This is a genomic window from Amycolatopsis sp. NPDC005003, assembly GCF_053600695.1.
On record NZ_JBSGAI010000044.1, the window covers coordinates 20,015 to 76,754 of the forward strand.

Annotated in this window: 48 protein-coding genes and 1 riboswitch (1 of these 49 only partly in view); of the genes, 23 read left to right on the plus strand and 25 right to left on the minus strand. The window is 71.1% G+C overall.

Annotation, left to right across the window (positions count from 1 at the left end; all coding sequences use genetic code 11):
• Positions 1 to 609 (minus strand): hypothetical protein (locus tag ACWED2_RS37865; protein WP_449695327.1); only part of this gene is annotated, 609 nt, incomplete at its 3' end.
• 46 nt (positions 610 to 655) lie between these two features.
• Positions 656 to 3,235: an AAA family ATPase gene (locus tag ACWED2_RS37870; protein ID WP_449695328.1), complete on the minus strand. Its 2,580-nt coding sequence runs from the start codon at positions 3,233 to 3,235 to the stop codon at positions 656 to 658.
• Between the two features lie 277 nt (positions 3,236 to 3,512).
• On the opposite strand from ACWED2_RS37870, the gene ACWED2_RS37875 reads away from it, so the two are divergent.
• Both ACWED2_RS37875 and ACWED2_RS37880 read left to right on the plus strand, forming a co-directional pair.
• The gene (locus ACWED2_RS37875; protein WP_449695329.1) at positions 3,513 to 4,916 is read left to right on the plus strand and encodes a hypothetical protein; all 1,404 of its coding nucleotides are present in this window, start codon (positions 3,513 to 3,515) and stop codon (positions 4,914 to 4,916) included.
• 177 nt (positions 4,917 to 5,093) lie between these two features.
• Complete coding sequence (locus tag ACWED2_RS37880) at positions 5,094 to 6,245, plus strand: FAD-dependent monooxygenase (RefSeq protein WP_449695330.1); 1,152 nt, start codon at positions 5,094 to 5,096, stop codon at positions 6,243 to 6,245.
• Here the strand turns inward: ACWED2_RS37880 and metH are convergent.
• A complete protein-coding gene (gene metH, locus ACWED2_RS37885) occupies positions 6,227 to 9,856 on the minus strand; it encodes a methionine synthase (protein WP_449695331.1) in 3,630 nt (1,209 codons plus the stop codon). The two genes, ACWED2_RS37880 and metH, sit on opposite strands and share 19 nt — an antisense overlap.
• Positions 9,857 to 9,870: 14 nt before the next feature.
• Positions 9,871 to 9,949: riboswitch (S-adenosyl-L-homocysteine riboswitch) on the minus strand.
• Between the two features lie 260 nt (positions 9,950 to 10,209).
• On the opposite strand from metH, the gene ACWED2_RS37890 reads away from it, so the two are divergent.
• Entirely contained in the window at positions 10,210 to 11,076 is an 867-nt protein-coding gene (locus ACWED2_RS37890; RefSeq protein WP_449695332.1) for an LLM class F420-dependent oxidoreductase, read from the plus strand.
• Positions 11,077 to 11,144: 68 nt separating this feature from the next.
• On the opposite strand, the gene ACWED2_RS37895 is transcribed toward ACWED2_RS37890, so the two are convergent.
• Positions 11,145 to 12,530 (minus strand): sugar porter family MFS transporter, encoded by a 1,386-nt coding sequence (locus tag ACWED2_RS37895; RefSeq protein ID WP_449695333.1) that lies wholly within the window; start codon positions 12,528 to 12,530, stop codon positions 11,145 to 11,147.
• 308 nt (positions 12,531 to 12,838) lie between these two features.
• Between ACWED2_RS37895 and ACWED2_RS37900 the strand changes: the two genes are divergently transcribed.
• Complete coding sequence (locus ACWED2_RS37900) at positions 12,839 to 15,547, plus strand: cellulose binding domain-containing protein (protein WP_449695334.1); 2,709 nt, start codon at positions 12,839 to 12,841, stop codon at positions 15,545 to 15,547.
• A gap of 289 nt (positions 15,548 to 15,836) precedes the next feature.
• Here ACWED2_RS37900 and ACWED2_RS37905 read toward each other — a convergent pair whose 3' ends face one another.
• From ACWED2_RS37905 to ACWED2_RS37925, 5 genes are read right to left on the minus strand one after another with little or no spacing between them, the layout of a single operon-like run.
• Positions 15,837 to 16,838, minus strand: a complete 1,002-nt coding sequence (locus ACWED2_RS37905; RefSeq protein ID WP_449695335.1) for a zinc-dependent alcohol dehydrogenase family protein — start codon at positions 16,836 to 16,838, stop codon at positions 15,837 to 15,839.
• A gap of 28 nt (positions 16,839 to 16,866) precedes the next feature.
• Complete coding sequence (locus tag ACWED2_RS37910; protein WP_449695336.1) at positions 16,867 to 17,568, minus strand: HAD family hydrolase; 702 nt, start codon at positions 17,566 to 17,568, stop codon at positions 16,867 to 16,869.
• Positions 17,565 to 18,380, minus strand: coding sequence for a carboxymuconolactone decarboxylase family protein (locus ACWED2_RS37915; RefSeq protein WP_449695337.1), 816 nt, complete (start codon positions 18,378 to 18,380; stop codon positions 17,565 to 17,567). The genes ACWED2_RS37910 and ACWED2_RS37915 overlap by 4 nt, the downstream gene beginning before the upstream one ends.
• A gap of 31 nt (positions 18,381 to 18,411) precedes the next feature.
• Entirely contained in the window at positions 18,412 to 19,257 is an 846-nt protein-coding gene (locus ACWED2_RS37920) for an AfsA-related hotdog domain-containing protein (RefSeq protein ID WP_449695338.1), read from the minus strand.
• Positions 19,254 to 20,738, minus strand: a complete 1,485-nt coding sequence (locus ACWED2_RS37925; RefSeq protein ID WP_449695339.1) for a hypothetical protein — start codon at positions 20,736 to 20,738, stop codon at positions 19,254 to 19,256. Before ACWED2_RS37925 ends, ACWED2_RS37920 begins: the two co-directional genes overlap by 4 nt.
• 529 nt (positions 20,739 to 21,267) lie before the next feature.
• On the opposite strand from ACWED2_RS37925, the gene ACWED2_RS37930 reads away from it, so the two are divergent.
• Entirely contained in the window at positions 21,268 to 22,443 is a 1,176-nt protein-coding gene (locus ACWED2_RS37930) for a cellulose-binding domain-containing protein (protein ID WP_449695340.1), read from the plus strand.
• 9 nt (positions 22,444 to 22,452) lie between these two features.
• On the opposite strand, the gene ACWED2_RS37935 is transcribed toward ACWED2_RS37930, so the two are convergent.
• Positions 22,453 to 23,448 (minus strand): aldo/keto reductase, encoded by a 996-nt coding sequence (locus tag ACWED2_RS37935; RefSeq protein ID WP_449695341.1) that lies wholly within the window; start codon positions 23,446 to 23,448, stop codon positions 22,453 to 22,455.
• Positions 23,449 to 23,487: 39 nt separating this feature from the next.
• Positions 23,488 to 24,681: an AGE family epimerase/isomerase gene (locus ACWED2_RS37940; RefSeq protein ID WP_449695342.1), complete on the minus strand. Its 1,194-nt coding sequence runs from the start codon at positions 24,679 to 24,681 to the stop codon at positions 23,488 to 23,490.
• A 169-nt stretch (positions 24,682 to 24,850) separates the two neighbouring features.
• Between ACWED2_RS37940 and ACWED2_RS37945 the strand changes: the two genes are divergently transcribed.
• Positions 24,851 to 25,966: a lytic polysaccharide monooxygenase gene (locus ACWED2_RS37945; RefSeq protein WP_449695343.1), complete on the plus strand. Its 1,116-nt coding sequence runs from the start codon at positions 24,851 to 24,853 to the stop codon at positions 25,964 to 25,966.
• A gap of 104 nt (positions 25,967 to 26,070) precedes the next feature.
• Here the strand turns inward: ACWED2_RS37945 and ACWED2_RS37950 are convergent, their stop codons facing one another.
• Positions 26,071 to 27,021, minus strand: a complete 951-nt coding sequence (locus ACWED2_RS37950) for a LacI family DNA-binding transcriptional regulator (RefSeq protein ID WP_449695344.1) — start codon at positions 27,019 to 27,021, stop codon at positions 26,071 to 26,073.
• 182 nt (positions 27,022 to 27,203) lie between these two features.
• On the opposite strand from ACWED2_RS37950, the gene ACWED2_RS37955 reads away from it, so the two are divergent.
• Positions 27,204 to 28,475 (plus strand): ABC transporter substrate-binding protein, encoded by a 1,272-nt coding sequence (locus ACWED2_RS37955; RefSeq protein ID WP_449695345.1) that lies wholly within the window; start codon positions 27,204 to 27,206, stop codon positions 28,473 to 28,475.
• A gap of 434 nt (positions 28,476 to 28,909) precedes the next feature.
• On the opposite strand, the gene ACWED2_RS37960 is transcribed toward ACWED2_RS37955, so the two are convergent.
• The 4 genes from ACWED2_RS37960 to ACWED2_RS37975 all read right to left on the minus strand — a co-directional run bounded on the left by ACWED2_RS37960 (position 28,910) and on the right by ACWED2_RS37975 (position 36,642).
• A complete protein-coding gene (locus tag ACWED2_RS37960; RefSeq protein WP_449695346.1) occupies positions 28,910 to 30,730 on the minus strand; it encodes a glycoside hydrolase family 6 protein in 1,821 nt (606 codons plus the stop codon).
• Between the two features lie 48 nt (positions 30,731 to 30,778).
• Entirely contained in the window at positions 30,779 to 32,305 is a 1,527-nt protein-coding gene (locus tag ACWED2_RS37965) for a cellulase family glycosylhydrolase (protein WP_449695347.1), read from the minus strand.
• Between the two features lie 10 nt (positions 32,306 to 32,315).
• Positions 32,316 to 35,234, minus strand: coding sequence for a glycoside hydrolase family 48 protein (locus ACWED2_RS37970; RefSeq protein ID WP_449695348.1), 2,919 nt, complete (start codon positions 35,232 to 35,234; stop codon positions 32,316 to 32,318).
• Between the two features lie 412 nt (positions 35,235 to 35,646).
• On the minus strand, positions 35,647 to 36,642 hold the full coding sequence (locus ACWED2_RS37975; protein WP_449695385.1) for a LacI family DNA-binding transcriptional regulator: 996 nt from the start codon (positions 36,640 to 36,642) through the stop codon (positions 35,647 to 35,649).
• 250 nt (positions 36,643 to 36,892) lie between these two features.
• Here ACWED2_RS37975 and ACWED2_RS37980 point away from each other — a divergent pair, with 250 nt between their 5' ends.
• The 6 genes from ACWED2_RS37980 (at position 36,893) to ACWED2_RS38005 (ending at position 43,686) form a co-directional block, all read left to right on the plus strand.
• Entirely contained in the window at positions 36,893 to 38,197 is a 1,305-nt protein-coding gene (locus ACWED2_RS37980; protein WP_449695349.1) for an ABC transporter substrate-binding protein, read from the plus strand.
• 4 nt (positions 38,198 to 38,201) lie between these two features.
• Positions 38,202 to 39,197 (plus strand): carbohydrate ABC transporter permease, encoded by a 996-nt coding sequence (locus ACWED2_RS37985; RefSeq protein ID WP_449695350.1) that lies wholly within the window; start codon positions 38,202 to 38,204, stop codon positions 39,195 to 39,197.
• A complete protein-coding gene (locus tag ACWED2_RS37990; protein WP_449695351.1) occupies positions 39,194 to 40,051 on the plus strand; it encodes a carbohydrate ABC transporter permease in 858 nt (285 codons plus the stop codon). Before ACWED2_RS37985 ends, ACWED2_RS37990 begins: the two co-directional genes overlap by 4 nt.
• Positions 40,048 to 41,460 carry a GH1 family beta-glucosidase gene (locus tag ACWED2_RS37995; protein WP_449695352.1) on the plus strand — a complete coding sequence of 471 codons (1,413 nt, stop codon included), beginning with the start codon at positions 40,048 to 40,050 and terminating at the stop codon, positions 41,458 to 41,460. The genes ACWED2_RS37990 and ACWED2_RS37995 overlap by 4 nt, the downstream gene beginning before the upstream one ends.
• Before the next feature lie 86 nt (positions 41,461 to 41,546).
• Positions 41,547 to 43,313, plus strand: a complete 1,767-nt coding sequence (locus ACWED2_RS38000; protein WP_449695353.1) for an IlvD/Edd family dehydratase — start codon at positions 41,547 to 41,549, stop codon at positions 43,311 to 43,313.
• 64 nt (positions 43,314 to 43,377) lie between these two features.
• Positions 43,378 to 43,686 (plus strand): DUF3040 domain-containing protein, encoded by a 309-nt coding sequence (locus tag ACWED2_RS38005; RefSeq protein WP_449695354.1) that lies wholly within the window; start codon positions 43,378 to 43,380, stop codon positions 43,684 to 43,686.
• Between the two features lie 89 nt (positions 43,687 to 43,775).
• Here the strand turns inward: ACWED2_RS38005 and ACWED2_RS38010 are convergent, their stop codons facing one another.
• The gene (locus ACWED2_RS38010) at positions 43,776 to 44,192 is read right to left on the minus strand and encodes a CBS domain-containing protein (protein WP_449695355.1); all 417 of its coding nucleotides are present in this window, start codon (positions 44,190 to 44,192) and stop codon (positions 43,776 to 43,778) included.
• Positions 44,193 to 44,279: 87 nt separating this feature from the next.
• Between ACWED2_RS38010 and ACWED2_RS38015 the strand changes: the two genes are divergently transcribed.
• Entirely contained in the window at positions 44,280 to 44,912 is a 633-nt protein-coding gene (locus ACWED2_RS38015) for a UdgX family uracil-DNA binding protein (protein WP_449695356.1), read from the plus strand.
• A gap of 10 nt (positions 44,913 to 44,922) precedes the next feature.
• On the opposite strand, the gene ku is transcribed toward ACWED2_RS38015, so the two are convergent.
• Both ku and ACWED2_RS38025 read right to left on the minus strand, forming a co-directional pair.
• Positions 44,923 to 45,879: a non-homologous end joining protein Ku gene (ku, locus tag ACWED2_RS38020; protein WP_449695357.1), complete on the minus strand. Its 957-nt coding sequence runs from the start codon at positions 45,877 to 45,879 to the stop codon at positions 44,923 to 44,925.
• A 16-nt stretch (positions 45,880 to 45,895) separates the two neighbouring features.
• On the minus strand, positions 45,896 to 46,093 hold the full coding sequence (locus ACWED2_RS38025) for a hypothetical protein (RefSeq protein ID WP_449695358.1): 198 nt from the start codon (positions 46,091 to 46,093) through the stop codon (positions 45,896 to 45,898).
• 169 nt (positions 46,094 to 46,262) lie between these two features.
• Here ACWED2_RS38025 and ACWED2_RS38030 point away from each other — a divergent pair, with 169 nt between their 5' ends.
• Entirely contained in the window at positions 46,263 to 46,487 is a 225-nt protein-coding gene (locus ACWED2_RS38030; RefSeq protein WP_449695359.1) for a hypothetical protein, read from the plus strand.
• A 5-nt stretch (positions 46,488 to 46,492) separates the two neighbouring features.
• On the opposite strand, the gene ACWED2_RS38035 is transcribed toward ACWED2_RS38030, so the two are convergent.
• Entirely contained in the window at positions 46,493 to 47,221 is a 729-nt protein-coding gene (locus tag ACWED2_RS38035; protein ID WP_449695360.1) for an ANTAR domain-containing response regulator, read from the minus strand.
• A gap of 291 nt (positions 47,222 to 47,512) precedes the next feature.
• On the opposite strand from ACWED2_RS38035, the gene ACWED2_RS38040 reads away from it, so the two are divergent.
• Positions 47,513 to 47,878 (plus strand): STAS domain-containing protein, encoded by a 366-nt coding sequence (locus ACWED2_RS38040; protein ID WP_449695361.1) that lies wholly within the window; start codon positions 47,513 to 47,515, stop codon positions 47,876 to 47,878.
• Between the two features lie 20 nt (positions 47,879 to 47,898).
• Here the strand turns inward: ACWED2_RS38040 and ACWED2_RS38045 are convergent, their stop codons facing one another.
• On the minus strand, positions 47,899 to 48,864 hold the full coding sequence (locus ACWED2_RS38045) for a TIGR03557 family F420-dependent LLM class oxidoreductase (protein ID WP_449695362.1): 966 nt from the start codon (positions 48,862 to 48,864) through the stop codon (positions 47,899 to 47,901).
• Between the two features lie 183 nt (positions 48,865 to 49,047).
• Between ACWED2_RS38045 and ACWED2_RS38050 the strand changes: the two genes are divergently transcribed.
• The 3 genes from ACWED2_RS38050 (at position 49,048) to ACWED2_RS38060 (ending at position 50,677) form a co-directional block, all read left to right on the plus strand.
• Entirely contained in the window at positions 49,048 to 49,377 is a 330-nt protein-coding gene (locus ACWED2_RS38050) for a plasmid stabilization protein (RefSeq protein ID WP_191314474.1), read from the plus strand.
• A gap of 62 nt (positions 49,378 to 49,439) precedes the next feature.
• Entirely contained in the window at positions 49,440 to 49,889 is a 450-nt protein-coding gene (locus ACWED2_RS38055; RefSeq protein WP_449695363.1) for an ATP-binding protein, read from the plus strand.
• Positions 49,886 to 50,677 carry a SigB/SigF/SigG family RNA polymerase sigma factor gene (locus ACWED2_RS38060; protein WP_449695364.1) on the plus strand — a complete coding sequence of 264 codons (792 nt, stop codon included), beginning with the start codon at positions 49,886 to 49,888 and terminating at the stop codon, positions 50,675 to 50,677. Before ACWED2_RS38055 ends, ACWED2_RS38060 begins: the two co-directional genes overlap by 4 nt.
• Positions 50,678 to 51,117: 440 nt before the next feature.
• On the opposite strand, the gene ACWED2_RS38065 is transcribed toward ACWED2_RS38060, so the two are convergent.
• Positions 51,118 to 52,635, minus strand: a complete 1,518-nt coding sequence (locus tag ACWED2_RS38065) for a CYTH and CHAD domain-containing protein (RefSeq protein WP_449695365.1) — start codon at positions 52,633 to 52,635, stop codon at positions 51,118 to 51,120.
• A 125-nt stretch (positions 52,636 to 52,760) separates the two neighbouring features.
• Here ACWED2_RS38065 and ACWED2_RS38070 point away from each other — a divergent pair, with 125 nt between their 5' ends.
• Positions 52,761 to 53,282 (plus strand): hemerythrin domain-containing protein, encoded by a 522-nt coding sequence (locus ACWED2_RS38070; protein WP_449695366.1) that lies wholly within the window; start codon positions 52,761 to 52,763, stop codon positions 53,280 to 53,282.
• Positions 53,283 to 53,326: 44 nt separating this feature from the next.
• Positions 53,327 to 54,127, plus strand: a complete 801-nt coding sequence (locus ACWED2_RS38075; protein ID WP_449695367.1) for an ANTAR domain-containing protein — start codon at positions 53,327 to 53,329, stop codon at positions 54,125 to 54,127.
• Positions 54,128 to 54,189: 62 nt separating this feature from the next.
• On the opposite strand, the gene ACWED2_RS38080 is transcribed toward ACWED2_RS38075, so the two are convergent.
• From ACWED2_RS38080 to ACWED2_RS38090, 3 genes are all read right to left on the minus strand, one after another.
• Positions 54,190 to 54,657 carry a hypothetical protein gene (locus ACWED2_RS38080; protein ID WP_449695368.1) on the minus strand — a complete coding sequence of 156 codons (468 nt, stop codon included), beginning with the start codon at positions 54,655 to 54,657 and terminating at the stop codon, positions 54,190 to 54,192.
• An 86-nt stretch (positions 54,658 to 54,743) separates the two neighbouring features.
• A complete protein-coding gene (locus ACWED2_RS38085) occupies positions 54,744 to 55,583 on the minus strand; it encodes an aldo/keto reductase (protein WP_449695369.1) in 840 nt (279 codons plus the stop codon).
• A 99-nt stretch (positions 55,584 to 55,682) separates the two neighbouring features.
• Entirely contained in the window at positions 55,683 to 56,144 is a 462-nt protein-coding gene (locus tag ACWED2_RS38090) for an SRPBCC family protein (protein WP_086853786.1), read from the minus strand.
• 135 nt (positions 56,145 to 56,279) lie between these two features.
• Here ACWED2_RS38090 and ACWED2_RS38095 point away from each other — a divergent pair, with 135 nt between their 5' ends.
• Both ACWED2_RS38095 and ACWED2_RS38100 read left to right on the plus strand, forming a co-directional pair.
• A complete protein-coding gene (locus tag ACWED2_RS38095) occupies positions 56,280 to 56,693 on the plus strand; it encodes a phage holin family protein (RefSeq protein WP_449695370.1) in 414 nt (137 codons plus the stop codon).
• A protein-coding gene (locus ACWED2_RS38100; RefSeq protein WP_449695371.1) for a DUF3618 domain-containing protein crosses the window boundary here: on the plus strand, positions 56,690 to 56,740 show its 5' portion. Its footprint extends 255 nt past the window's final position; 51 of the gene's 306 nt are visible here — the first part of the coding sequence; its start codon is at positions 56,690 to 56,692; its stop codon lies off the right edge, out of view. Before ACWED2_RS38095 ends, ACWED2_RS38100 begins: the two co-directional genes overlap by 4 nt.

Consider the following 56,740-nt stretch of genomic DNA (forward strand, 5'->3'; position numbering starts at 1 on the left):
GTGGAAGATGTCGCCACCACGGCCACCGGTTGAAGCCTGCTCGTTGAACTGGTTCCCACCGTGACCACCCGAACCCTGCTGGTTCTGGAAGATGTCGCCACCACGGCCACCGGTTGAAGCCTGCTCGTTGAACTGGTTCCCACCGTGACCACCCGAACCCTGCTGGTTCTGGAAGATGTCACCGACGCCGCCGCCCGTGGAGGCCTGCTCGTTGAACTGGTTGCCACCGGCGCCGCCGGAGCCCTGCTCGTTCTGGAACACGTCACCGTGGTGGCCGGCCGACGCCTGCTCGTTGAACTGGTTGCCGCCGCGGCCGGCGCCTTGTTCGTTCTGGAAGATGTCGCCACCGCGACCGCCCGTGGAGGCCTGCTCGTTGAACTGGTTCCCCCCGGCACCACCCGAGCCCTGCTCGTTCTGGAAGATGTTCCCGCCACCCCCCGTCGAAGCCTGCTCGTTGAACTGGTTGCCGCCGGCGCCGCCGGTGCCCTGCTCGTTCTGGAAAACGTCGCCCGATGAAGTCGTCATCGTGTGCACTCCTGACATTCGGATCGGTGAAGCCCGTGCCCCTCCGTTGTCATCCAGTGTCGATTCACCGGACGCCCGGGTCATGAGTAGCGACCTACTCGGCTTCCCGGCGCCGCCCCCGGCCGGTTACCTACGGGCCGTCGCCCGGGCTACTCCCCGGCTCCGGCTGCCCCACCACCGAAGCGAGCTCCCGCCGGCCGGAAATACCCAGCTTCGCGTAAACACCGTGCAGCACGTTGTCCACCGTCCGGACCGACACCACGAGGCGGTCGGCGACGGCCCGGCTCGTCAGGCCCGTGGCCACCAGGCGGGCGATCTCCAGCTCGCGGACCGTCAGGTCGAGCGGGGTGTCCAGCAGCGCCAGCGCCGGCGTCGCGGCGTCCGCACAGGACGCGAGCCACGCCTGGGCCCGCTGGGCCGAACCGACCGCGCTGCCCAGCTTGCCCGCCGTCCGGTGGGCCCGGGCCGCTTCCGCCGCCACCTCCGCCGCCAGCAGCCGGGCGCCGAGGCCGGCGAACGCCGAGGCGACGTCGTCCAGCCCGGCCGCGTCCGAAGTGGACAGCGCTCGCGCGTGGGCGGCGTACCGCGACACCAGCGGCCCGTCCAGGTCCGACGAGAACTCGGGCACGCCGAAGCGGACCCGGTCGTGCCGGATCTCCGCCGCGACCGCCGCCCGGCCCGCCGACTCCGCGGCGGCCGCCGCCTCGGCCGCCAGTGAAGCGGCCCGGGTCAGCTCGCCCCGGGCCGCCGCCGCCCAGGCGCCGGCCCAGGTGCCGAGGGGGCCGGGCACGTCCACGTCCTCGGCTCGCCCCGCCATCGCCGAAGCCCGGGCCCACGCCGCCGTCACCGCGGGGCGGAATTCGTACGGCTGGTCGTGTCCGTCCACGGCCAGGGCTTCCCCCAGCCGGCGGATCGCCGCCCGCACGTTGCCGTACGCGAGCGCGACCGTGCCGAGGGACGCCGCCGCGCTCGCCAGTGCCGGGCCCCAGCGGTCGCGGACCGCGTCCCGGTAGTCCTCGCCCGCCAGGTCTTCGGCTTCCTCCAGGCGGCCCGCCCGGCAGAGCGCGACGATCCGGGCGTGCTCCAGCCGGACCCGGCACCCCGGCACAGAAGCACCGGACGCCGCGATCGCCAGTCCCTCTTCGACCACGCCGAGGCACGCCTCGGTGCGCCCGGACTCGGCCAGCGCCCCGGCCGCGACCACGAGGGCCCCGAGGCGGAGCTCGTCACCGCGGTGGTTGCGGTCCAGCACCGGGCCGAGCAGGTCCAGGGCCGCGCGCGCCGCGCCCGCCGCCGCGCGCAGGGCCGCCCGGGCGACCACGAGGTCGTCGGCCGTGCCGGACACCGCCGTCTCGGCCGTGTCCAGCACCGCTTCGGCGTCGGCGAAGCGGTTCAGGCCGAACGCCAGGTTCCGGGCCCGCGTCCCGGCGACGCGCGCGTGCTGGACGTCGGACACCGTTTCGCCGGCCAGCTCCCCCAGCAGCGCGTCGGCGTCGGCGTGCCGTCCCCCCGCGATCCGGACCTGGGCCAGCAGGAACTTCGCGGCGAACCCGCCGCCCAGCCGGACGGCTTCCGCGGCCAGCCGCTCGGCCTGCGGAAAGTCCTTGCGCAGCAACGTCTCCGCCGCCGCCCGGACGAGCTGCGGGTCGGTCGGCAGGCCGGCGGCCAGCCGCCAGCGCACCAGCCGCGGCTTGTCCTCGGCGCGCCGGGCGCCGGTCAGGTCCAGGGTGTGGGCGAGGATGCGGTAGGTGTCGCGCTGCCGCAGCGGCGACGTCCGCCGCCGGATCACCTCGGCGTAGAGAGGGTGCGCGAGGCGGACGTTCAGCCGCCGCCCGGTGCGCTCCGACACGACGAGCCCGGCCTGCTCGGCCGACGCCAGCACGCGCGCGGCGCCGAGCCGCAGCAGGGGTTCGCAGCCCAGCTCCTCCCCGAAGGCCAGCAGCTCCAGCAGGCGCCGTTCGTCGGCGTCGACGCGGTCGGTGCGGGTTTCGATCAGCTCGACCAGCCGCGGGGTCGCGCTCAGCGCGCCGCTCCACCGCCACACGCCGTCGGTGGCCGTCAGCGCGCCGCTGTCGAGACCGCCCTGGACGAGCTCGCGCAGGAACAGCGGGTTGCCGAGGGTCAGGTGCCACAGCCGGTGCTCCGCGCCGTCCTCGAGCCGGCCGCCCAGGGCCGCGGTGATCAGCTCGGTGGTCTGCGGCCGGGTCAGCTCGCCGACGTCGAGCCGCTCGGCGACGCGGTCCTTCCACATCGCGAACACCGGGTCGGGCACGCTGACCCCGTGCGGCGCGATCACCACGACGAACGCCGACGCGGTCGCGGCCAGCTGGTGCACGAGGGTCGCGGAAAGGCCGTCGAGCAGGTGCGCGTCGTCGACGCAGAGCACCAGCCGGCGCCCCTCCGCGCCGCGGGTGAGGTGACCGGCGACCTGGTTGAGCCGGTGGGCGCGATCCGCCGTGCCGTCCGCGGTGCCGGGCAGGAGGTGGGCGAAGGCGCCGAACGGGATCGTCGAAGCGGACGACATCGCGCGCACCCAGTGCGTGCGCGCCCCGCTTTCGGCCAGCTCGGCCAGCAGTACCTTGGCCAGCCGGGTCTTGCCGACGCCGGCGCGGCCGGTCAGCAGCAGGCCGCACACCTCGGCGTCGGCCAGCGCCCGGCGCGCGAACGCCAGTTCGCGTTCGCGGCCGACCAGTGGCCAGTCGTTCGCCACCCCCACTGCCTCCCCACCCGCCTGTCGTCCACGCACAGCTGTGTTGGGATAATGACAATGCCGGAGCCCGCGAAGTACCGAATCCGCACAAGGATTTGGCATAAATCGCCAAGCGGCACGACAAAACCGACATAGCAGACACTTGATCTGCGATTTCGTGAGCATTTCCCGGCTGTTCGGCGGACGCCGTGATCAACCGTTTTCGCGGAATTCAGGACAACGCCTCGCCGGAGCGGCCAGGATGGGCGCACCCGTTCCCCGACGTGAGGACCCGAGGATGCGCCGACTGCCCGCACTCGCCACCGCCGTACTCACCGCCTCCGCACTGACGGCCGGAACGGCCCACGCCGCGAGCGCGCCGTTCCCCGCGTCGGTGTTCCGCGCGACCCACAACAGCTATTCGGGGAACGTCGACGGCGCCAAGAACTCCCTCGCCTACCAGCTCGACCACGGCGTGCGATTCCTGGAACTCGACGTGCACGACAACGGCTACGCGACGACGCACGACTACGCCGTCGGGCACGACTCGCCCGGCAACCTCGTCGACCACGGCGGCGGCAACCCGGCGTCGAACGACCTCCGCGACTGGCTGGCCGTGGTGAACTCCTGGTCCGCGCAGCACCCGGCCGCCGCGCCGATCGTCGTCATGCTGGACCTCAAGGACGACCTGACCGACAACCCCTCGTTCGCCGCGGGCAACCTGACCGCGCTGAACCAGGAGCTCGAGTCGGTGTTCGGCAGCCGGCTGCTGCGCGCGCAGGACTACCCGGCGGCCCAGCCGGACGTCGATGCGCTGCGCGGGCGCGTGCTGCCGCTGCTGTCCGGTGACGGCGGGTCGCGCACCGAGTACAAGCGGGACGTCGGCTACCACCCGGCCGTCGCGCTGAACGGCCGCGGCCAGGTCGTCGAGGTGCACGACTCCGGGGCCGGCGGGCTCTGGTACTGGACCGGCACCTACGGCGCCGACGGGCGGGTCACCTGGCTGCGGCACGGGAAGTACGACAACGGCCAGACGCCGGCCGTCGCCCTCAACAACAACGGCGACCTCGTCGAGGTGCACCAGTCGGAAGGTGCCGCCACGCTCTGGTACCACGTCGGCACGCTCGGCGCCGACGGCGAGATCACCTGGCAGGCAAGCCACCAGTACGACAACGGCGTCCTGCCGACCGTCGACTTCACCGACGCGACGCACCTGCGGGAGATCCACAAGAGCCAGAACAACAGCCAGAACTGGGCCTGGGACGGCGCGCTCGCGGGCACCACGGTGACGTGGACCGGCAACGCGAAGACGTCCGACGCGCGGTTCGCCAAGGATGTGGCCAGCACTGCCGGCCGTGCCGTGTTCGTGTGGACCGGTGCGGACGGCCCGACCTCGGCACAGACCCTGCGTATCGACACCGACCGGATCGCCGGTGACCGGATCCGCTACCGGCAGGTCGCCTTCGACGAGTTCCAGAAGGGCGACAGCGCCGAACTCCAGGAGGGCGCGCTCTTCTACGCCGCGCCCGCGACGGAATCGTCGTTCATCACCTCGGCCCGGCAGGCGGGCCGGCTGGTCCGCGGCTGGGACTTCGACTCCGCGAGCCAGGCCACCACTCCCCTGGCGAACTACCCGGCGACCAACCACCCGTACGACAGCTGGTACCAGACGCTGCTGACGAACAACGGCGCCACCGAGTAGCCGCCCACCTGCGAAGATCCAAAACTGTCGGTGCCCTCCGGTAGCGTGGAAAACGGGGGGCGCCCCCCGCGGCCGCCGAACGCCGACGAGCACCGGCGACCAGCACTGACGATCACTGGCGGCCACCGTCAGCGCTTCGCCAGGGACCGGTAAGCGGCCCTGGCGAAGCTCGGCGGCATGAAGAACCGCACCGTCCTGATCTCCGGCGCGAGCATCGCCGGCCCCGCCCTCGCCTCTTGGCTGACCCGCTACGGATACACCGTCACCGTCGTCGAACGCGCCCCGGCGCTGCGGCCCGGCGGCCAGGCCGTCGACTTCAAGGGCCCCACCCACCGGGCCGTCCTCGAACGCATGGGCATCCTCGACGAGGTCCTGCGCCGCCGGACCGGCGGGCAGGACCAGACGATCGTCGACGCCGCCGGGCGTCCGCAGGCGGTGATCCCCGGGGAGTTCACCGGCGGCGACATCGAAATCCGCCGCGGCGAGCTGTCGGAAATCCTGTCCGCCCACACGGACTGCGAACACCTCTTCGGCGACACCATCACGTCGCTGACCGAGACCGCGGACGGCGTCGACGTCACCTTCGCCCACGCGAGCCCGCGCCGGTTCGACCTCGTCGTCGGCGCCGACGGCATCCACTCGAACGTCCGGCGGCTGGTGTTCGGCCCGGAACGCGACTACGTGCAGTACCTCGGCCACCACTACGCGCTGGCCGAACTGGGTGAAGAGCTCGGCGGCGGCGAAGCGCAGATGTACAACGAGCCCGGCCGGATGGCCGCCGTCGGCGGGCCCAAGGCGTCGGCGTTCTTCGTGTTCGCCTCGCCCGAGCTCGGCTACGACCGCACCGACACCGCCGAGCAGCGGCAGCTGCTGATGGACGCCTACCAGGGCGCCGGCTGGCGGGTGCCGGAGCTGATGGCCCGGATCCCGCAGGCCCGCGACTTCTACCTCGACTCGCTCAGCCGCGTCACGATCGACCACTACTCGCGCGGCCGGGTCGTGCTGCTCGGCGACGCCGCCTACGGCAACACCCTCGGCGGTTTCGGCACCGGCCTGGCGGTCGTCGGCGCGTACGTGCTCGCGGGGGAACTCCGCGCGGCCGGCGGCGACCACCGGACCGCGTTCGCCCGCTACGAGGAGCTGATGCGCGGCTACGCCAAGGTCTCGCAGCGCGGCAGCGCGGGCCCGTTCCTCGCGCCGCCGTCGCGGGTGCGGATCAAGCTGCGGGACTGGACGTTCAAGTCCCGCTTCCTGCTCGGCCTGCTGCTCAAGGCGACCGACCGGTTCGCCACCGACATCGAGCTGCCGGACTACGCCTCGGGGTCGTAGGCCAGGTTGGGCCGCAGCCACTGCTCGACTTCGGCGACCTCGACGCCCTTGCGGCGGGCATAGTCCTCGATCTGGTCGAGGCCGAGCCGGCCGACGGTGAAGTAGCGGGAGTCCGGGTGGGCGAAGATCAGCCCGGACACGCTCGCCGCCGGGGTCATCGCGAACGACTCGGTCAGGCCCATGCCGAGCCGGTCCGCTTCCAGCAGCTCGAACAGCTCGCGCTTCTGGCTGTGGTCCGGGCTGGCCGGGTAGCCCAGTGCCGGGCGGATGCCGCGGAAGCGCTCCGCGTGCAGATCGGCCAGCACCGGCTCGGCGTCCGGCTCGAACCAGTCGCGCCGGGCCCGCAGGTGGATGTGCTCGGCGAACGCCTCGGCAAGCCGGTCGGCCAGTGCCTTCACCATGATCGCGCGGTAGTCGTCCTGCTCGGCTTCGTAGCGGGCGGCGAGATCTTCGGCACCGTGGATCGCGACCGCGAAGCCGCCCAGGTGGTCGCCGTCCGGGGCGATGTAGTCGGCGAGGCAGCGGTTGGCGCGGTCCTCCGGCTTGGCGGTCTGCTGGCGCAGCATCGGGAACCCGACGTGCGCGAACTCGCCGTCGAGCCGGATGTCGTCGCCCTCGCTGTGCGCCGGCCAGAACGCGTACGCGCCCTTCGCGGTGAAGCCGCCTTCGGCGATGATCTGGTCGAGCAGCTTGTTGGCGTCGTCGAACAGCTCGCGGGCGACCGGCTGCTCCAGGATCGCCGGGTACTTGCCCTTGAGCTGCCAGGCGAGGAACAGGAACTGCCAGTCGATCATCTCGCGTAGCTCGGTGATCGACGGCTCGACGACGCGGGTGCCGGTGAACAGCGGTGTCGGCAGGTCGGCGAACACGACCTGCTCGCGGTTCAGCCGCGCCTGCTCGAGCGTGAGCATCGGGCGGCGCTGCTTGTTCGCGTGCTGCTCGCGCAGCACCTCCTGGTCGGCCCGGTTCTTCTCGGCGAGCGCGATCGAGCGGTCCGGGTCGAGCAGGTCGGACACCACGCCCACCACGCGGGAGGCGTCCAGCACGTGGACCGTCGCGTTGTCGTAGGCGGGCGCGATCTTGACCGCGGTGTGCTGCTTGGACGTCGTCGCGCCGCCGATCAGCAGCGGCAGCTTGAGGCCGCGCCGCTGCATCTCGGTGGCGACGGCGACCATCTCGTCCAGCGACGGGGTGATCAGCCCGGACAGCCCGACGGCGTCGGCGCCTTCGGTGACCGCGGTGTCGAGGATCTTCCCGGCGGGCACCATCACGCCGAGGTCGATGACCTCGTAGTTGTTGCAGCCGAGCACGACCCCGACGATGTTCTTGCCGATGTCGTGGACGTCGCCCTTGACCGTGGCGAGCACGATCTTGCCCTGGCCGCCGGCCGAGGCCAGCCGGCCCTCCTGGCGCGCCTTCTCCTTCTCCGCCTCCATGAACGGCTCGAGGTAGGCGACGGACCGCTTCATCACGCGCGCGCTCTTGACCACCTGCGGCAGGAACATCTTGCCGGAGCCGAACAGGTCGCCGACGACCTTCATGCCGTCCATCAGCGGGCCCTCGATGACGTCGAGGGGCCGCGCCATCTGCTGCCGCGCCTCTTCGGTGTCTTCCTCGATGTAGTCGACGATGCCGTGCACCAGGGCGTGGGACAGGCGTTCGCCGACCGTGCCTTCGCGCCACGAGAGGTCCACGACGCGCTTGGTGCCGCTGCCCTTGACGTTCTCGGCGAAGCTCACCAGCCGGTCGGTGGCGTCTTCGCGGCGGTCGAAGAGGACGTCCTCGACCAGCTCGAGGAGGTCCTTGGGGATGTTCTCGTACACGGCGAGCTGGCCGGCGTTGACGATGCCCATGTCCAGGCCGACCTGCATGGCGTGGAACAGGAACGCCGAGTGCATCGCCTCGCGGACCACGTCGTTGCCGCGGAAGGAGAACGAGAGGTTCGAGATGCCGCCGCTGATGTGGACGCCGGGGCAGCGCTCCTTGATCCGGGGCAGCGCGTCGATGAACGCCTTCGCGTAGCCGTTGTGCTCGGCGATGCCGGTGGCGACGGCGAGGACGTTCGGGTCGAAGATGATGTCCTCGCCCGCGAAGCCGGCCTTCTGCGTGAGCAGGTCGTACGCGCGGGCGCAGATCTCGACCTTGCGGTCGGCGGTGTCGGCCTGGCCCTGCTCGTCGAACGCCATCACGACGACGCCGGCGCCGTAGTTCCGGATCGTGCGGGCCTGGGCGAGGAACGGCTCCTCGCCTTCCTTGAGGCTGATCGAGTTGACCACGCCCTTGCCCTGCAGGCAGCGCAGGCCGGCCTCGAGCACGCTCCACTTGGAGCTGTCGACCATCACCGGGATCCGGGCGACCTCGGGCTCGGTGGCGATCAGGTTGAGGAACGTCGTCATCGCCTGCTCGGAGTCGAGCAGGTCGGCGTCCATGTTGACGTCGAGCAGGTTGGCCCCGCCGCGGACCTGCTCCAGCGCGACGTCGACGGCACCCTGGTGGTCGCCGGACTCGATGAGCCGCCGGAACCGCTTGGAGCCGGTGACGTTGGTGCGCTCGCCGATCATCACGAACCCGGTGTCGGCGCCGATGCCGAACGGCTCGAGCCCGCTGAAGCGGGTGTGCGTGCGCGGCGCGGGCACCTCGCGCGGGCTGAGGCCCTTCGCGGCGGCGGCGATCTTCGCGATGTGCCCGGGGGTCGTGCCGCAGCAGCCGCCGACCAGGTTGACCAGGCCGTCGCGGGCGAACCCGCCGATCAGCCCGGCGGTCTCCTCCGGGGTCTGGTCGTAGCCGCCGAACGCGTTGGGCAGGCCGGCGTTCGGGTGGCAGGCGACGTAGGTGTCGGCGATCCGCGAGAGCTCCTCGACGTGCGGGCGCATCTCCTCCGCACCGAGCGAGCAGTTCACCCCGACGACCAGCGGTTTCGCGTGCTCGATCGAGCTCCAGAACGCCTCGACGGTCTGGCCCGAGAGCGTCCGGCCGCTCAGGTCGACGATCGTCACGGAGATCCACAGCGGCAGGTGCGGCGCCACCTCGCGCGCGGCGGCGATGGCGGCCTTGCAGTTCAGCGTGTCGAAGATCGTCTCGATCAGCAGCAGGTCGGCGCCGCCCTCGGCGAGCCCGGCGATCTGCTCGGCGTAGGCCGCCTTGACCTGCTCGAACGTGACCGCGCGGAACGCCGGGTCGTCGACCTTCGGCGACAGGCTGAGCGTGACGTTCAGCGGGCCGATCGAGCCGGCGACGAACTTGCCGCCGGCTTCGTCGGCGGCCTGGCGGGCCAGCTGCGCGCCGCGGACGTTCATCTCGTGGACGTACGCCTGCAGCCCGTAGTCGGCCTGGCCGATGCTGGTGGCGGTGAAGGTGTTGGTCGTGGTGATGTCCGCGCCCGCGGCCAGGTACTGGCGGTGGACGTCGAGGATGACGTCCGGGCGGGTGAGGTTCAGCAGGTCGGGGTCGCCGGTGACGTCGTGGGTGTGCTCGCCGAAGCGGTCGCCGCGGTAGTCGGCCGGGGTCAGCCCGGCGCCCTGCAGCATCGTGCCCCAGGCGCCGTCGAGCACGGCCACCCGCCGGCCGAGCAGCTCGCGCAACCTTGCTTCGGACTCGTGCGGGGTGTTCACCGGCAGCCTCCCTCGTTCGGGAGGCGCCCTTGGTTGGTCATTCCCGGCCGAGCGTGGCGGACCCGGTGGTCCGTTGCAGCGCCTCTCGACCTGTGGTCCACGGTATCGGAACCGGGCCGGTGGACGCCATCCCGCCCCGCCGTCGCGTCCACTGAGTGGGACAGCGTGCGTCCACAATGGACCATCCAGGTCACCCTGCACCTCCGTCGGCCGGCCGGCCCGTCCACCACCGGTCCCGAGCTTGGCAGCCCGGCATCGAGCACTCCTCAAGGCTACCCAGGGTAGCCGACCGATCCCGAAGCGTGGCGCCGCGTCGGCTTGAAAACTGAAACACGTTCTAATACGCTCCGCGGGTGGACTACGGAATCGTGCTGTTCACCAGCGACCGGGGGATCACCCCGGCGGCCGCGGCGCGCGCCGCGGAAGCCGCGGGGTTCTCGACCTTCTACGTCCCCGAACACACCCACATCCCGGTGAAGCGCGAGTCACCGCACCCGCGCACCGGGGACGCGTCGCTGCCCGACGACCGCTACAGCCGGACACTCGATCCGTGGGTCGCCTTGGCGACGGCGGCCGCGGTCACCGAGCGGATCCGGCTGTCCACCGCCGTCGCGCTGCCGGTCGAGAGCGACCCGATCACGCTGGCCAAGACGATCGCCAGCCTCGACCACCTCTCCGGTGGCCGCGTCACCCTCGGCGCCGGCTTCGGCTGGAACGTCGACGAGCTGACCGACCACGGGGTGCCCGGGAACCGCCGCCGCACCGCGCTGCGCGAGTACCTCGAGGCGATGAGTGCACTGTGGACGCAGGAGGAAGCCGCCTACGACGGGGAGTTCGTCTCCTTCGGGCCGAGCTGGGCGTGGCCGAAGCCGGTCCAGCCGCACATCCCGGTGGTGCTCGGCGCGGGCCCGACCGAGAAGACGTTCCGCTGGATCGCCCGGCACGCGGACGGCTGGCTGACGACCCCGGCCGACACCGACCTGGACGGGCACGTGGCCCTGCTCAAGGGAATCTGGGCCGACGAAGGCCGCGAAGACGCCCCGCTGATCTACGCGCTCGGCGAACGGCCGGACCCGGAACGCCTGGCGCACCTGGCTTCCCTGGGCGTGACCGAAACGATCTTCGGCCTGCCCGACCGCGAGCCGGACGAGGTCGAGGCCTGGATCGGGCGGCTGGCCGGGAAGCTCGGGCTGCGGGTCGTGAGTGGCAAGCCGGGTTGACACCCGGCTCACCACTCACGACGAGCCGCGGCAGACCGCCGTTCCGGTGCCGCGATGACCCCCCGGGGTCAGCTCTTGGCGGCCACGCCCTGGCGCGCCCGCAGGTCGAGCTCGATCTGCTCCAGCGTGCGGCCCTTGGTCTCCGGGACCAGCCACTTGGTCAGCACGAACAGCACCACGTTCACCCCGGCGAAGAGGAACATCGAGCCGCCGATGCCGAGGGACTTCGGGTCGGAGATGATCGGGAACACCGCGCTCACGATCCCCGTCGCCGCCCACAGGACCACGCTGCTGACACCCATGCCGGTGGCCCGGTACTTGAGCGGGAACACCTCCGACATCATCACCCAGACGACCGCGCCCCAGCCGAGCTCGTAGCCGACCAGGTAGAGCACCATCATCACCAGCATCAGCAGGCCGCGCGTGCCGGTGTCGTGGACGTTCAGCACCACCAGGCCGGCCCCCACCAGGGTCAGCACCATGATGACGTTGCCGATGAGCAGCAGCGGCTTGCGGCCCCAGCGGTCCACCACGAACACGACCCACGCGGTGAACAGGAACTTCGTGACGCCCAGCAGGACGCCGGACAGCAGCGCGGCCTGCGTGGCGAAGCCGAGGCCGATGAGCATCGTCGGGAAGTAGGCGTTGATCGCGTTGACGCCGCTGAACTGCTGGCCGATCGCGAGCAGCAGGGCCACGACGAGCATCGGCCGCACGAACCCGGAGAACAGGTCGCGGATCCGCGGCTTCTCCTCGGTGTCGAGCCGGATGACCTCATGGATGGTCGCGATCTCCTCGTCGAGGTCCACGGTGCTGCCGTGCGCGCTGGCCAGCACCCGCCTGGCCTCTTCCTCCTGGCCGTTCTTGACCAGCCACCGCGGCGTCTCCGGCAGGAACACCAGGCCGACGAGCAGGACCACCGCGGGCACGATGGCGCCGGCGAACATCCAGCGCCACGCCGAACTCGGCCCGAGCCAGTAGCTGACCAGGAACGCGATCAGGATGCCCAGCACGATGAAGATCTGGTTGAGCGCGCCCATCGCGCCCCGCCACTTCGCCGGGGCCAGTTCGGACAGGTACGTCGGCACGGTCGACGACGAAAGGCCGATGCCGAGCCCGATGACCAGGCGCGAGAGCACCAGCAGCAGGAACGTCGGCGAGAAGCTCGCCGCCAGCGTGCCCACGATGACGATGGCCGCGGCGACCATGATCGTGCGGCGCCGGCCGAGGGCTTCGTTGGTGCGGCTGGAGAACAGCGCGCCGACGATCGCGCCGACCGACAGGCTGGCGGTGATCACGCCCTTGTCCCAGCTGGTCAGCGCCCACAGTTTCCCGATGAACGGGAGCACCCCCGAGATGACACCCAGGTCGTAACCGAACAGGATGCCGCCGAGCGCGCCGAAGAAGTACAGAGTGGTCCGGCTGATGTGCCGCGCCGGGGCGGTTTGCGTCATTGCCTGGTCGCCTCTTCCGTAGGTCCGGTCCAGCAGCGGCCACCACACTCACACGCCGGAAAATGGCAGGCAAGAAGGTTTCCGATAACAATTCAGAAACCTGATCGACGTTCACGTATGTGATTCCGGCATATCCGGCGCCATCGTTTCGAGAATCCACTGTGGACGGTACCGATCACCGAAATCGTCGAACGCTTTACAACGCTCCGAACGCTGGTTTACCGTCCCTCTGGAAGCGCTCCCAGAGTGTGGAGGCCAAGGTGCACACCGTCGTGCCAGCAACGCATTCCCCGTCCAGGTTCCGCTCGGTGAGACGGCTCTTCGCCGGTGCCCTCGCCGTTCTCGTGCCGGTCGCCGTCGCGGTCACCGTCGGCGCGCCGGCGTCCCCCGCCGCCCCGGCGGCCGCCGCCACCTGGCGCAACGCGGAGATCGCCGGCGGCGGGTTCGTCCCCGGGATCGTCTTCAACCAGACCGAGCCCGGGCTGGTCTACGCCCGCACCGACATCGGCGGGGCGTACCGGTGGAACACCGCGACCGGCCGCTGGACACCGTTGCTGGACTCGGTCGGCTGGACCGGCTGGGGGCACAACGGCGTCGTCAGCCTGGCCACCGACTCCGTCGACCCGAACCGCGTCTACGTCGCGGCCGGGATGTACACCAACAGCTGGGACCCGAACAACGGCGCGATCCTCCGGTCGGCCGACCGCGGCGCCAGCTGGCAGGCGGCCGCGCTGCCGTTCAAGCTCGGCGGCAACATGCCCGGCCGCGGGATGGGCGAACGGCTCGCCATCGACCCGAACCGCAACAGCGTCCTCTACCTCGGCGCGCCGAGCGGCAACGGGCTTTGGCGCAGCACGGACTCCGGCGTCACCTGGGCGAAGGTGACCAGCTTCCCCAACCCCGGCAACTACGCCCCCGACCCGAACGACACGACGGGGTACTCCAGCGACATCGAAGGCGTCACCTGGGTGACGTTCGACCCGACGACCGGCACCCGCGGCAGCACCACGCAGACGATCTACGTCGGCGTCGCGGACAAGCAGAACACCGTCTACCGCAGCACCGACGGCGGCACGACGTGGGCGCGGCTGGCCGGCCAGCCGACCGGGTTCCTGGCGCACAAGGGCGTTCTCGACGCGGCGGGCGGCTACCTCTACCTGGCGACCAGCGACACCGGTGGCCCGTACGACGGCGCCAAGGGCGACGTCTGGAAGTACGCCACGAAGACCGGGACCTGGACGCGGATCAGCCCGATCCCCTCCGACAGCGGCGACGACTACTTCGGCTACAGCGGGCTGACGATCGACCGGCAGCACCCGAACACGCTGATGGTCGCCACGCAGGTGTCGTGGTGGCCGGACGTGATCTTCTTCCGCAGCACCGACGGCGGCGCCACCTGGACCCGGATCTGGGACTTCTCGAGCTACCCGGACCGGTCGCTGCGCTACACCCAGGACATCTCCTCGGTGCCGTGGCTGACCTTCGGCACCCAGCCCGCTCCCCCGGTGCCCTCGCCGAAGCTCGGCTGGATGACCGAATCGGTGGAGATCGACCCGTTCGACCCGAACCACCTGCTCTACGGCACCGGAGCGACGATCTACGGCACCAACGACCTCACGAAGTGGGACAGCGGCGGGAAGATCACCATCAAGCCGGTCGTCGGCGGCCTCGAGGAGACCGCGGTGCTCGACCTGATCAGCCCGCCGTCGGGGGCACCCCTGCTGTCCGGGCTCGGCGACATCGGCGGGTTCCGGCACGACAGCCTCGACGCGGTCCCGGCCACCATGTACACGCAGCCGGTGTTCACCACGACCACCAGCCTCGACTACGCCGAGCTGAACCCGGCGACGATCGTGCGCACCGGCACGCTCGACCGGTCCGCGCGGCCGAACGACAACCGGATCGCCTTCTCCACCGACGGCGGCAAGAACTGGTTCCAGGGCGCCGAGCCGGGCGGCAACGCCGCCGGCGGCACGGTGGCCGCGGCCGCCGACGGCAGCCGGTTCGTCTGGAGCCCGGACGGCATGAACGTCAGCTACTCCGTCGGCTTCGGCAACTCGTGGACGACGTCCACCGGGATCCCGGCCGGGGCGGTGGTCGAGTCCGACCGGGTCGACCCGAAGCGGTTCTACGGGTTCGCGGCGGGCAGGTTCTACGTCAGCACCGACGGCGGCGCGACGTTCACCGCGACCGCGGCCACCGGGCTGCCCGCGGGCTCGGCGCACTTCAAGGCGGTGCCGGGCGGCAAGGGTGACATCTGGCTGGCCGGCGGCTCCGGCACGGCGTACGGCCTGTGGCACTCGACCGACTCCGGAGCGTCCTTCACGAAGCTGGCCGACGTCACCGAAGCCGACAACATCGGGTTCGGCAAGGCCGCGCCCGGCCGGATGTACGCGACGTTGTACGCGATCGCGAAGATCGGCGGGGTGCGCGGGATCTTCCGCTCGGACGACGCGGGCGTCTCGTGGACGCGGATCAACGACGACCAGCACCAGTACGGCAACATCGGGGCGGCGCTGACCGGCGATCCGCGGGTCTACGGCCGGGTCTACGTGGGCACGAACGGCCGCGGGGTGATCGTCGGCGAGTCCGGGGGCACCCAGCCGCCCCCGACGAGCACCACGCCCACCACCACCACGCCCACCACCCCGACGACCACCACCACGCCCACGACGACCACCACCCCGGTGCCGTCGGGGTCCTGCACGGCGGCCTATACGGTCACCAACCAGTGGCAGGGCGGCTTCCAGGCCTCGGTGAAGCTGGGCAACACCGGCACGGCGGCGGTGACCGGGTGGACGGTGACGTGGACGTTCGCCGACGGTCAGCGGGTGACGCAGGCGTGGAACGCCCAGGTCACCCAGACCGGCGCGGCGGTGACGGCACTGGACGCGGGCTGGAACAGGACCATCCCGGCCGGCGGGAGCGCCGAGTTCGGCTTCACCGGGAGTTCGGGGATGGTGAACTCCCGGCCGGGCTCGGTCTCGCTCAACGGGAAGGCCTGTACGACCTCGTGAGCCGGTCCGCGGCGCGAAGGGGGTTTCAACCCACCCCCAGGCGGTTGAAACCCCCTCCCCGCGCCCCCGGTCCGGAGCCCCCGCCCGAGCAGGTGCCGCCTGCTCGGGCGACGTCCCCGGTGAGGTCCACTCTTCCCGGTGCCGACGGCAGCCGCCATTCCTGCCCCACGGACATTTTTTCGGCCGCACACACCCGCTCCGAGCAGCGGAAACGCCATCCGCGAGTACCGGAAATACCCAGCCGGGCGGGCAAAACTTACCCGGCGGACAGCAGCGGGGCCGCGGGTGCTCAGGCGCTCTCCAGCACGACCTTCCCGATGTGCTTCCGGGACTCCAGGTGCTCGAGGGCCCCGGCCACTTCGGCGAAGCCGAACCGGCGGTCGATCACCGGCTTCAGCCCGGTCCGCTCGATCGCGGTGTTCATCGCCTGGAACGTCTCGCGGGAGGCATTGGTCAGGCCGCGCAGGGTCAGCTGCTTGACCAGCACCAGGATCGGGTCGGCGCCGCCTTCGTGGGTCAGGACGCCGGCGACGCTGACGTGCCCACCGTACCGCGCGGCGAGCATCGACTGGCCGATCGTGCCGCCGCCGCCCACGTCGACGACGTGGTCGACGCCGCCGCCGGTCAGCTCCGCCACGGCGGCACCCCACTCCGGGGTGGCGGCGTGGTTGAGCGTCTCGGCGGCGCCGAGCGCGCGGAGCCGCTCGAGCTTCCCGTCCGAACTCGACGTCGAGACGACGTGGGCACCGCCGAGCGCGGCGAACTGCAGCGCGAACGTGGACAGGCCGCCGCTGCCGAGGGTGAGCACGGTCTGCCCCGGCGTCAGCCGGCCTTCCTCGACGACGGCACGCCACGCCGTCACGCCGGCGCTGGGCAGCGTGGCGGCTTCGGCGTAGTCGAGGTGCGCGGGCACCGCGACCAGGGCATCCTCGGCGAAGACGGCGTACTCCGCGAGCACGCCGTCGAGCGTGCCGCCCAGGTCGTCCGCGGTCTTCTCCGGCGTGCCCGGACCCGACAGCCAGCCCGGGAAGTAGGTCGCCGCCACCCGGTCCCCCGCGGTCCACTGGCGCACCCCGTCGCCGACCGCGACGACCTCGCCGGCACCGTCGGACAACGGGATCACGTCCGGCTTCACCGGCTTCGGGTAGAACCCCTTCAGGATCATCAGGTCGCGGGCGTTCACCGCCCACCCGCGCAGGCGGACCAGGACCTGCCCGGGCCCGGGTTCGGGCACGTCACGCTCGCCGAGCAGGAGCTCGGCACCGGGGCGGGGCAGCGAAAAGTACTTCACAGCGGCTCCAAGGGTCGGGGGAGGCTCCTCAACGCGGCCAGTGTGTCGAAGCCTCGAGCTCGCCGTCGACCGCCGCCAAGAGGTCCGGGGTCAGCTCGGCGAGTGAAGTCGCGAAGTGCCGGACACCGCCGGCGGCCATGAAGTCCCGCTGCCGCGCGTGGGCGGGGCTCGACGGGAACCCCACGAACCCGGCGCCGTGCGCGCGGGCGTCGTCGGCGACCCGGCTGACGTCGTCGACGAACACGATCTCGTCGAAGCCCACGCCGAACACGGTCCGGGCGATGTGCTCGACGCCCGGGCGGTGCTCGTTGATGCTCACGTACGGCGCCGAAGGATCGAAGAGGTCCACGAACTCGCCGAGGTGGTGGTCGAAGGTGTGCTCACGAGTGCGGCCGCCGTAGCAGACCAGCCGCACCGGGAGCTTCGACAGCGCCTCCAGGCAGTCCCGCGCGCCTTCGGCCACCCGGATCGGGTGCTCGGCCAGGTAGTCCTGCCGCGCGGCCCACAGCTGCTTCAACGTCTCCTCGGCCGGCTGGTCCAGACCGCAGAGCCGGGTGACCTTCTCCGCGACGACGATGTCGCGCAGCCCGATGACGTCCCGCTCGGCCGCGGCGTCGTACACCCCGCCGTGCTCGGTGACGAACCGGGCGATCATGGCCAGGTAGGTGTCGTCGATGAGCACGCCGTCGCAGTCGAGCGCGACCACGCGCAGCTTCCGGAAAGCGCTCACCGCTGCGCGAACACTTCCCGCGCGGCCGCGATGGCGTTGAGCGCGGCCGGGAAACCGCAGTAGAACGCCAGGTGCAGCACGGTCTCCACGACCTCCTGCTCGGTGCCGCCGACGTTGAGCAGCCCGTGGATGTGCACCTTCAGCTGCGGCAGCGCGGTGCCCAGCGCGACGCACGCGGCGATCGTGACGATCTCGCGGTGGCGCAGGCTCAGGTGCGGCCGGGAGTAGATCTCGCCGAAGGTGAATTCGACGATGTAGGCAGCCAGGTCCGGGGCGATGTCCCGCAGTCCCGCGGCGACCTGCTCGCCCGCCTCGCCGTCGACGGCCTTCATCGCCGCCAAGCCGCGCTCGTAGCGGTCCTCGATGCCCGCCCACGGCACTGCGTCGGTCTCTTCGGACGGCGCCGGCTCGTCTTCGGGCAGGCCGTCGAAGGCCGTCTTGAGCGCCGTCAAGGCGTTGAGCGTGGCCGGGAACCCGGCGAAGGAGCTGACGTGGATCACGGCCTCGACCAGCTGGCGGCGCGTGCACCCGACGTTGAGCGCGGCCTTGGCGTGGAACTGCAGCTGCGAGCCGGCGTAGCCGAGCGCGGTGAGCGCGGCGACCGTCGCCAGTTGCCGCTCCGGCAGCGGCAGGCCGGGCCGGTGGTAGACGTCGCCGTAGATGAACCCGACGCACTGCTCGCCGAACTCGGCCTCCCCGATGCTCTCGAACAGGTCCAGCACGGCCGGCCGGTCGGTCCCGCCGAGCCGCTGGATGAGTTTCAGGCCCTGGGCGAAGGACGCGGAGCGGTCCTGCTGCTGCAGGTCGGACATCGTGGCGTGGTTTCCCTTCCGGAGTGGCGGTTCAGCCGAGGTAGGCCCGGGTGGCCTGGCCGGCCCTGCGGCGTTCGAGGGTGCCGATGCGCCCCTGCGCGATCATCGAGTACTCGATGCCCGCGGTGGCCACGGTGCGCCCTTGCTGGCGCACCGACGTCGTGGCGCGGAACTTGAGGTTGGTCTCCCGGTCGAGGTCGGACTCGACGATCAGCGACTCGACCGTGGCCGGGAGCGGGAACAGGAAGTCCTCGAAGGACAGGTCCATCCGCTGCCACACCCCGGTGTATGCCCCCTTCGCGAGACCGGGCCGGATCGCGGTCTCGAACTGCGCGATGCAGATCTGCCGCATCGCTTCGATGATCACGATGCCCTGGACGTGCTCGCCGGTGTGGTGGTCGAGGACCAGCTCGTTGTCGCGGTGGATCCGCAGCTCGGCCCGGCAGTGCGTGGGCGCCGGGCTGTGCACGCCGGCGAGCAGGACGTTCTCCGGCCGGTTCTTGTGGACGACGACGGGTGGTTCGGGCGGCCGCCGGAAACCGTCCGGGTCCGCGAGGTACACCGCCCCTTCACTTTTCCTGCAGGCGGTTTCGAGCAGGTCGCCGTCGGCCGCGTCGATGCCCTGGCCGCAGTGGACGATCCAGTGGCAGCCCGACGCCGCCAGGCCGCCGGAGGCGAGCAGGGCCAGCAGGCCCGACAGCGTGAACACCCGCTCCTCGCGGGCGAACTGCGCGAAGCGGTCGGCGACCACGACGATGTCCCGCCGGGTGCGCCCTTCGAAGGCCCGGCCCGGTCCACCCGGGGTGCCCGCCTCCGGGCACGGGAAATCGTGCGGTACCACCGCGGGCGCCTCCGTGCGGGCCGGCTCCGGCGTCACGGCCGCACCGAAGCGTGGGCGTCCAGGAGTGCCTCGGCGAGGTGCCGGGCCGTCGTGGCCGAGCGCCAGCGCGGCGCGGACAGCTCGGTCGCCATCAGCTTCAGCATGGCGCGCACCATATCCGGCTGTTTGCCGACGCCCGCGGCCAGCAGTGGTTCGACCTGCGCCGCGGCGCCTTCGAGGTCGCCGAGCCGCAGGTGCGCGCGGCCCGTGTCGATCCGGATCATCGGATCCATGGCCTCCCAGCGGTTCTCCAGCGACAGCTGCTCGAACGCCTCGCGGGCGGTGGCGAACTCGCGCAGCGCGGCGGGGGCCTGCCCGACCGCGAGCAGCGAGTTGCCCGCCACGTAGTGCCGCCGGTCCTTCGTGATGTTGAAGAAGCTGTCCTCGCCGCCCGCTCCCAGGCCCGGGTCCTCGATGGCCGTCCAGCGCGCGATCGCGTCCAGCACCTGCGGCTCGGCCTGCACCGACGACCAGCCGCGCGCCTCGGCCAGGATGAGCGGGGCGTCCGTGAGGCGGCCGCCCACGTGGTACCGGAGCCCGTCGGCGGCGAGCTTCGCGGACTCGATGCCGTTCCCGGCCCAGAACGCCACCCTGGCCTGGGAGGTGCGCACCCAGCGCCGGGCGAGGAAGTCGTCGGCGTACTGCGTGTAGAGCCAGGCGGCGGAGTTCAGCTCGCGCGAGAGCCGGTACCGGCCCAGGTCGCCCGCGATCCAGGCCATCATCGCGTTCGCCTTCGCCCCGACGAGCAGGAGGTCCTGCGTCTGCTTCGGCCGCTGACGGCCCTTCAGCAGCGACGCCGTCCGGTCCGCGATCACGGCGAGCTGGCCGAGGACCGAGTCGGGCGCGGTGCTGGTGTAGGCGCCGCCCAGGAAGTCGAGGTCCGCCCACAGGTCGTCGAGCTGGACGTCGTCCACGTTGGTCTTCGTGAGCAGGATGGCATCGTCGAGCGCATTGCCGAGGGCGCCGTCGAGGGCGCCGTCGATGGCGCCGTCGCCGATTTCCTCCGGTGCCCGCGCTTCGGCCCGGGCGGCGGCGCGGACCGGCGGCGCTTCGGGCCGAAGCGCCGCCACCGGCTCCGCGTCGGCGTGGTACTCGGCGAGGTCCTTGGCCGGCAGCCGTTCGAGATCACGCAGTCCCAGCAGGCATTTCCAGCCGGTGCCGTAGACCTGCGCCAGCACCCGCAGCGCGGCGACGGTGGGCCGGACCCCGCGGTCGGGCCACTGCTCGTACTCCCAGATCCGCGTGCCGCGCATGCCCGCGCGGGGGTCTCCGGTGACGGCGTTGTACTGGTGCGCCGCGACGTCGAGCGAAAGCTCGGACGCCAGCCGCCACGCGGTGCGCGGCGGGATCCCGCACTCGACGATCAGGTTCTTCGCCACCTGGGCCGGGATCGCCTCCTCGGGGAAGCCCAGTGCGGTCAGCCGGTCGCGCAGTTCGGCGCGGTAGGGCTTGCTCCCGGGTTTGGCCTGTCGACTCATCGTTCACCAACGATTTCCGGAGTACAAGGGCACCTCGACGACCCTACCGCAGCGTGCGCCCGGGGGCCGAACTCTTTGGCCAGGACGGAAACCGTGCGATTTCCGAGAAGTTGAGTACGCAACGAGGACCGCGTCCCGGCCTCGCACGGCGGACTGAGAGCGCTCCCATTTCCCCGGTTTCCCCGCCGGTCTCGTGATCTTGGGCGGATTTCCGGAATCCACCCCAACGGAGGCGTCCCGGCCCGCACCCCGGTGGCGCAGCGCAACGGAGAGATGTCCTGCGTCCCAACGGGTTCGGCCGTTCAGTGATGTTCAGCGGCGAGACCGGCCGCACCGGCTGCGGAAAACGGACCACAGGATCGGCGCGCGTCCGGGTCGGACTTTACAACGGCGACATGCGAGAGTTACCTTTCGGGCGGCTGGAAGCGCTCCCATGCCAGGTCGCCTCGCCAGAACGCGGCCACCACCCAGGGGCGTCGTGGTGCAGGCCACGGCGCCCCTGTCCGCGTCCCCCCGAGGAGCCCATCCCATGAACAGGATCGCCGGTGCACTGGCCGCGCTCTGCCTCGCCGCGGCGGGCACCACCGCGGTCGTCGTGGCCGGTCCGGCCGCCGCCGCCCCCGCCTGCTCGGTCGCCTACCGCGTCAACCAGTGGCAGACCGGCTACACCGCCGACATCACGGTGACCAACGGCGCCACCGCGGTCTCCTCGTGGACCCTCACCTGGCACTACGCCGGGAACCAGGCCGTGACGTCGGCCTGGAACGCCACCGTCCGCCAGACCGGGACCGCGGTCACCGCGCAGAACCTCACCTACAACGGGACCGTGCCCGCGGGCGGCACCGTCTCCTTCGGTCTCCAGGGCACCTACAGCGGCACCAACGCCACCCCCACGGACTTCGCGCTCAACGGTGTCTCGTGCGGCGACCCGGCGCCCCCGACGTCGACCACCCCGACCACGCCGACGACGACCACACCGATCGTCGACCCGACCACGACGACCTCCGGCCCGCCGCCCGCCGGCTGCACGGGTGCCGCGATCTGCGACGACTTCGAACAGCAGACCGGCAGCACCCCGGGCGGCCGGTGGACCGTCGGCGCGGCCAACTGCACCGGCACCGGCACGGTCGCCGTCGACACCGCGGTCGCGCACTCGGGCGGGCGCTCGGTCAAGGTCACCGGCCAGGGCGGCTACTGCAACCACGCCTTCCTCGGCACCAGCCTCGCCGGTGCCGGCTCGGGCCCGCTCTTCGGCCGGTTCTGGGTCCGCCACACCACCCCGCTGCCCACCGGGCACGTCGCCTTCATGGCCCTGCGCGACACCGCGGACGGCGGCCGCGACCTGCGCGCCGGCGGCCAGAACCGCGCCCTGCAGTGGAACCGCGAGTCCGACGACGCCACGCTGCCCGCGCAGAGCCCGGCCGGCGTGGCCCAGAGCGTCCCCCTGGCCACCGGCACCTGGTCCTGCTTCGAGTTCGAGGTCGACGGCGCCGCGGGCCGGCTCCGCACGTGGCTGAACTCCGCCGAGGTGCCCGGCCTCGTCGTCGACGGCGTCCCGACCCAGGACATCGACCAGCAGTGGCTCGCCAAGTCCTGGCACCCGGCGCTGACCGACCTGCGCCTGGGCTGGGAGAGCTACGCCGGCGACGCCGACACACTGTGGTTCGACGACGTGGCGGTGGGCAGCACCCGGATCGGCTGCTGACCGCGCCGGCTACCGGCCGAGGATGCGCTCGATCCCGGCCAGCTCCTCGTCCGCGAACTCCAGGTTCGCGGTGGCCGCGACGGTGTTCTCCAGCTGCGCGACGCTGCTCGCGCCGATCAGCGCGGAGGTGACGCGGCCGCGGCGCAGCACCCAGGCGATCGCGAGCTGGGCCAGTGTCTGCCCGCGTCCCTTGGCGATGTCGTCCAGCGCGCGGATGGTCGCCAGGGTGTCCTCGGTGAGCCGGTCGCTCGTGAGGAACGGGCTGGCGCCCGCCGCGCGGGAGTCGGCCGGGATGCCGTCGAGGTAGCGGTCGGTCAGCAGGCCCTGGCTCAGCGGCGAGTACGCGATCGAGCCGACGCCGTGGTCGTCCAGGGTGTCCAGCAGGCCGTCCTCGACCCAGCGGTCCAGCATCGAATAGCGCGGCTGGTGGATCAGCAGCGGTGTCCCGAGCTCCTTCAGCGCCGCGAGCGCCGCCTCGGTCTGCTCCGGCGAGTAGTTCGAGATGCCCGCGTACAGCGCCTTGCCCGAGCGGACGGCGGTGTCGAGCGCGCCCATCGTCTCCTCGATCGGCGTGTCCGGGTCCGGCCGGTGCGAATAGAAGATGTCGAAGTGGTCCAGCCCGGTGCGGGCCAGGCTGCGGTCCAGGCTCGCCAGGAGGTTCTTGCGGGAGCCCCACTCGCCGTACGGGCCGTCCCACATCAGGTAGCCCGCCTTGGACGACACCAGGATCTCGTCGCGGTACGGGCGGAAGTCGGCGGCGAAGTGCCTGCCGAAGTTGGTCTCGGCCGAGCCGGGCGGCGGGCCGTAGTTGTTGGCCAGGTCGAAGTGCGTCACCCCGAGGTCGAACGCCCGGCGCAGCACGGCCCGCTGGACGTCGAGGGGCTTGTCGTCCCCGAAGTTGTGCCACAGGCCGAGCGACACGGCGGGCAGCTTCAGCCCGCTGCGCCCGGCCCGCCGGTACGGCATGTCCGCGTACCGGTCTTCGGCCCCGACGTAAAGCGACATGGTGCTCCTTGAGACGAGAGGGACAGGCGGGCTTGGAGTCTAGTGACGCGGGAGGAGCGCGCCGGCGAACGACGTCGAGGGCGGCAGCTCGGGCAGCAGGGTCGCCTGGTAGGCGTGGTAGACGTCCGGTTTGCCGGCCCACACCGTCGCGGCAGGCCGGTTTTCCGGGTCGAGTTCGTGGTGCCACGAACCGAGTTCCCGGTCGACGAAGCAGCTTTCGGCGTGCGCGCACCACTCCTGGAAGCGGGCGAGGTAGGCCGGGTCGCCGGTCTCCTGGTGCAGCGTCCACGCCGCGGCCATCGCCTCGGTGACCACCCAGTGCAGCCGGGTGCGCACCACCGGCGTCCCGGCGAAGTCGGTCGTGTAGACGAACCCCGGCCGCCCGTCGACGGCCCACCCGTGCCGAACGCCCGCCTCGAACAGCGCGGCCGCATCGGGTACCAGCCACGCCGGCGCGGCGGCCCCGAGCGCCCGTCCGAGGTGGACGGCCAGCCGGGCCCACTCGAAGAGGTGGCCGATGGTCGCCCCGTACGGGCGGAACGGGTGCGCGGGTTCGGCGCGGTTGAACTCGAGCCGGACGCGCCAGTCCGGGTCGTAGTGTTCCGGGAGCAGCCAGCCGTGCGCGCGGGCCTCGCCGTGGATCAGGCGCTCCACAATGGACAGCGCACGCGCCGCCCACACCGCGTCGCCGGTGATGTCGGCGGCGGCCAGGAAGGCCTCGACGGTGTGCATGTTGGCGTTGGCGCCGCGGTAGTCCTCCAGGCGCGTCCAGCCGCGGTCCCAGACGTCGGCGACGAGCCCGGCCCCCGGTTCCCAGAACCGGCGTTCGACGGTTTCAAGAGCTTCGGCCAGCAGCGGCCGCGCGCCTTCGGCACCGGCCGCGGCCGCGCTCGCCGCCGCCAGCACGACGAAGGCGTGCTCATAGGCGCGCTTCTCGGCCAGGGCCGTCGAGGCGTACCAGCCGCCGTGCTCGGCGTCCCGCAACGGGCCGGTGAGCGCCGCGACGCCGTGAGCGACCTGCTCGCCGGTGTCCGCGCCCCGCAGCGCCGCGAGCGCGAAGACGTGCGTCATCCGGCAGGTGATCCAGGTCTCGACGGGCCGGTCGAGCACCGGCCGCCCGGTCTCGTCGAGCCAGGCGAACCCGCCGCCGGGGTGCGCCGCGCCGCGGGCGAACCCGAGCAGCCGGGCGGGTTCGGCGCGCACCCAGGCGGGAACCGAAGACGGACTGTCCACTCTCTGCCTTTCTCCACGGGTCCGCCCCGGTCGGCGGCCCCCGCAAAAACGTAGGGCAAGGCCCCCGCCCGGGCCATCGCGGGCTGTTCCGGAAGTGACCCCCACCGCGTATCCTGACCTTGGAAGCGCTCCCAGTCTTCGACGCACGCAACCCAATGAAGGGACTGACGTGACCAGGAGACGAAGTACCATCCTCGCCGCCGTCACCGTGCTGCTGGCGAGCCTGACCGCCATTCTGCTGAACACCGGCACGGCCGAGGCGCACGGCGCCATGATGAAACCGGGCAGCCGGACCTTCCTGTGCTGGCGGGACGGGCTCAGTTCGACCGGTGAGATCAAGCCCGTCAACCCGGCCTGCGCGGCCGCGGTGGGCGTCAGCGGCGCCAACTCGCTGTACAACTGGTTCGGCGTGCTCCGCTCGGACGGCGCCGGGCGCACGCGCGGGTTCATCCCCGACGGGAAGCTGTGCTCGGGCGGGAACCCGAACTACGCGGGCTTCGACGGGGTCGGCGACTGGCCGCTGACCCACCTCACCGCCGGCGCGCAGTTCGACTTCTCGTACAACGCCTGGGCCGCGCACCCGGGCTGGTTCTACACGTACGTGACCAAGGACGGCTGGAACCCGAACCAGCCGCTCACCTGGGACTCGCTGGAGGACCAGCCGTTCCTGACGATCGACCACCCGCCGGTGACCGGCCAGGTGGGCACGGTCGACGGCCAGTACAAGTGGAGCGGCGCGCTGCCGTCGAACAAGTCCGGCCGGCACATCGTCTATTCGGTGTGGAAGCGCTCGGACAGCGCGGAAACGTTCTACGGCTGCTCGGACGTCACCTTCGACGGCGGGCACGGCGAGGTCACGGGTGTGAAGGACCCGGGCACGGGCACGACCACCACGCCCACGACCCCGACCACCCCGACGACGCCCACCACGCCGACGACCCCCACGACACCCACGACACCCACCACGCCGACGACGCCGTCGGGTTCCTGCATGGCGATGTACGAGATCACCAACACCTGGAGCGGCGGCTACCAGGCCACGGTGACGGTGATGAACCACAGCACGAGGGCGTACACGAGCTGGCAGGTGGGCTGGACACTGCCCGCGGGCCAGACGATCGCCAGCGTGTGGAACGGCACGCTGAACCAGTCCGGTTCGGCGGTCACGGTCCGCAACGCCAACTGGAACGGCGGCATCGCGGCCGACGGCACCGCCAGCTTCGGCATGGTCGTCAACACGACGGGAGGAAGCGCGGCCCCGTCACCGACGTGCCAGGGCACCTGAAAGGTCCTGAGTGGACAGCCGGTCCGGGAGGCCGCTTCGGGGAATGATCCCCCGAAGCGGCCTTCACGCGTTGCCGTGACCGAAGCCGCCGGGTGATCAGCCCCTCAGGTGTTCGCCGGGCCGGTGCTCCCCCGCGTGATCAGCCTGGGCCGGGACGAATACACGTCGCCGGGCCGCTCCCCCGCCAGCACGTCCCGCAACACCGAAGCCGCGAGCGTGCCGAGTTCGGCCAGCGGGCGCCGGATCGCCGTGAGCGCGGGGCGGACCAGCCGGCAGAGCGGGGTGTCGTCCCACGACACCACCGAGAGGTCCTTCGGCACCGCGAGGCCGAGCTCGCGCGCGGCGGCGAGCGCGGCCACCGCGAGGTCGTCGGTGTCGCACAGCAGCGCCGTGGGCCGGGGGTGCGCCGCCAGCACCCGGCGGACCGCGTCGGCCGACGGTTCGGGCTGGACGGTGCCCGGGTGCGGGAGGCCGGTCGCCGCCGTGGTGAACGCCCGCCGCCGCGCGGCCGGGTCGGTGAACACCGCCGCGCCCGCGATGCGGACCACGTGGCGATGCCCCAGTGCGGCGAGGTACGCCAGTGCCTCGGCGGCGCCGGTGACGTCGTCCACGAGCACCGAGGGCACCCCCGGCACCCCGCCCGGCCCGCCGAGGACCACCGCCGGCAGGCCGATCCGCACCAGCTCGGCCGCACAGCCCGGCGCGGTGAGCAGCACGCCGTCCACCTTCCGTTCGGCCCGCCAGCGGCGGTAGATGGCCAGCGCGGCCTCGCGGCCGGGGGCGACCTGCAGCAGCAGCTCGCTCTCGAACCCGTCGAGCAGGGCCGGGACGAACCCCTCGAGGTGGCGGTCGAGCACCAGGCCGAGTGCGCCGGACCGGCCGCCGGACAGCGCCCGCGCGGTGCTGCTGGGTGCCCACCCGAGCTCCCGGGCGATCTCGGTGATCCGCTGCCGGGTGGCCTCCGAGACGCCGGGGCGGCCGTTGAGGGCGTAGGAGACCGCGCCCTTGGAGACGCCGGCCTCCTTCGCGATGTCGGTGATCGTCGGACGCTTCATCGCACCCTCTCTTCGCACCACGAATCGTCGCGGGACCACGGCCGGAGCCCGCGGTCCGTGTCCGCACGGACACCCGCCGTCGCGCACCTTGACACCCGCCGCACCGGGAAACGAGACTCGCCCCGGGAGCGCTCCCAGCCAACGAGGGCCCGGAGCGTGCCGTGGATGGGGAGTGCGCGCGCATGTGGCAGATCCGAAGAACGGCGGCGTTCACCGCCACTGTCGTCCTGCTCTTTCTGATCGGGGGATGCGGACCGGGCACGCCGGAGCGGATCACGCTCACCGTGTCGACCTTCGGCCAGTTCGGCTACGAGGACCTCATCCCCGGCTACGAGTTCACCCACCCCGGCCTCACCATCCGCCAGGTCCGGACCGAGCAGGGCGGCCCGTACCACGAGGACCTGCTGGACAAGCTGCAGAAGGGCCAGGAGCTGGCCGACGTGCAGGCCGTCGAGGAGGGCCACCTCGCCGACGTGCTCGCGCACGCGGACAAGTTCGCCGACCTGGCCGAGATCGGGCCGCCCGACGTGAAACCCGGCCGGTGGCTGGAGTGGAAGTACGAGGCAGGCCGCAGCAAGGACGGCAAGCTCGTCGGCTACGGCACGGACATCGGCCCGCTGGCCATGTGCTACCGCAAGGACCTGCTCGGCACGGCGGGCCTGCCGACCGACCCGGGCTCGGTGAAGACGATGTTCGCGACCTGGAGCAGCTTCTTCCAGGCCGGCGAGCAGTACGTCAAGCGCTCGCACGGCAAGCCGTGGTTCGACTCCTCGGCGCAGATCTTCAACGCCAAGGTCAACCAGCTCCCGGTGGGCTACCTCGACCGCGAGAACCACTCGACGCTGGAGACGAACACCGCGCTGAAGGACGCCTGGAACCAGGTCACCGCCGCGGTGAAGCAGGGGCAGTCGGCCGGGCTCACCGCCTTCGAAGACGACGGCAACAACGGCCTGCGCACCGGCGCCTTCGCGACGAAGGTCTGTCCGTCGTGGATGCTCGGCATCATCGAGCAGCAGGCCGGCGTCGGCAACGCGGGCAAGTGGGCGATCACCGACGCCTTCCCGGACGGCGGCGGCAACTGGGGAGGTTCCTACCTCACCGTGCCGGCCTCGAGCCCGCACCAGAAGGAGGCCGCCGCGCTCGCGGCCTGGCTGACTGCGCCGGAGCAGCAGCTGCACGCGTTCCGGGTCAGCGGCAACTTCCCCAGCCAGGTCGACGCCTTCACCTCGCCGGACCTGCTCAGCGAGATGAACGGCTACTTCGGCGGGGCGCTGAGCGGCCAGGTCTTCGTGGCACAGGCCCGCAAGGTCGGGAAGCCGCAGTACAAGGGGCCGGGTGACGGCAAGATCCAGGAGACGGTGATCGCGCCCGCGCTCAAGTCGGTCGAGCACGGCGCCGATCCCGCCGCCGTCTGGCAGCAGGTGCTGATCGGGGTGCACCGGCTCGTGCCCTGAGCCGGCCGCGGGCCGGGCGCGGCGCTGCACGAGCGCTTCTTCGCCGGCCGCGCCGCGCACGGGCGCTCGGAGGTCCGGGCCGTCACTTCGCCGGAGAACGAGGGTTCGCACTGTTCCACACCCGGATGGGGTTCGTCGCCGAACCAGGGCCGAAGGAGTTCGAGGGGTGCCGGTGCGGCCCGGCCACGACGGGCCGGGCCGCACCGGCCGGAGTTCCGCGAGAACCTCGGCTGACAGCCGCAGGTGCGCGCCGCGGGATCCGGTCCGGGCCGCCGGAGGCCGCGGCGGACGCCCGGCCGGATCCCGCTGTCCCGCCCGGCCGGTCAGGCGGCACGGGCGGGACCTCGGCGGGCGGGCCCGGCGGGACGGGCCGCGCTCGCCGTGGTGGAGGCCGGGCCGGGCGGCGGCTGCGCGGCACCGCCCGGCCCGGGGTCCTACTGCACCGGCGGGTAGGCGTTCTGGACCAGTTCTTCGAACTGGGCCTCGAACCACTTGCCCGACAGCGGGGCGTTCGGCAGGGCGCCGGTCAGGTTGCCGCCGTTGGCCTGCTGGGTGCCGTGGAAGGTCGGGTCGCACATCGGGTCCGCGCCCTTGCCTTCGTCGTTCGGGATCTGCTGGCTCGCACCGTCGGACTCACCCGGCGGCTTGACCCAGACGTAGGCGTCGAAGTGCGCCTGGGGAGCCACCGTCGGCCGCTGCCCCAGACCCGCACCGCTCTGGTTGCACCAGTTGCCGCGGTGCAGCCGCCGGTCGACCCGGCCCGAGTTCACGTAGGCGTCCACAGTGGATCCCGAAGCGCCGCTCGGCCGGGCCGAGCCGCCCCAGCCGTTGCGGGAGGTGTCGACCAGCATGCCGATACCGCTCGGCAGGCCCGCCGAAACGAACGCGTTGTACATCGCCGTGGCGAACGGGATCTCGGCGAAGTACGGGTTCCACTGGTAGAAGGTCGCCGACTTCAGCGCCTGCCCGCCGACGTTCAGGTTCGGGTCGGGCAGGTTCGGCTCGGTCAGCGGCGTGTAGTTGGCCGTGGAGCTGATGAAGCCGTCGATGCTGTTCACGCCGGCCGTGGTGCCCTGCAGGGTCTGCTTGACCAGGTTGACGAACGGCTGGAAGTTGCTGTCCCAGCCCAGCCACGCCGAGTGCGCGATGTCCAGGTAGTTGTAGACGTTGGAGATCGCGTGCAGCTTGTTCAGCGCGTACTGGATGCCCTGCGTGTACGCCCCGCTGGACTGCGCTTCCGCGCAGGTCGCCATCGAGGTGTTCGTGATCAGGTTCGGCAGCGAGTCCGGCTCGACGATCGCCACGATCCGCAGCGGCGCGTACTTCGCGTCGGACAGGATCGACGCGATCGGGTCGATGTACTCGCTCTTGTACCGGGCCAGGCCGTTCTGGGCGACCTTCAGCTCACCGTTGGACGCCAGCGCCGCGCAGTCGCGGTTGGGCAGGTCGTACACGACGATCTGGATGGTCACCGGCGTGCTGCCGGTCTGCTGCGCCAGCGCCGCGTCGAGGTGCCCGCGCAGGCCGCGGGCGCTCGACGTGCCGTTGATCGCCGCGATCCGGTCCAGCCAGACCGCGGTCGAGGTGTTGGCCACCTTGGCCATCTGGGCGCCGAGCGTGCCGCCCTTGGCCGCGGCCGCCGCGCTCACCTGGCTCGACCAGTCCGGGTTCACGTACCCCTTGGACCCGGCGTACGGGTTGTCCACGTGGGTGCCCGGCTGGGGCGTCGTGGTCACCGTCGTCGGGGTGGGCGTGGTCGTGGTGGGCGTGGTCGTCGTCGTGGTCGGTGTCGTGGTCGGTGTGGTCGGCGTCGTGGTCGTGGGCGTGCCGTCACAGTGGGCGCCGTTGAGCGAGAACGACGTCGGGATGTCGTTCGTGCCCGAGTACGAGCCGTTGAAGCCGAAGTTGGCCGTGGCGTTCGAGCCCAGGTTCCCGCCCCACGACGGGTTCTTCGCGCTCACGTGCTTGCCGCTCTGGCTGAACGTGGCGCTCCAGCCCTGCTGCACCTTCTGGTTGCCGCCGAAGTCCCATTCGACGTTCCAGGACGAAACGGCGTCGCCCAGGTTGGTCACGGCGATGTTCGCGGTGAAGCCGGTGTCCCACTGGTTGACCGTGTAGGTGACCTTGCAGCCGGTGGCGGCGCCCGCCGGACTGCCCCCGGCCACCAGTAATCCGGCGGTCATCGCCGCCGCCGTCACCGAGGACGCCACGGCGAACCGTGACTTCCTCTTCGCGGACCAGAATTCACTCCTCATCGAGTGCGCTCCTTTGCCTTTCGGTGGATGGGGTCTTTCGGTGGGTGGTCACGTGGTGCAGGCGGTCGCGCCGACGGCGAAGCCGCTCGGTGCGGTCGACGCGCCGGTCGCCTGGATGCCGATCGACACCGAGGCACCGCCGGCCAGGTCGGGCGCCCAGGTGGGGGCCTTGGCGGTCGCCTGCTGCCCGGTCTGCGTGACGGTGGCGTTCCAGCCACCGGTGATCTGCGTCCCGGACGGCACGGTCCAGCCGAGCGCCCAGTTCTTCAGCGCCGAGCTGCCGGTGTTCTTCAACGTCACAGTGGCGATGAAGCCGCCCTGCCAGGTGTTGTCGACGTGGTAGGTGACCGCGCAGCTCGCCGCGGGCGGCGGGTCGGTCGTGCCGCCGCCCGAACCCACCGGCGGGATCAGGTACGGCTGCAGGATCGCCTGCTTGGTCTGGTTGACCGTGGTCCAGTCGTCGTTGAGGATGCCGCCGGTGTCCCCGGAGTTCGGGTTCCACGACCAGTAGGTGAAGCTCATCCCGCTGGCCCCGGTGCCCGCGTACTTCATCAGCTCCTGCAGCCAGACCTTGTCGCGCGGGTCGGCGAGCGTGGAACCGAACTCCCCGAGCAGCACCGGCGCGATGTTCTGCTTGTGCAGGTACCCGAAGAAGTGGTCCCACAGCGCGGGCAGGTTCGCCGGGAACGCCGGGTCGGAGAACCACTTCTGGGCGAACACCGACGTCGCGTACTCGTGCGCCGAGTACACCAGCTTGTCCGGTTTGGACAGCCGCACCGGGAACTGCTTGGCCCCGGAGAGGTTGCCGCCCCACCAGCCGCACTGCGGGTCGCCGGTGCCGCTGACGCAGTCGACGCCTTCGACGACGATCAGCCAGTCCGGGTTCGCCGCGAGCACGGCGTTGCCGGCCCGTTCGGCGGCGAGCCGCCAGTCGGTCGCGGTGTCGCCGCAACCCCAGCACGCTCCCCCGCCACCCTGGATCGAGTGCGGTTCGTTGTGCAGGTCCGCACCGATCACCGTCGGGTTGCCCTTGTAGTGCTGGGCCAGCATCGTCCAGTCGGAGATCCAGCGGCTTTCCGAGTACGCACCGGTGTACCAGAGCGGGGACTGCGCCCCGGAGTCCGGCCGGTGCCGGTCCAGGAGCACGCGCATGCCCTTGGCGCCGGCATAGGCGACGATCTTGTCGAGCACCTGCAGGCCGGACAGGCCCTGCAGGTCCGGGTTCGCCACCTGGTCGATGCTGACCGGTTTGGACCCGGCGTCGAACAGCTGGTTCGAGTACGGCAGCCGCAGCGTGTTGTACCCGAGCCCGGCCATCTGGTCGAGCATGTCCTTGTAGTTGCGGCTCCACAGCCCGTGCGGCGAGTAGTTGGCCGTCTCGGCGCCGAACCAGTTGATGCCGGTCATCCGGACCGGCGCGCCGGTCGCGTCGACCAGCTGGGATCCGCTCGCGTGCCAGAACCCGGTGCCGGTGCCGGCCGCCGCCGTGGTCTCCGGTGCCGCGGCGGCCGGGGACGCCGTGAGAACGGCGCCCCCGACCAGTGCGGCGACCACCAGCGAAAGCAGTCGCTTCATCGAGTGCCTCTCAGCCGAACAGGGCGACGTGCGCGGCGAACGCCGTGGCGATCTCCGACTGCGCCCAGAACCGGTGGTAGGTGAACGTCGGCGCAGCCCCGCCGTCCAGGTAGGCCTGGACCTTCGGCCACTGCGGGTCGCTCTTGTAGAAGGAACGGATCGACAGGAACGTGGAGCTGGAGTTGATCGCGTCGCCGTTCGGCATCGTGCCGGTCCAGCCCGAGGGCACGTACAGCCCCTGGTCCGTGCCGGCGTTGTACTTGTCGTCGAACCGGTCGTAGTCCGACCGGGTCTCCGGCACCGCGATGCCCTTGGCGTCGGTGTTCGCCGAAAGCGCGTTCAGCAGCTGCTCCCCGACCGACTTGGCCTGGGCGTTGCTCGACCCGGCCGCGTAGTAGAGCAGGGTCTTGGCGAGCGAGGCCGCGACCCCGACATCCTGGCTGTAGTTCTTCACCGTGACGTGCAGGCTGTTGTTCGCACCCGGGCTGGTGGCGTTCCAGGTGTCCGGAGCGCCGCTCCAGGTCAGGTCGGACGGGATCTGGAAGCTCCCGCCGGCGCCGACCGTGGTCTTGCTGATCGCCCAGGGCACCCACTTGTCGAGGATCTTCTTCGCCCGGGCATCGCCGGTCGCCTGGTAGTACTCGGCGATCCGTTCCATGCCCCAGGTCTGGAAGCCGAACCACTGGTTGCTCGGCGGGTCGTGCCAGACCGGCTGCCAGTCGTAGTACATCCCGTAGAACGTCGGCGTGCCCGAGGGCGGGGTGCCGTACTGGCCGTCCCAGCTGTTGGTCGCGCCGCCGGCGAGCCCGCCTTCGGACGACTGCAGCCACTGCAGGAACTCCATCTGCCGGCCGAGGCTGGTCGCCCAGTCGGTCGCGCCGGTCGCCGAAGTGACCTTCAGGCCCGGGTCGGCCGACAACGCGTACGCGGCCAGCGGGTTCTGGTAGCCCTGGTGCGCCGCGCCGTCCCCGATCCGCCACGCCCAGGAGCTGGCCGTGTCGGCCGAGCCGCCCCACGCGTAGTACCACGAAATCAGGTAGTGCTCGCTGTCCTTGCCGGTGCCGGCCGGGCAGGCAGTCGCGCCGACGCAGTTGCCGATCTTCTTGTAGTACTTGTCGAACAGCGAGTACCGCAGGTAGTCGCCCATCTTCGACGCCTTCTTCAGCACGGCCGCGACGTCGGCGCTCTTGCCCTGCGCCTGCGCCCACTTCTCGGCCTGGAAGGCCACCTGCACGACCCGGGCGTCCGCGTCCGGTGCGTCGGTGTACTTCCACTGCTTGGCGTAGGACGAGTCCCCGGTGAACAGGTCGAGGTAGCCGTTCTTGCCACCGAACTTCAGCAGGTCGCAGCTGGGCTGGGTGACCGTCTCCCAGACCGACTCCTGCGAACCGCGCTGGAAGGTGTTGATGAAGGCCGGCGCGGTGTTGGTGCCGTCCTCGCAGTGCCCGAACTTGTAGATGTTGTCCACGTCCAGCAGCCAGTGCATGCCGTAGACGTCCGGGTTGCCGTAGGCCGCCTTCAGTTCCGCCGCGATCGGGTCGGCCCCGACCGGGACGTTCGACTGCAGCTGCGACGGGTAGTTCTTCGGGCTCGGGTACTCCGCCGCGTACGTCGCCGGCTTGCTGGCGTTGTAGCCGGAGTTGCCCGGCTGGTCCGCCGCCGACGGGATCGCGTACGTCTCGATCGACGTCCACGCCTGGTTGAACGGGGCCCAGTCACCGGTCACCCGGCCGTAGGACGCCTCCAGCCACAGGTAGTAGCTGAACGCCTCCGACGTCGTCTCGTGCCCGTGGTCCGGCGCCTCGACGATCAGCGTCTCGATCGAGTGGTAGGGCACCAGGATGTTGCCGAACTTGCGGAAGTAGCCGTTGTTCGGGTCCTTGATCTTGTTGTACTGCGTCAGGAACGCGAGCTGGTAGTCCGAAGTGGACGACGAGATCTCGTTGACCGCCACCGTGGCCGCGGTGTAACCGCTGCTGCTCGCGGTGAAGGTCGCGCTGCCCAGCTCGCCGCCGTTGTCGGCGCTGGTGACCGTGACGTTCTGCGGCACGTTCCAGTTCGCCGTGGTGAACGTCAGGCTCGCCGGGCTCGCCGTGAGGTCCGTGCTCCCGGCCGTCCGCGCGACGGCGACGGTGACCGGCGCCGAGGGGGCACCGGCGAGGGAGACCGCGAACGTCGTCGTGCCGCCCTGCTTGACCTGCGCGGTCGCCGGGGCGGCCACGATCGTCGGCCCGGACAGCACCTTCACGCTCACCGGGCTCGACGTCGTGCTCGCGCCCTTGTTGTCGTAGGCCTTCGCCGTGATCGAGTACGTCCCGGCCGGGACGTTGCCCCAGCTGCCCTCGAACGGCGCGGCCGTGTCGGTGGCCAGCAACGTGTCACCGGCGTAGAACTCGACCTTGCTCACCGTGCCGTCACTGTCGGCAGCGGTCGCGGCCAGCGGGATCGTGGCCGGCGCGTAGTACGTCCCCGTCGACGACGGCGCGGTCAGACTGACCGTCGGTGCCTTGTTGGCGCCGGTGCAGGCGGTGCCGTTCACCGAGAAGTCCGTGGGCGGCCGGTTGGCCGACCCCTTCGTGCCGTTGAACCCGAACGACGTGCTCGCCCCGGTGCCGAGGTGGCCGTTGTAGGACATGTTCGTCGCGGTGACCGCGGCACCGGTCTGGGCGAACGTGGCGCTCCAGCCCTGCTGGACCTTCTGGCCGTCCAGGAACGTCCAGCCGACCTTCCAGCTGTCGAACGGAGCTCCGTCGTTGCGCAACGAGACGTTCGCGGTGAACCCGGTGTCCCAGTCGTTGGTGGTGTAGGTGACCGAACAGGCGATGTCGGCGCCGAGCGCCGGGGGTGGGGCGACCACCGCGCCCGTGGCCGCCAGCACGGCCGAGGCCAGTGCCAGCGCACGGACGCGCTTTCGGGGAGAGGAACGCATGGCTGCGGAACTCCTTTGTCCGTAGGGAGCCAGCGATCTGGGAGCGCTTCCAGGCGCAGACGGTAGCCAGCCGGAAACCTGGATGTAAAGAATCGAGTCAGAAGGACACCGAGGTCCGGAACGTCACTTCTGCGCGTCCGGCGAGCGGCAGCGCACTGAACACTCCTGAACAGCCGCGCCCGATGGTGGGCACGTCACCCTTTCGGAGCAGCGAGCTGGTGACACACCGTTTCGTGAAACGTTATTTAGCGCCGAACGTGTACACCTGGGTTGGAAAGCTCCCACCTACCGGGGAATGCCCGCCGACTGAGCACACGTGGAGTGGGGCGCGGCCGGACACCCCGGCACGCGCCCAGGTGGACGACACGCGTGCCCGGATGGACGACACGCGTGTTCGGCCGGACACGGCGGGTCAGCTGGAGGCGCGGACCGCCAGGGAGACCGGGAGGATGTGCTGCCGCGGCTTCAGGTTCTGGTCCTCCAGCAGCCGCATCAGGGTCTCGACCATCGCGTGGACCTGCTCGCGGGGATCCTGGTGGACCGACGTCAGCGGCGGGTCCATGGCCGGGGCGAGGGTGACGTTGTCGTCGAAGCTGACGACCGCGACGTCGTCCGGGATGCGGCGGCCCGCCCCGCCGAGGGTGCGCAGCGCGCCCACCGCCATCATGTCGCTGGCGACGAACACCGCGTCGAGGTCCGGGTGCCGGGACAGCAGCGCCGACATCGCGTTCGCACCGCCTGAAAGGGTGAAATCGGCTTCTTCGGCGAGGTCGGCGGGGTCGAGCCCGGCGTCGAGGAGCGTCTTGCGCCAGCCCGCGAGGCGGTCTATCGGGGCGCTCTGGTCCTGGGGCCCGGCGATCGTGGCGATCCGCCGCCGCCCGGCCGCGACCAGGTGCTCGACCGCCAGCCGGGCGCCGCCCTCGTTGTCGAAGTCGACGACGTGGACGCCGCGGCGGATGCCGGCCGCCTGGCCGCCGAACACCACCGGGATGCGCAGCAGCCGCAGCGCCTTGGGCAGCGGGTCCGCCCGGTGCGGGGCGAACACCAGCGCACCGTCGACGTGCCCGCCTTCGAGGAACCGGACCGTCCGGCTCAGGTCCTCGCGGATGTCGCTGAAGATCAGCACCATCTGGCGGCCGACGTCGGCGAGCTCCCGGTAGCCGGCCCGCATGACGGCGGCGCGGTACGGGTCGTCGAGCAGCCGCGACTCCGGCTCCGACAGCACCACCGCGATCGCCCCGGTGCGGCGCGTGACCAGCGACCGAGCCGCCTGGTTCGGGGAATAGCCCAGGTCACGGGCCGCGGCCAGGACCTTCTCGCGCGCCGCCGCGCTGACGTACGCGTCGTCGTTCAACGCCCGTGACGCCGTCGACCGCGACACGCCGGCGAACGCCGCGACGTCCTCCAGTGTCGGCCGTTCTTCATCCCCTGCTCGAGGCCCCACGGCACCGCCCTCGCTCACCCTCTGCAACTCTGACCGCCTCAGCTTAACGTTCACGCCTCCGCGCGTCCGGGAGCGCTCCTCGCAGGAAACGCTCCGGTTACAACCTCTTGACACCGGTGAAAGCCCCCAGCAGACTCGGCCACACCTGGGAGCGCTCCCAGATCGGCTCCCAGCAGTGAGAGCGCTCATTCCCGTCAACAAGGTGGTTGGACACGTGAGAACGATCCGGAACGGCCTGGTCCTGGCACTGGGCATCACGATGACGGCGCTCGGCGCCTCGGCCTGCAGCGGGGGCGGTGACACGAACACGCCGGCGGCCGCGGGCCCGAACGAGAAGGTGGACCTGACGCTGGCGACGTTCACCGAGTTCGGCTACGAGGACCTCATCCCGGAATACGAGCGGCTGCACCCCAACATCAAGATCACCCACCGCAAGACCGGCCAGGGCGGCCCCTACCACGAGGAACTCGTCACCAAGCTGGCCGCGGGTTCCGGCCTCGCCGACGTGACGGCGCTCGAAGAAGGCCACTTGTCCGACTTCCTCGACAAGGGTTCGAAGTTCAACGACCTGAGCAAGATCGGCCCGGCCGACGCCTCCCCGGACCGCTGGCTGAGCTGGAAGTACGAAGCCGCCAAGACCAAGGACGGCAAGCTCATCGGCTACGGCACCGACATCGGCCCGCTCGCCATGTGCTACCGCAAGGACATGTTCAAGGACGCCGGCCTGCCGGACGACCCCGAAGCGGTCAAGCCGCTGTTCGCCACCTGGGACAGCTACTTCGCCGCCGGCGCGGACTTCGTGAAGAAGAGCAACGGCAAGGCCTGGTTCGACTCGGCCTCGCAGAACTTCAACGCCATGGTCAACCAGCTCCCCGAGGGCTACATCGGCACCGACGACAAGCTGGCCGTCGAGAAGAACCAGGGCATCAAGGACGCCTGGACCAAGGTCACCGACGCGGTCGCCAAGGGCGAGTCGGCCAAGCTCACGGCGTTCAGCCCCGAATGGGAAGCCAGCTTCAAGCAGAGCGCGTTCGCCACGAAGGTCTGCCCGGCCTGGATGCTCGGCGTGATCAAGGAACACGCCGGCCCGGAGCTCCAGGGCAAGTGGGCGGTCACCGCGGCGTTCCCCGGCGGCGGCGGCAACTGGGGTGGCTCGTACCTGACCGTCCCGACGCAGTCGAAGCACCCGAAGGAGGCCGCCGAACTCGCGGCCTGGCTGACCGCGCCCGAGCAGCAGATCAAGGCGTTCCAGGCCAAGGGCACCTTCCCCAGCCAGGTCAAGGCGCTCACGGACCCGGCGCTGCTGAGCTACACCAACCCCTACTTCGGCGACACGAAGGTCGGCCAGCTGTACGCCGAGCAGGCCAAGAAGGTCCAGAAGCCGCAGTACAAGGGCCCCGGCGACGGCCAGATCCAGGAAAACGCGTCCAGCCCGGCCCTGCAGGCGGTCGAACAGGGCAAGTCGGCGGCGGACGCGTGGAACCAGATGGTCGAAGCCGCGAAGAAGATCACGCGCTGAACCGATGACCGTCATCGACAAGGTCGCGCCAGAAGGGAGTAAGGCCGGGGAGCGAGTGTCTCCCCGGCCCACCTTCCGTCACCGGTTGAGCCGGTGGGACGTCAAGGTCTCGCCGTACCTCTACATCGCCCCGTTCTTCGTCGTCTTCGGGATCGTGGGCCTGTTCCCGCTGCTCTACACCGCGTACGTCTCGATGTTCAAGTGGGAGGCCGGGGCGGACCACCCCGACTTCCTCGGCATCGGCAACTACACGGAGCTGTTCGCCGACACCCAGTTCTGGAACGCGCTGGTCAACACGATCAGCATCTTCCTGCTCTCCAGCGTCCCGCAGCTCATCATCGCGGTCATGCTGGCGGCACTGCTCGGCGCCCGGCTGCGCGGCGCGACCGGCTGGCGCGTGGGCATCCTGCTCCCGTACGCGGCCAGTCTCGTCGCCATCGGCATCATCTTCGCCAACCTGTTCGGCTCGAAGTACGGGCTGATCAACGGCATCCTGCAGACCTTCGGACTGGACCCGATCGAATGGCAGGCCAACCGGTTCGCCAGCCACGTCGCGATCGCGATCATGGTGAACTGGCGCTGGACCGGGTACAACGCCCTGATCGTGCTGGCGGCCATGCAGGCCATCCCGAAGGAACTCCACGAGGCGGCGTTGATCGACGGCGCCGGCACGTGGCGCCGCTTCTGGAACGTCACCCTGCCGCTGCTGAAGCCGACGCTGATCTTCATCACCATCACCTCGACGATCGGCGGCCTGCAGATCTTCACCGAGCCAAAACTGTTCGACGCCATGCCGGGGTCGAACAACGGCGGTTCCACCAACCAGTTCCAGACCGTGACGCTGTACCTCTACCAGACGGCGTTCCAGAACGCCGACCTCGGCTACGCCTCGGCCATCGCCTGGGTGCTGTTCCTGATCATCGTGCTCATCGCGCTGGCGAACTACTTCCTCACCAGCCGGATCGCCAGCACCCCGGCGGTGAAGGTGAAGAAGAAATGACAACACTCCAGAGTGGACTGCGCAGGAGCGTCGCCACGCTCGGCAAGCCGCGCAAGACGACCTACGTCGTGCTGGCGATCTTCGTGCTCGGTTCGCTGTTCCCGTTCTACTGGTCGTTCCTGGTGGCCAGCCGCGACAACGGGATGCTCACCGAGCGCATCCCGCCGTTCCTGCCCGGCGGCAACTTCTTCGCCAACGCCGCCCGGGTGTTCGACACCGTGCCGTTCTGGAAGGCGCTGGGCAACAGCGTCATCGTGTCCGGCACGGTGACGCTGACGACGGTGCTGTTCTCCTCGCTGGCCGGGTTCGCCTTCGCGAAACTCCGGTTCCGGGGGAGCAACAAGCTGTTCGTGTTCATTGTCGTCACGCTCGCGGTGCCCACCCAGCTGGGCATCATCCCGCTGTTCATCGCGATGTCCGAACTGGGCTGGACGGGGAGCCTGCCGGCGGTGATCGTGCCCAACCTGGTCACCGCGTTCGGCGTGTTCTGGATGCGGCAGTACACGCTGGACGCGCTGCCGTACGAGCTCGTCGAGGCCGCGCGCGTCGACGGCTGCAGCATGATCCGGATCTTCTGGAACGTCTGCCTGCCGGCGGTGCGCCCGGCCGCGGCCATCCTCGCGATGTTCACGTTCATGATGTCGTGGAACGACTTCCTGTGGCCGCTCGTCGTGCTGGACGCCGGCAACCCCACCGTCCAGGTGGCCCTGGAAAAGCTGCAGAGCGGCTACTACATCGATTACTCGCTCGTCCTGGCCGGCACGACTCTGGCCACCATCCCCATCCTCATCGTCTTCGTCCTCCTCGGCCGCCAGATCGTGGCCGGGATCATGCAAGGTGCCGTGAAAGGGTGAACATGTCCGTACATCCCGACAGCGTTCGGGCGGAGACCGCGTTGATGTTCCCGCCTGGCTTCGTCTGGGGTGCCGCCACGGCGGCGTTCCAGGTGGAAGGAGCCACGACGGCCGACGGTCGCACCGACTCGGTCTGGGACGTCTTCGCCCGCCGCCCGGGTGCGGTCCGGGGCGGCGACAACGGCGAACCGGCGGCCGACCACTACCGGCGGTACACCGAAGACGTCGGGCTGATGCGCCGGCTCAACCTCGGTGCCTACCGCTTCTCGCTGGCCTGGCCGCGGGTGCGGCCGGACGGCGGCGAGGCGAACAGCGCCGGGCTGGCCTTCTACGACCGGCTGGTCGACTGCCTGCTCGAGTCCGGGATCCAGCCGTGGGCGACGCTGTACCACTGGGACCTGCCGCAGGCGCTGGAGGAGAAGGGCGGCTGGACCAACCGGGACACCGCCTACCGGTTCGCCGAGTACGCCGAGACCGTGCTGGAACGGCTCGGCGACCGCGTCGCCAGCTGGTCGACGCTCAACGAGCCGTGGTGCGCGGCGATGCTCGGCTACGCGGGCGGCATCCACGCACCCGGCCGCACCGACCACCCGGCGGCCGTCGCGGCCACGCACCACCTGCTGCTGGGGCACGGCCTGGCGATGGACATCATCCGGCGGCACGCCCCGGGCACCGCGGCCGGCATCACGCTGAACCTGTACCCGGTCGCCCCGCACGACCCGGCGAACGTCACCGACGTCGCCGCGGCCCGGCGGATCGACGGCCTGCAGAACCGGTTGTTCCTCGACCCGGTGCTGAGCGGCGGCTACCCGGACGACCTGGTCGCCGACCTCGAGCCGTTCGGGCTCGGCTCGGTCGTGCGCGACGACGACGCCGCGGTCATCGCCGCGCACGTCGACTGGCTGGGCGTGAACTACTACCGCGACTACCGCGTCGCGGGCCGTCCGGTGCCGGGCAGCGAGCCGGCGGGCCCCGAGTGGGTCGGCGCGGCCGACGTGCACTTCGTCCCCGACCCGGCGGCACCCCGCACCGACTCGGGCTGGGAGGTCCAGCCGGCCGGGCTGACCGAGTCCCTGCTGCAGGTGCACCGCGGCTACCGGCCGGTGCCGCTGTACATCACGGAGAACGGCGCGTCCTACCCCGACGTCGTCTCCGACGGCGGTGACATCGTCGACACCGACCGCGTCGCGTTCCTCGACTCCCACCTGCGGGCGGCGCACGACGCCATCCAGGCCGGCGTCGACCTGCGCGGGTACTTCTACTGGTCGCTGCTGGACAACTTCGAGTGGGCCGAGGGGTACGCGAAGCGGTTCGGCCTGGTCCACGTCGACTACGCCACCCAGCGGCGGACGCCGAAGCAGAGCGCCCACTGGTACTCCCGGGTGATCGGCCTCAACGGGCTGGGCTGACCGAGGTCCGTGAAGGCCACCGGCGCGGGTGGCCTTCACGGACGCGGGGCGTGCATTCCGCGAAGCGCGTTGCCAGACTGACCGGTATGGGACTGCGCAGCGAAGCTTGGTTCGACAACCCCGCCGACCCCGGGATGACCGCGCTCTACCTCGAGCGGTACATGAACTGGGGCGTCACCCGGGAGGAGCTGCAGTCCGGCAAGCCGATCATCGGCATCGCGCAGACCGGCTCCGACCTCACCCCCTGCAACCGGCACCACCTCCAGCTCGCCCACCGGACGCGCGAGGGCATCCGCGAGGCCGGCGGCATCGCCATCGAGTTCCCGGTGCACCCCATCCAGGAGACGGGCAAGCGCCCGACCGCGGCGCTGGACCGCAACCTCGCCTACCTCGGCCTGGTGGAGACGCTCTACGGCTACCCCATCGACGGCGTGGTGCTCACCACCGGCTGCGACAAGACCACCCCGGCGTGCCTGATGGCCGCCGCGACCGTCGACCTCCCGGCGATCGTGCTGTCCGGCGGCCCGATGCTCAACGGCTGGTACAACGGCGAGCGCACCGGTTCCGGCACGATCATCTGGAAGGCGCGGGAGCTGCTCGCCGCCGGCGAGATCGACGACGCCGGGTTCATGGAGCTCGTCGCGTCGTCCGCGCCGTCGCCGGGGCACTGCAACACGATGGGCACGGCGTCCACCATGAACGCGCTCGCCGAGACCCTCGGGATGAGCCTGCCCGGCTGCGCCGCCATCCCGGCGCCGCACCGCGACCGGGCGCGGATGGCCTACCGGACCGGGCTGCGGATCGTCGAAATGGTGCGCGAAGACCTCAAGCCGTCGGACATCCTGACGCGCGAGGCGTTCGAGAACGCCATCGTGGTCAGCTCGGCCATCGGCGGCTCGACCAACGCCCCCATCCACCTCGGCGCGATCGCCCGGCACATCGGCGTCGACCTGCCCCTGGACGACTGGCAGCGGCTCGGCCACGGCGTCCCGCTGCTGGTCGACCTGCAGCCCGCGGGCAAGTACCTCGGCGAGGAGTTCCACCGCGCGGGCGGCGTCCCGGCCGTCGTGCACGAGCTGATGCGGCACGGGCTGATCCACGAGGACGCGCGCACCGTCAACGGCCGCACCCTCGGCGACAACTGCCGCGACGCCGAGGCCGGTGACCGGGACGTCATCCGGACCTTCGACACCGCCCTCACCCCGGACGCCGGGTTCCTGGTGCTGAAGGGCAACCTCTTCGACGCGGCGATCATGAAGTCGAGCGTGATCTCGCCGGAGTTCCGGCGGCGGTACCTGGCCGGCGGCGTCTACGAAGGCACCGCGGTCGTGTTCGACGGCCCCGAGGACTACCACGCCCGCATCGACGAAGAGGACCTCGGCGTCGACGAGCATTCGCTGCTGGTGATGCGCGGCACCGGCCCGCTCGGCTACCCGGGCTCGGCGGAGGTGGTCAACATGCGGCCGCCCGCGGCGCTGATCAAGCGGGGCGTGCACGAGCTCCCCTGCCTCGGTGACGGCCGCCAGTCGGGCACCTCCGGCTCGCCGTCGATCCTCAACGCCTCCCCCGAGGCCGCGGCGGGCGGCGGGCTCGCCGTGCTGCGGACCGGCGACCGCGTCCGGATCGACCTCGGCGCCGGCACGGCGGACGTGCTGATCTCCGACGACGAACTCGCGCGGCGCCACCGGGAACTGGCCGAGGCGGGCGGCTACCCGGTACCGGAATCGCAGACGCCGTGGCAGGAGATCCAGCGGTCGATGGTCGACCAGCTGTGCGACGGCATGGTGCTGCGTCCCGCCGTGGCGTACCAACGCATCGCGGCGACCAAGGGGATTCCCCGCGACAACCACTGAGTTTCCCGCTTCGGCGAGCGGGAAAACGGGTATCCAGTCCGATAGCCGAGGCGAGGAGGCCCCCATGCTCCCGGATCGTGAACGCCACGCCCTGCGCGAGATCGAGGCCGAGCTGCGGGCGAGTGACCCCGCGTTCGCCGCCGCCTTGAGCGGCCGCAACCTGCGCTCGCCCAGGCGGTGGAGCCTGCTGCTGGTGCTCTGCGACATCACGGCCGCGGTGATGCTGGTCGTCGGCCTGTTCGCCCGGGACGCCGCGCTCGTGTTGTGGGGCACGGTGAGCGCGGGCGCGCTGGTGGCCTGGCACATCGCCCGCGCCGAGTCGGCCCGTGAGTCCACTGAGGACGATGCCGCCCCGGCGGCGGGCTCCCGCTGACCCGCACCGCGCTGTTCCCCTGACCCGCACAGCACTACGGCCGCCCCCGGAACTCGCGCCGGTGGCGGCCGTAGTGCGCCGGAGGTCGCTCAGTCGTAGGACAGCGCCTCGACCAGCTCGCCGGCGCTCGGGTTCGACAGCGCCCTGGCCACGTCGGCCTGGGCGACGATGCCGACGAGGTCGTGCCCGTCGATCACCGGCAGCCGGCGGACGCGGTGCTCGGACATGGTGCGCAGGATCTCCTGGGCGTCGTCGTCCGCGCCGATCGTCACCACTTCGCCCTGGGCGAGCTCGCCGACGTGGAGCGCGCGCGGGTCCTTGCCCTCGGCCAGCACCTTCACCACGATGTCGCGGTCGGTGATCATGCCCTTGAGCCGGTTGTCCTCGCCGCAGATCGGCAGGGCGCCGACCCCCTTCTGCGCCATCGTGACCGCGGCGTCGTGCACGGTGTCGGATTCCCGGGCGCAGGTCGCGTCCGACGTCATGATGTCGCGTGCGGTGGTCATCGTGAACTCCTTTCTCTGGACGGCTTCCCTGCGGCTACCCTGGCCGGGCACGTTTACCCGTGGCGGGGACGGGGAATTTCCCGGCACATGCCGGATTCCCGCGGTGCCGAGCCGCCGGACACCACCGACCTCGACCGGTTGCGGTCGGCGGCGTCCGGCTGCCAGGGGTGCCACCTCCACCAGGACGCCACGCAGACCGTCTTCGGCGAAGGCTCGGCCGGAGCGAAGGTTCTCGTGGTCGGCGAGCAGCCGGGCGACAAGGAGGACCTCGCGGGCGAACCGTTCGTGGGTCCTGCCGGGAAGCTGCTGGACCGTGCCTTCGAAGAAGCCGGCTTCGACCGGGGCGCCCTGTACGTCACCAACGCGGTCAAGCACTTCAAGTTCAAGCGCGACGAACGCGGGAAGCGCCGGATCCACCAGAAGCCGGGCCGCACCGAGGTGGTCGCGTGCCGCCCGTGGCTGCTCGCGGAGCTGCGCGCGGTGCGCCCGGAACTGGTGCTGCTGCTGGGCGCGACGGCCGCGCAGTCGTTGCTGGGCCCGAAGTTCCGGCTGACCGCGCACCGGGGCGAGCCGCTGGCGCCGCCGGAGGAGCTGGCCTGGCTGATGCCGTCGGCCATCGCGACGGTGCACCCGTCGGCGGTGCTGCGGGCCCCGGACCGGGACGACGCCTACGCGGGCTTCGTCGCCGATCTCCGGGCCGCGGCCAAGCTGCTCGGGTGAGCCGGCCCGCTCACGACGCCTTCAGGGCCTTTTCGAGTTCGGCGCGCGTCATCTTCGACCGGCCCTTGACCCCCTGCTCGCGGGCCAGCTTGTCCAAATCGGACTTCGAAAGCGCGGACAGCTCGGGCTTCTTCGCCGCGGCCTTCTTCTTCGGCTTCGCGCCACCGCCGCCGCTCTTGCGGTTCTTGACACTGCGGTTCTTGACACTGCGCGACAGCGCCTCGAACAGGTCCACGACGTCGGCCGAGGGCTCCGGCTCTTCCTCGTGGGCGATCTCCTTGCCCGCTTCCTTCGCCTTGATCAGCTCTTCGACGCGCTTCGAGTACTCGTCGCGGTAGTCCTCGGGCTTCCACGGCGCGGTCATCTCGTCGACCAGCGCGAGCGCCATGTCGAGCTCCTTCGGCCGCGGCTTCGGCAGCTGCGGCAGCCGGCCCATGACGTCCTTCGGCTTCCGCAGGTCGGCGACGAAGTGCAGCGTGTTGAGCACCATGACGTCCTCGCCGGCGCGAACGGCGGCGAGGTATTCCTTGCCGCGCAGCACGAACTTCGCGACGCCGGCCTTCTCACTGCGGTCCATCGCCTGCAGCAGCAGGCCGTACGCCTTGGCGAAGTCCTCCTTCGCCGGCTTGAGCCAGTACGTCTTGTCGAAGAACCACGGGTCGATCTCGTCGAGTTCGACGAACTGCTCGATGTCGATCCGGCGGGACCGTTCCGGCGCGATCTCGTCGAGTTCGTCCGGTTCGACGAGCACGTGGTCACCGCCGCCGAGGTCGTAGCCCTTGACGATTTCGTCCTGGGTGACCTCCTCGCCGGTCCGCTCGTTGACGCGGCGGTTGCGGATCCGGTCCGACGTGCCGCGTTCGAACTGGTGGAAGTGGATCGTGTGGTCGGCCACCGCCGGGTACAGCTCCACCGGCACGGTGACCAGCCCCAGGCTCAGCGCGCCGCTCCAGACCGGTCGGGCCATGTCGTCCTCCCCGCCCTCAGGCGACGTCGCTGCTGCGCTGCCCGGTCCGGTGCAGGCCCAGCATCTCCAGCAGCCGCGCGCAGTCCTCGGGGTCCTTCGCCCGGGCCGCCACGGCCAGCGCCGCCTTGCGGCGCGTGCGCACCTGCTCCGGCGAGTCGCCGCCGTCGACGAGGAGGTCCGCCACCGGCCGCAGGTCGTTGCGCTTGTCTCGCATGTCTCGCTCCCCTCCGGCAATCCGTTCGCGGGCGGGTTACCCAGGATCATCGCAGGCAACACGGCCGTAACCGAAGATCCGATCCCGCTAGGCCGAACGAGTGAATTCAGCCAGGTGCGGCCCCGGACACGGGCAAGGTGGTGAGACCCACGTCACAGCAGGAGGCCGGATGGGCACCCAGCTCCGCATCAGCCGCGAAGACGGCTCACTGCCCTGCGAGGTCTGCGGCTTCCCGACGATGCACGTGGCCCAGGTCGTCGCCGACGACGGCACGATACTGGGCCGCACCCTGGTCTGCACGACGTGCCAGCGCGGCAAGCACCGCCCGGAGCCCGCGCCGGCGCCGGCGCCGGTCGAGTCCGAGGCGCCCCCGGACGAGGTGCCGGCCGGCTAGCGACCTCACGCCGTGGTCGCCACCGCCGCCACGAACTCCGCCGCCACCTCGTGGAGCTTCCGGTTGCCGTCCTGCGAACGCTTCACCAGGCGCTGGAAGGCTTCCTCCGCGGTGATCCGGTGCGCCGCCATCAGGATGCCCTTGGCCTGGTCGATCACGGCGCGGGTCTCCAGCGCGCGGTTGAGCTGGTCGACCAGTTCGCGGGCCGCGAAGTACCGCCGCGCGCTGCGCAGGCCGATGACCACTGTCGCCGTGTACAGCTCGAGGATCTTGGTGCCCAGCTCGCTGAAGCCGTGCTCGCCGAACCCGAAGAGGTTCACCGCACCGGACATGTCCTCGTCCACGGTCAGCGGCGCGGCGAGAAAACTGGCGACGCCCAGCTGCTCGGCCGCCGTGACGAACTGCGGCCACAGGTCCCCGACCGCGCCGACACCGACGCGGACGGGCTGGCCGGTCTCGGCGGCGCGCAGGCACGGCCCGTCGCCGATGCGGTACTGCTCGCGGTCGAAGTTCACCGCCCGCTGGTCGGTGCTGGCCACCGTCTCCGGCACGCCGTCGCGCACCAGGGTGATGCTGGCCATGTCGGCCCCCGGCACCACCTGCACGACGTGGTCGCAGACCGCCTGGAGCATCTGGCCGAGGTCGAGCTCGCTGTCCAGCATCGCGGTCAGCGACTCCATCGCGAGCGTGACTTCGTCCAGCCGCGCGCTGAGCTGCTCATGGCCGCCCGTCATCCTGGTGACGCCCCTCCTCTTCCGACAGGGCGCTCTCAACCAGGGGGGACCCGGGCGCGCGCCACTAGTGGGCCGCTAGCGCTTTAACGGGTCCAGCGCGAGATTACTGCATCGCGATCAGGCCGGGCACGAGCGGTCACCACCGCGGCGCGCCGCACGCCCGTTCGGAGCAACGACGGTTGCGAGCCGTGGGCGCAGGGTTAGGCTCGGTGGCACGGTTCAACCAGCAGCCGCTTCGAACCCCGAGCGCGGCGCTGCGGCCGCGCCGCACCAGGACGGTGGCGAACCGGCATGAACCTTCCCCGCTCCCGGCATTCCGGCCTGCGGCTGCGCACGACGTGGCCCGCTCCCCACGCGGTACTGGTGACCGCGCGCGGCGACCTCGACAGCGCGACGGCGGCCGACCTGGCCTCGCTGCTCTCCGACCGCCTGTGGGCGACGCCGGAGCAGCTGGCCGTCGACCTGTCCGAAGTGGACTTCCTCGGCGTGGCCGGCGTCCGGGTGCTGTTGCACGCGGCGCTGCAGGCCGAGCAGGGCGGCACCGACCTGCTCGTGGTCACCGGGGCCGACCCGACGGTCCGGCGGGCCCTCGAGGTGACCGGGGCGGACCGGCGCCTCGCCCTGACCGACCGGCGGCCCGCCCCCGCGCGGGCCTGACCGCATCCGGCGCGCGCCGATCACGCACGCAGCGCCGAGAGCAGCTCCTTCTCGGCGAAGTCGAGGAAGCCTTCCTGCTGGTCACCACCGATCTGGACGAGTGCCACGTCGGTGAAGCCCGCCTTCCCGAACTCCTTGACCGCCTCGGCGATCGGCTCGACGTCCGGGCCGCACGGGATCGAGCCGGCGACGTCCTCCTCGCGGACGAACTGGGTCGCCCCGGCGAACCCGGCCGGGCCCGGGAGCTCGGCGTTGACCTTCCAGCCGCCGGCGAACCAGCGGAACTGCTCGTGCGCGCGCCGCACCGCGGCGTCGCGGTCGGTGCCCCAGGAAACGGGCAGCTGCCCGACCTTGCGGCTGGGGGCGCCGCCCAGCTTCGTCGCGTCCCACTCGCTCGACAGCTCCGCCTTCGGCTCGACGGCGATCATCACGTCGGCGACCGGCGCGAACCGCCGGACCGACTGCGAACCGGACACCGCGACACCGATCGGCGTCCGCTTCTCCGGCAGGTCCCACAGCTTCGCCGAGTCGACGCGGAAGTGCTTGCCTTCGTAGTCGAAGTAGCCGCCGTCGAACAGGCCGCCGATGATCTGCACGGCCTCGGCGAGCATTTCGTGCCGCACGTTGGCCGGCGGCCAGCCCTGCCCGATGACGTGCTCGTTGAGGTTCTCCCCCGCCCCGAGGCCGAGGGTGAACCGGCCGCCGGAGAGCGCCTGCACGGTGGCCGCCTTCTGGGCCACCACCGCCGGGTGGTAGCGCATGGTCGGGCAGGTCACGTAGGTCATCAGCTCGGCGCGCTCGGTCACCTGGGTGACCGCGCCCAGCACGGCCCAGGCGTAGGGCGCGTGGCCCTGTTCGGCCAGCCAGGGCGAGTAGTGGTCGCTCATCACCTCGAAGTCGAAGCCGGCCTGTTCCGCCCCGGCGGCGTACCGGACCAGATCGCCCGGGCCCGCCTGCTCGGTCATCAGGGTGTAGCCGATCCGCATCGGCGCCTCCTTCCGCTCGGCTGCTTTCGGGGGTTCCGGGTGGCGGAGCCCCCGGCCTGGGGCGAAGCCCCGGTTGGCACAGCTTGGCGCATACCCGTGGGCGGCAGCCGGTAACCACCCACGACCGGGACGTTTACGCCGTGATCGAGCGGGTACCCACCGCGCGAGACGAAGGGAGCCGGCATGCCTCAGTCGTGGAGCGGCAAGCGTGAACGCCAGTACGAGCACATCAAGGACTCGGCCGAGGACCGCGGCGCGAGCACGAAACGGGCCAAGGAGATCGCGGCCCGCACGGTGAACAAGAACCGCGCGCAGTCGGGTGAGTCCCGGCAGGCCAGCAAGACGTCGCTGAAGGACAAGTCCCCGCAGCAACGCGGCGGCGAGCGGTCCGGCAACCGCAAGGGCCCGGGTGGCCCGACGAAGGACCAGCTCTACAACGAAGCGAAGAAGAAGAACATCGACGGCCGCTCGAAGATGACCAAGAAGGAACTCGAACGGGCGCTGGGCCGGTGACCATACCCGAAACCCCTGATCACGAAGTGTCAGCATTACACCGGATGGGTAGTAGTCCCCGTATGGAAGAAACTCGAAGCGACGGCTCGTTCGGCGCGAAGCCGACCGTCGACGAGCTGCTCGACGAACTCGTCGAGCTGCGCCTCCCCGCGATGGCGGAGCAGATCCCGCTGGTCCGGATGCTCACCCACGGAGTGGTCTCGCGCGCGGACTTCGGGCTGGACGCGATCGCCGACGCCAAGATGGCCGTCGACGAGGCCTGCGCCCAGCTCGTCCAGCTGGCCGAGCTGGGCGCGCAGTTGCAATGCCGCTTCCGGCTGGCCCCCGACGGCCTGCACGTCATCGTGTCCACCCGCTCGAGCGACCCGCGGCCGCCGAGCGACCGCACGTTCGGCTGGCACGTGCTGACGACGCTCAGCAAGTCGGTGACCGCGCACTGCGACGCATTGCCCGGCGGGGGTGCGGGCATCGTGACGATCGAGCTGGTGCTCAACCCGGGAACGAGCGCGTGAGCAGCGAGCGCAAAACCCTCCTCCACCGCCCGGACGAATATGCCCACTGCGAACCCCTGTTCGAGGAGCTGGTCACCCTCGACGCCGACGATCCACGGCGCGAGGCCGTCCGGGGCAAACTGGTCACCGGGCTCCTTCCGCTGGCCGAGCACATCGCCACGAGGTTCTCCGGCCGCGGCGAGCCCCGGGAGGACCTGGTCCAGGTGGCCCGGATCGGCTTGATCAACGCGGTCGACCGCTTCGACCCCACCCGCGGCCACGACTTCCTGTCGTTCGCGGTCCCGACGATCATGGGCGAGGTCCGCAGGCACTTCCGCGACACGGGCTGGTCCGTCCGGGTCCCCCGCCGCCTGAAGGAGCTGCACCTGTCACTGAGCCAGGGGTCGGCGGTGCTTTCCCAGAGGCTGGGCCGCGCCCCGACGCCGACCGAGCTGGCGGAGCACCTGAACCTGGACGTGGACGAGGTCCGCGAGGGCCTGCTGGCGGGCAACGCGTACCAGGCACTCTCGGTCGACAAGCCGGTGCACGACGACGCGGAGGCGCTGTCCCTGGCGGACACCATGGGGGAACCGGACCACGAGATGGCCATGGTGGAGAACCACGAGGCCCTCCAACCCCTGCTCCAGGAGCTACCCAAGCGCGAGCGAGCAATCCTGGTAATGCGCTTCTTCGGCGGCTTGACCCAAACCCAGATCGCCGACCGCGTGGGCATTTCCCAGATGCACGTATCCCGCCTGCTGTCCCAGACCCTGGAGCAGCTGCGCGGAAAACTGACCGGCGAGGGCTGAGGCGGAGAGAAGGCCAGCAGCCGGGCAGCCGAGCCGCCTCCACAAGCAACCGCCGGCACACAAAGGCAAGCCTCGGCCACCCCGCCTCAGCCCCACTGGCAACAAGGCAAGCCCTCGGCCACCCGCCTCAGCCCCACCACACCCCAACACCAGCCCCAGCCACACCCCCACAACCACCCGCCAGCGCCCCTCCGGCCGCACCCCAGCGCCACCCCACACCCCCCGCCAGCGCCCCTCCGGCCACACCCCCCTGCCGACCCGATACGCAGCCGCCTCAGCGGCCGACAGGCCGTGTCAAGGCACGCTTTCCCGCCTTGACACGGTCTGGCGGCCGTTGAACAATCCGGCGTTCGGGCCGGCGGGGACCACCCGGCCGCATGTTCGGCCAGCGGAAACCACTCAGCTGCACGTTCGGCCGCCCAGGCAGGACCAGCCAGGGATCACCCCAGCCACCCAGGCCGATCCCCCTTCCGAACCCGCCGCCACTCCCCCAAGAATTTCTCCCGAAGCAACGCCCCCCGCCCGGCATACCCGGCATAAAGCATCCCGAAGGTAAAAGTGTTCTGCCCCTCACCGTGCCCGGCAATGGCAAGATGATGCAGCACATCCCGCCCCACAACGCTGTCCTGGTGCTCCCCCAAGGTCCCCTGAACAGCCTTCACATTCTTCCGCCAGGCCCGCAGCTTCTTCCCGTAAACCGGCTTGACCGTATCGGCGGCATACCGAGCCCGCTTGGCCTTCTTGCGAACACCATGAAGAGCCCGCTCCAGCTCCACCCCGGTCAGCCCACGAGCAGCCGCCTCCGCACGGTGCAGCTTCCGAGCGGCCTTCCGCACCGGTTTCCGCAACCCCGCCTTCGCCGGCTTGCGAGCCGCAGCCGTCAACGGCGGCTCCTCCACCAGAGCGTCCAGCGCCCGGAGCAGCCGCAAATAACGCCGGGAAGTCAACGCGGCCAGCGCACGGGTCCGCCCTTCCTCGGCCTCGCGGGCGAAGTGGCGGGTCAGGAACTGCCGCAGCGGCCCGAACACGAGCTCCGAAGGCACCTCGTCGAGCTGTTCGCGCAGCCGCTGTTCGGTGACCTCCGTGTCCCTGGCCGGCGACAGCTCGCGGCCCAGCCACTGCAGCTCGGCCACGACGGACGCGGTCTCCTTCCCGTCGACGACGGATCCGAAGGTGCGAAGCGTGCTCCGCAGCTTCCGGATCGCGACGCGCATCTGGTGCACCGAATCGTCGACGTCCAGCCGCACCCCGACGTCCGCGCGGCGCAGCCGTCCGTAGTGCTCGTGCAACGCCGTCAGCACGACGTGCCCTGCGGACGGCTTCTTGCCGAGCCGGGGCGGCGCCGCGACCCGGTCGCCGATCAGGCGGCGCAGCTTCGACGGCCACGGCGACGCGGAAGCGCCGGCCGCGGTCAGCGCCCGGTCGAACTCCTCGAGCAACCGCGGGTCGGCCCCGGGGTCGAGCTCGAGTTCCAGCTCGCGCCACTCGTCGAGGCGCGCGGTGGCACCGCCGGCCTCGCCGGTCACGTGGTCGTCGGTCAGGGTCGCGATGGTACGGCCGTCCGCGGCGGCCAGCCGGTGGGCGAACCGGTCGGTGCGCAGGTGCGCGATCGGCACCAGCTTCTCCCCCAGCGTGTACGCCTGCACGAGGCGCCGGAGCCGCCCGGGCACCTTGTGCGGGTCGCCGCCCGGCGGCAGCTGCAGTTCCTGCCGCTCGTCGGCCGACACCGGCAGTTTCAGGTGCCAGCCCGCGTCGGGGCCGCCGACGCGCCGCCGCAGGGTGATGCCGCTGCGCGCCAGCCGGAACGTCTCGGTGTCGTAGTAGGACGCGTCGAGGACGTGCTCCACCGGGTCGTCCTGGGTGTCGACGCCGGCGACGCCGACCAGGCGGGGCACGCCGCTGCCCGCGACGATCTCGTACTTGCGTTCGCGCTCGATCACCCGCGACGGCGCTGCCATGGTTCGTCCTCCCTGTGGCCGGGTTCGCCCGTTTAGTACCCGTGGGGCGCGCGGCCGACACGGGATTCGGCGCCGGGCCAGCGGGTATCCCCTGCTACGAACCCGAGCCCGGACCAGGAGAGTGCATGAACGGCAAGCAGCCCGCAACCGACCTGACGACCGTCCTCGAAGGCGACCACCGGGAGCTCGACCGGCTCTGCACCGAGCTCGAGCTCGGCCAGGGCAGCCCGGAGAACCGCAAGGACCTCGCCGATCACCTGGTCGCGGAGCTGATCCGGCACGCCGTCGCCGAAGAGCCCTACCTCGACGGCGACGGCGACCTCGCCGAAGCGGACCGCCTGATGCGCCGGCTCGAAGGCACCGGACCGCAGGAGCCGCGGTTCGAGCGCCTGCTGGGCGGGCTGATCCGCGCCGTCCGGCGGCACGTCCGCGAGGAGGGGCCGGCGGCGGTGCGCGAGATCCGGCGCACCTGCTCCCCGGAGAAGGAGGCCGAACTGGGCCGGGAGGTGCTCGAAATCCGGGAGCAGGCGCCGACGCTGCCGCACCCCGACCTCGCCGACCGGGTGCCACAGGCCGACCAGCTGTGGCCGGGACCGGGGTTCGTCGACCGGGCCCGTGCCGCCCTGCGCGCCCCGGCATCGGGTTGAATGGGTCTCTCGGCCGCACCGATCCGGAAGGACAGCGAGCACCCATGAGCGTCGGCGAAGAGGAGTGGGCCCGCGACCGGGCGTGGTTCGGGCAGGACGGGGAACCGGCGCCCGGGCCGCTGTCGCGGCAGTTCGCCGACCTCACGCGGACCCTGCTCGACATCACGCCGACCGTCGGCGGGGTGCTCAAGCTCGTCGTGGGGGCCGCGGCCGCGCTGATCCCGGGCGCCGACCTGGTCAGCGTCACCCTGCGGGACTCCGACGGCACCTTCCACACCCCGGTCGAAACGGACCCCGTCGCCGAGCGGCTCGACCAGGTGCAGTACGACCACGGCGAGGGCCCGTGCGTGGAGTCCGCCCGTCCGGACGGGCCGGCCGTCGGCTGGTCGCAGGACCTGGGCCGGGACCCGCGCTGGCCGGCGTTCGGCCCGGCCGCCGCCCGCCACGGCTACCACTCGGTCCTGGCCACCGCCCTGCTCCCGGACGCCCGCCCGCCGCGGCTGTCCGGCGCCCTGAACGTCTATTCGCGCACGCCGGGCGCGTTCGACGCGGGGGCGATCGACGTCGCGCTGCTGCTGGCGACGCACGCGTCACTGGCGCTGGCCCACACCCAGGCCGTCGCCTCGGCCGAGCTGGAGTCGGCGCACCTGCGCCGGGCGGTCGACAGCCGCGACGTCATCGGCCAGGCCAAGGGCATCCTGATGCAGCGCCGCGGCATCACCGCCGACGAGGCCTTCGACGTGCTGCGCCGCGCGTCCCAGGACCTCAACGTCAAGCTCGCCGACCTGGCGAAGACCCTCGCCTCCCGGCACACCGAAGTGGATCTCCCGGCCTCCGAAGGCTGACCAGGAGAAGCCGCGGGAGCGCAGCTTTCGCGTGAAAGCTGCGCTCCCGGGGTGCGGTCGTGCTACGGGGCCGTGTACGGGGACCGGTTCTCCAGCGACGGGCTGGCGGTCGGGTACCGGCCGTCCTGGCCCGGCACCGGCGTCACCGTCGCGCCCTGCTGCTCCGCCTCCACCCGCGGCCGGGGGCCGCGCTGGACCACGGCCTCGACCTCCTGCTCCCCGCGGATGCGGGCCAGCACACCGAGGGTGATGGCGTGGGCCAAGGCGAGGATCAGCAGCAGCACGCCGATCCGCCCGACCACGCCGGGCAGGTCGCTGCCGCCCATGTCGATGGTCGAGATCAGGGCCAGCACGCCCAGCGTGGCGAGGTGGAACAGCACCGTGACCAGGCGGGTCATCGAAGCGCCCGCCGCCGGGTCGCCGTAGGAGTTCTCCAGGTACCGGCGGCCGCTGCGGTAGATGATCTGCCCGTCTATCAGGACCAGCGCAACGCCGATCGCGAGGAACGACAGGTACGCGTTCGTGGTCATGCCGGACGCTCCTTCCTGGGGGACCTTGCCGGAGGAATACCCGGCAGGTCGCGCAGGGAAACGCCGCCGTCACGGGGTGAACATCCTCACCCGCCGAAGGTGTCCGGGTCCGGCCCGGTGCGGCGGCCTTCGTCGAGCCGGCCGATCTCGGCCATGTCCTCGTCGTCGAGCTCGAAGCCGAACACGTCGATGTTCTCGCGCATCCGGCCGGGCGACGCCGACTTCGGGAACACGATGTTCCCGAGCTGGACGTGCCAGCGCAGCACGACCTGCGCGGCCGTCCGCCCGTGCTTCTCCGCCAGGCCGGTGAGCACCGGGTCGCCGAGGAGCGCGCCCCGCGCCAGCGGGCTCCACGCTTCGGTGGCGATGCCGTGGGCCCGGTGGTACTCGCGCAGCTGCGCCTGCTGCAGCGCCGGGTGCAGCTCGATCTGGTTGACCGCGGGTACCAGGGACGTCTCCTCGGCGAGCCGGTCGAGGTGCGCGGGCTGGAAGTTCGAGACGCCGATCGCGCGGGCCTTTCCCGCGCGCACGATGTCTTCGAAGCCCTGCCACGTCCGGACGTAGTTGTCCTTCGACGGCAACGGCCAGTGGATCAGGTAGAGGTCGACGTAGTCGAAGCCCAGCCGGCGCAGGCTGCCTTCGAGCGCGGTGATCGCGTTGTCGTGCCCGTGCGCGTCGTTCGCCAGTTTCGTCGTGACGAACACGTCTTCGCGGGCGACGCCGGATTCCTCGATCCCGGCGGCGACGCCGGCCTCGTTGCGGTACATCTGCGCCGTGTCGATGTGGCGGTAGCCGGTTTCCAGGGCCGTCCGCACGGCCTGGGCGGTTTCTTCCGGCGGGATCTGGAACACGCCGAACCCGACCTGCGGGATCCGCACGCCGTTGTTCAGTTCGAGCACCGGAACGTCGGCAGTGGTGGTCGTCATGCCTACCGCCTACCCGGCGGTCCCCGGACGTGAAACGCGGCGGGGCGGGTGATCCCCGCCGCGCCGCGACACTTCACCCCGGACGGGTGACCCGCGGTGTCACCGCCCCGGGCGGTCCACGTCACCGCGCCAGCCGCCGGTCTCCCGGCCGCGCTGCTCGATGAACTCCTTGAACCGCTTGAGATCGCCCTTCACCCGGCGGTCGAGCACGCCGAGCTTGTCGGCGACGTTCTCGGCGAAACCCTCGGGATCGATGTCCATCTGCGCGGTCACCCGCGTGTGCGAGTCGTCGAGCCGGTGGAAGGTGATGACGCCGGCGTGGTCCGGCCCGGAGTCCGACGTCCAGGCGACCCGCTCGTCGGGGTGCTGCTCGGTGATCGTCGCGTCGAATTCGCGCGTCACGCCACCGAACCGCGTCACCCAGTGGGTGTGGGTGGCGTCCACCTGCCGGATTTCTTCGACGCCCTCCATGAACTGCGGGAATTCCTCGAACTGCGTCCACTGGTTGTACGCGGTGGAAACCGGAACTTCCACGTCCACGATTTCGGTGATCGTGCTCATGCACTCCTCCTCGTCGATGGATGGTGCCTGTCGTTGAGGGCACCCAGCGGTTACCCGGTGCCAGCACGGTCAAACCCGGCGCGATTGACCCCCGCCACGGCCGGGTACCCGGCGGCCAGGCAAAGGAGGTGTTCGGTGATCGAAGAGGCAAACAAGACACCGGCGGCCGACCGTTCGGTCGGCGAACTGGTGACGGACCTGACCGACGAGGTCAAGCGGCTCGTCCGGGACGAGATGCGGCTCGCGGTCTTCGAACTGCAGCGCAAGGGCAAGAAGATGGGCCTCGGCGCCGGGTTGTTCGGCGCGGCGGGGCTGTTCGCGTTCCTCGGTGCGGGCACGCTGGTCGCGGCGGCCGTGCTGGCCCTCGCGCTGGTCGTGCCCGGCTGGCTGGCGGCGGTGATCGTCGCGGTCGCGCTGTTCGTCGTCGCCGGGATCGCGGCGCTGGTCGGCAAGAAGGAAGTGACGCAGGGGGTGCCGCCGGTGCCCGAAGAAGCGATCAGCGGCGTCCGCGAAGACGTGGACACCGTGAAGCAGGGGGTGCGGACATGAGCGGGGACTTCCCGAAGAACGCCGAGGAGGCACGGCTCGACCGGGAC

What these genes read in the sequence shown, in the direction of transcription:
- ACWED2_RS37875 (WP_449695329.1), top strand. Translation starts at nt 3,513, where the DNA reads ATGCGCCGACTGCCCGCACTCGCCACCGCCGTACTCACCGCCTCCGCA.
- ACWED2_RS37880 (WP_449695330.1), top strand. Translation starts at nt 5,094, where the DNA reads ATGAAGAACCGCACCGTCCTGATCTCCGGCGCGAGCATCGCCGGCCCC.
- ACWED2_RS37895 (WP_449695333.1), bottom strand. Translation starts at nt 12,530, where the DNA reads ATGACGCAAACCGCCCCGGCGCGGCACATCAGCCGGACCACTCTGTAC.
- ACWED2_RS37915 (WP_449695337.1), bottom strand. Translation starts at nt 18,380, where the DNA reads ATGTCCGACCTGCAGCAGCAGGACCGCTCCGCGTCCTTCGCCCAGGGC.
- ACWED2_RS37925 (WP_449695339.1), bottom strand. Translation starts at nt 20,738, where the DNA reads ATGAGTCGACAGGCCAAACCCGGGAGCAAGCCCTACCGCGCCGAACTG.
- ACWED2_RS37930 (WP_449695340.1), top strand. Translation starts at nt 21,268, where the DNA reads ATGAACAGGATCGCCGGTGCACTGGCCGCGCTCTGCCTCGCCGCGGCG.
- ACWED2_RS37935 (WP_449695341.1), bottom strand. Translation starts at nt 23,448, where the DNA reads ATGTCGCTTTACGTCGGGGCCGAAGACCGGTACGCGGACATGCCGTAC.
- ACWED2_RS37950 (WP_449695344.1), bottom strand. Translation starts at nt 27,021, where the DNA reads ATGAAGCGTCCGACGATCACCGACATCGCGAAGGAGGCCGGCGTCTCC.
- ACWED2_RS37955 (WP_449695345.1), top strand. Translation starts at nt 27,204, where the DNA reads ATGTGGCAGATCCGAAGAACGGCGGCGTTCACCGCCACTGTCGTCCTG.
- ACWED2_RS37960 (WP_449695346.1), bottom strand. Translation starts at nt 30,730, where the DNA reads ATGAGGAGTGAATTCTGGTCCGCGAAGAGGAAGTCACGGTTCGCCGTG.
- ACWED2_RS37965 (WP_449695347.1), bottom strand. Translation starts at nt 32,305, where the DNA reads ATGAAGCGACTGCTTTCGCTGGTGGTCGCCGCACTGGTCGGGGGCGCC.
- ACWED2_RS37970 (WP_449695348.1), bottom strand. Translation starts at nt 35,234, where the DNA reads ATGCGTTCCTCTCCCCGAAAGCGCGTCCGTGCGCTGGCACTGGCCTCG.
- ACWED2_RS37985 (WP_449695350.1), top strand. Translation starts at nt 38,202, where the DNA reads ATGACCGTCATCGACAAGGTCGCGCCAGAAGGGAGTAAGGCCGGGGAG.
- ACWED2_RS37990 (WP_449695351.1), top strand. Translation starts at nt 39,194, where the DNA reads ATGACAACACTCCAGAGTGGACTGCGCAGGAGCGTCGCCACGCTCGGC.
- ACWED2_RS38000 (WP_449695353.1), top strand. Translation starts at nt 41,547, where the DNA reads ATGGGACTGCGCAGCGAAGCTTGGTTCGACAACCCCGCCGACCCCGGG.
- ACWED2_RS38005 (WP_449695354.1), top strand. Translation starts at nt 43,378, where the DNA reads ATGCTCCCGGATCGTGAACGCCACGCCCTGCGCGAGATCGAGGCCGAG.
- ACWED2_RS38010 (WP_449695355.1), bottom strand. Translation starts at nt 44,192, where the DNA reads ATGACCACCGCACGCGACATCATGACGTCGGACGCGACCTGCGCCCGG.
- ACWED2_RS38015 (WP_449695356.1), top strand. Translation starts at nt 44,280, where the DNA reads ATGCCGGATTCCCGCGGTGCCGAGCCGCCGGACACCACCGACCTCGAC.
- ku (WP_449695357.1), bottom strand. Translation starts at nt 45,879, where the DNA reads ATGGCCCGACCGGTCTGGAGCGGCGCGCTGAGCCTGGGGCTGGTCACC.
- ACWED2_RS38025 (WP_449695358.1), bottom strand. Translation starts at nt 46,093, where the DNA reads ATGCGAGACAAGCGCAACGACCTGCGGCCGGTGGCGGACCTCCTCGTC.
- ACWED2_RS38030 (WP_449695359.1), top strand. Translation starts at nt 46,263, where the DNA reads ATGGGCACCCAGCTCCGCATCAGCCGCGAAGACGGCTCACTGCCCTGC.
- ACWED2_RS38035 (WP_449695360.1), bottom strand. Translation starts at nt 47,221, where the DNA reads ATGACGGGCGGCCATGAGCAGCTCAGCGCGCGGCTGGACGAAGTCACG.
- ACWED2_RS38040 (WP_449695361.1), top strand. Translation starts at nt 47,513, where the DNA reads ATGAACCTTCCCCGCTCCCGGCATTCCGGCCTGCGGCTGCGCACGACG.
- ACWED2_RS38045 (WP_449695362.1), bottom strand. Translation starts at nt 48,864, where the DNA reads ATGCGGATCGGCTACACCCTGATGACCGAGCAGGCGGGCCCGGGCGAT.
- ACWED2_RS38050 (WP_191314474.1), top strand. Translation starts at nt 49,048, where the DNA reads ATGCCTCAGTCGTGGAGCGGCAAGCGTGAACGCCAGTACGAGCACATC.
- ACWED2_RS38055 (WP_449695363.1), top strand. Translation starts at nt 49,440, where the DNA reads ATGGAAGAAACTCGAAGCGACGGCTCGTTCGGCGCGAAGCCGACCGTC.
- ACWED2_RS38065 (WP_449695365.1), bottom strand. Translation starts at nt 52,635, where the DNA reads ATGGCAGCGCCGTCGCGGGTGATCGAGCGCGAACGCAAGTACGAGATC.
- ACWED2_RS38070 (WP_449695366.1), top strand. Translation starts at nt 52,761, where the DNA reads ATGAACGGCAAGCAGCCCGCAACCGACCTGACGACCGTCCTCGAAGGC.
- ACWED2_RS38075 (WP_449695367.1), top strand. Translation starts at nt 53,327, where the DNA reads ATGAGCGTCGGCGAAGAGGAGTGGGCCCGCGACCGGGCGTGGTTCGGG.
- ACWED2_RS38080 (WP_449695368.1), bottom strand. Translation starts at nt 54,657, where the DNA reads ATGACCACGAACGCGTACCTGTCGTTCCTCGCGATCGGCGTTGCGCTG.
- ACWED2_RS38085 (WP_449695369.1), bottom strand. Translation starts at nt 55,583, where the DNA reads ATGACGACCACCACTGCCGACGTTCCGGTGCTCGAACTGAACAACGGC.
- ACWED2_RS38090 (WP_086853786.1), bottom strand. Translation starts at nt 56,144, where the DNA reads ATGAGCACGATCACCGAAATCGTGGACGTGGAAGTTCCGGTTTCCACC.